The following is a 57,671-nucleotide window of genomic DNA, read 5'->3' on the forward strand; positions in this document are numbered from 1 at the left end:
GGCTTCCATCGCTAGCATCAAGGAGCATGACGGAGAAATCAAATCCGTCCTGCATGTAGATGAAGAGGGAGCCTTGGCTCATGCCCGTCAATTGGACGAGCGTCTAGTCAAGGGAAATGAGGAGCTGGGTCTTCTCTACGGCTTGCCAGCCGGACTGAAAGACAACCTGGTTACAAAAGACATTCGCACGACTTGCGCGAGTAAATTTTTGGCGAACTACGATCCTGTCCATGACGGGACGGTTTCCAAAAAGGTGAAGGATGCCGACTCGGTTATCGTTGCGAAGCTGAACATGGACGAGTTTGCGATGGGCGGCTCCAACGAAAATTCCGGCTTTTTCCCAGCGAAAAACCCGTGGAACACCGACTACGTTCCGGGAGGCTCTTCTGGTGGCTCAGCGGCGGCAATGGCTGCACGTCATTTTTACTTCACACTTGGCTCTGATACAGGTGGCTCCATCCGTCAGCCTGCTGCTTTTTGTGGCGTTGTCGGCTTGAAGCCTACATATGGACGCGTCTCCCGTTTCGGGCTGGTTGCGTTTGCGTCCTCGCTGGATCAAATCGGGCCTGTGACGAAAAACGTTGAGGATTCCGCCTATGTGCTGCAAGCGATTGCGGGACATGATGAATACGACTCTACCTCTGCCAATGTGGACGTACCGAATTACTTGTCCGCATTGACTGGAGACGTAAAAGGTCTGCGTATCGGGGTACCGAAAGAGTTGATCGGAGAAGGGATTGACCCTGAGGTTCGCGATGCTGTTTTGGCAGCATTGAAGCAGCTGGAGAGCATGGGTGCTACATGGAGCGAGGTTTCCATGCCGCACACGGAATATGCAGTGCCAGCTTACTACCTCTTGTCTTCTTCTGAAGCTTCGTCCAACCTGGCTCGTTTTGACGGCGTTCGATATGGTGTGCGTGCAGACAATGCGGCCAACCTGATCGAGCTGTACAAGGAATCCCGCAGCCAAGGCTTTGGTCAAGAAGTGAAGCGTCGCATCATGCTCGGAACCTACGCGCTCTCGTCTGGTTATTACGATGCTTACTACAAAAAGGCGCAGCAGGTGCGTACCCTGATCATTCAGGACTTCAACAGCATTTTTGCTGACTACGATGTCATCCTGCACCCAACGACGCCTTCTACGGCTTTCAAAGTAGGCGAAAACGTAGATGATCCGGTGAAAATGTATCTGGAGGATATTTGTACCGTTCCTGTAAACCTGGCTGGTTTGCCAGCAATCAGCGTGCCGTGCGGATTCTCCAAAAACGGTTTGCCAATCGGTTTGCAGATCGTAGGTCGTGCATTTGACGAATCCACCGTATTGCGCGTAGCCCATGCGTATGAGCAAACCGCAGGCTTCTACGGGCGCAAACCGGAATGGGTGAGGGGGTAAGAGCATGAGCAAGTACGAAACCGTCATCGGCTTGGAGGTTCACGCCGAGCTATCGACCAACAGTAAAATCTTTTGCGGCTGCCCGACTGAGTTTGGTGCACCGCCGAATACACATACATGCCCGATCTGCTTGGGACATCCAGGTGTACTGCCTGTAACGAACAAGCAAGCGGTAGAGTTCGCGATGAAAGCAGCTCTCGCCCTCAACTGCGAGATTTCCCGCGAGACCAAGTTCGACCGCAAGAACTACTTTTATCCGGATTCCCCAAAAGCGTACCAAATCTCGCAGTTTGACCAGCCGATCGGCTACAATGGCTGGATCGACATCGAAGTAAACGGTGAGACGAAGCGCATTGGGATCACTCGTCTGCATTTGGAAGAGGATGCGGGCAAGCTGACGCACAGCGATTTTGGTGGAGAGTCTCTCGTAGACTTCAACCGCGTCGGGGTACCGCTCGTCGAGATCGTTTCCGAGCCGGACATCCGCACACCGGAAGAAGCACGTGCGTATTTGGAAAAGCTGAAAGCGATCATCCAGTACACCGAAGTATCTGACGTTCGCATGGAACAAGGCTCCCTGCGCTGCGACGCCAACGTATCGATTCGTCCGTATGGTCAAGAAGAATTCGGAACCAAGGCTGAGCTGAAAAACATGAACTCCTTCCGCAACGTGCAAATGGGCTTGGAGTACGAGGTACTACGTCAAACGGAGGTAGTTTCTTCCGGTGGCAAGGTCGTTCAGGAAACGCGACGTTGGGATGAAGCGAACAAGAAGACGTTGACAATGCGTTCCAAAGAGGAAGCGCACGACTATCGTTACTTCCCAGACCCGGATCTGGTTCGCATGCAGATTTCCGAGGAGTGGATTGAAGCGGTTCGCGCAACCATTCCAGAGCTGCCAGATGCTCGTCAGGCACGCTATGTGAACGAGTTTGGTTTGTCTAAGGATGATGCAGGAGTCATTACGATCTCCAAGGAGACGGCTGATTTCTTTGATGAGACGGTGAAAACAGGAGCAGAGCCGAAGTCAGTAGCAAACTGGCTGATGGTTGACCTGTTGGCACACCTCAACGCCAACAACCTGGTGTTTGCTGATGTGAAAATGACACCAAAAGGCTTGGGTGAGATGATCAAACTGATCGAGGACGGAACCATTTCCTCCAAAATCGCCAAAACCGTCTTCAAAGAGATGGTGGAAACCGGCAAAGAGCCGAAGCAGATCGTCGAAGAAAAAGGACTCGTCCAAATCAGCGATGAAGGCGCTCTGCGTCAAGTCGTCGTCGATGCGGTCAATTCCAACCCACAAGCCGTGGCAGACTTCAAGTCCGGAAACGAAAAAGCAGCTGCTTTCTTCGTTGGACAGGTCATGAAGCAAACCAAAGGGAAGGCAAACCCGGGAATGGTTAACAAGTTGATTCAGGAAGTATTGAACAGCCTGTAGGGCAAAACATACGACAGCACTTTCTCTGTAAGGGGGAGGGTGCTGTTTTTTTGTGTTTTGATCTATGCTAAATAGTGGGAAAAAAGTAAGATAGAATGCATAGCTATCATCATAATTGATTAGGAGAAATGTTCATGACACAAAATTGGAAAAGTGCGACGGCTGCTTTTGCTGTGACAACCATGCTGCTGGGAACGGGTTCGCCGGCTTTTGCTGCAAGTCCGGAAATGATCTTGAAAAATGCTGAAAATCCATCCAAAGGACAAGTCAAGCTGCCTGCTCGTGCGGTAGAGATTGTCGCTGCACTGGAGAAGCTGGAGCCTGCTTTAAAAGCTCTGACGCTCCGAGAGGTCGTTATTTCTGATTACGATGAAAATCAAGTGGATTTGTATATAAGCCATCCTGACGATACCGAAATGAGTGCATATCTGCTTTTTGATCGTCAGAGCGGTGAATTACTAGGTTACGAGGCTTCAGAATTCATTTGGGACGAGAATGAAAAGGTAACGGACGGAGCCATCGTGCAAAAAGCTGAGAAAGCTGTGCAAGAGTTGCTCGGAGAAAAGAAGCGAAACATGACAGATGCGCCTCAATTGTCAAAAACGGTATACGGTGAAGAACAGTCGTTTATATACCCGAATGTGTACTTTCCGATTCTGCTAAATGGTCTGGAAATAGACCAAACGCGTTTTGGTATCGAGGTTGAAATGGATTCAGGCGGCCATTTGTTGGGCCTATCTTTTCAACCGCTCGATTTGACGGGTATACAGGTTGCTGATCCGAAAAAAGCTGTGGCAAAAGAAGAGATTCAGAAGCAAATATTTACGCCCGAACGCCTTCGTTATGGCTATGTATGGGAAGGAACAGATGGGAAACCCGGTATCGAATATACCATGAGAACGTCGCCTGTATTTGATGCATTGACGGGAAAGCAGATCGAAATAGAATGGAGAGCAGAAGAAGGGGATGGAGAACTCCATACACCTGATATCAAGGACATTTCTTTGAAACCCCAAGGAAAGCCATTCATTGCAAAAGACGCAACCGATCAGCAGATTTTAGAGAATTTGTTTGAGGTTGATGCCAAGAAGTTGTATACAACCTATCGAAAAGATGAACAGCAGGGCGAAATCACTTATGATTGGTCGAACCCTATCGACTTTAATCGGGCCTCTATTATGGTGAACAAAGTGACTGGCGATATCAGTGGATACGTAAATTTGGCACATATCGAAAATCTCTCAGTGCCCCTAACAAAAGAGCAATCCTTGCAAAAGGCGATTACCTTCCTGGAGCCTTATGCTAAAAAAGCTGAGTGGCAAGTCGAAATGTATGAGGAAATCAAGAAAGTTGACAAGAAATCCGTCAAGCAGTATGGCTTTTTATTTCTCGAAAAACAAAATGGGATACCACTTATGGAGTATTCCTACGGAGTAGTAATTGATCCAAATAACGGACAAGTTATTGAATTCATGGCATCAGTTCCAGCAGAGGATCGCAAATATCCTGTGCTCAAACCATCTGTAACAGCCCAACAGGCAGCAGAGATTGTTTCCAAACAGGTACCGGTCAGGTTGACCTATATATGGCCGAGATCAGGAGAGAAGAATGCACCCATTCTCGTTTACAAACTCGATACCAGCAAAGGCTGGCCAACTGTAGATGCCGTAAACGGATCGTTTAAATGGGGAGAGTACGAGGATTAAGAAAGAAGGAGGAGATTTAATGAAACGAAATGGAAAACGCACAGCAATCGCGTTGACAATAGCAATGATGTTGCCAGGAACAAGTGGAACAGCCATGGCTGCAAGTCCTGAAATCCATCCTAGCCACATTGCATCTGTTACAAAAAGCGAGGAAAAGCTCCCGGAGCGGGCCACTCAGATCGTAGCTGCTTTAGAAAAACTGGAGCCTGCATTGAAAACGTTGACGAAACGAACGATTGTGAAAAGTGAGATGGATGAAAATCTGTTAAACCTCAATCTGGAAAGTCCCGAATCCAATGACATGAATGCCATTGTTGTCTTTGACAGAAAAACAGGTGAGTTGATCATGTACAGCGCCAGTTTGCATATTTGGAAGCAAGGGGAAATTGCGACAGACGAGGTTATTTTGCAACGGGCAGAAAAAGCAGTGCTTGAGTTATTAGGGGCAGACAAAAGAAAACAAGCAGGCTCGCCTACATTATCCAAAGCTGTTAACAAGGAAGACCCTGAAGATTTGACTGATAACTCCAGAATATACCGCTCCGTTTATTATCCAGTTGAACTAAATGGGCTGGAGATATTGGGGAATGGGATGGGCATATACGTGTCGACGGATTATGCTGGTCATATCTTGGGTGTATCCAGTGAGCTACTTGATTTGAAAGAGACCAAGGTCCCAGATCCGAAAACGGCACTGACAGAAGAAGCTGTCAAAAAGCAGTTTTTCACTCCTGATCGTCTTGAATTGGGCTATGTGCTGGAAGGGAAAGATGCCAAGCCAGGCATGCAATACTTATGGATGAATAACGCTTACATCGATGCCGTGACAGGAAAGCAGATTGACTTCACTCATGGAACTGAATTAGCCGGGAATGGAAAAAGAAATCCTGACAACCTGAAGAATATTACGCTATCGCCAAAAGGAGAGCCGCTTATTGTCAAAAGCAGGGCAGATGGAGAAAAAGTCGTCGCGGGCTTGTTTGACGTGGATACGAAGGTGATGTTCACAGAATACTACACAGGAGAAGTTGATGGTGAGATCATACATTCCTGGAGCGATGAGTTTGGGTATGGAGACGTATCCATTTCGGTGGATGCTTCTACGGGAGCGGTCACTAGTGCGGATATTTTTATGGAAACAAAAAGCTTGCCTGTTCCCTTATCGAAAGAAGAAGCCTTGAAAAAAGCAATTTCCTTCATCGAGCCATATGCCGCTAAATCCTCTACTGAATGGCAGGTTGAGATATTTGATCCATATAAACAGCCGAAATTAGCTGATTGGATGATCGCGTTGAATGAAGGAGAGGGTGAAGAGGAGGAGGACACAGGAACAGGAACGTATACCTTCATTTTTTATGAATTGCACGATGGGTTGCCTGTGTTCGACCGTTACTATTGGATGAAGGTTGATATAGAGAGTGGACAAGTATTTAGTTTCATTGTGAATTTGCCGGAAAAAGAGGGTACTCTTCCCATCTTGAAGCCATCCGTAACGGAGCAACAAGCTGCTGAAATCGTAGCCAAAAATCTCCCTGTAAAGCTGTCCTACTTCTGGCCAACCTACAAAGGCAAACAAGCTCCTTTTCTCACCCTTGTCTATACGGTTGACAAGAGCAAGAGCTGGCCTTACGTAGATGCTGTAAAAGGCACACTTGAATGGGGCGAATACGAGGAATAATTCGAACGAAAAAGAACGCAGCTTTTCTGACTGCGTTCTTTTTTCTATCCCTTTTATGTGGATGCCTGATTTGCAGTAAGTCCCGTTTGTATTTGTTCCAGTACCGATACGGCAGCACGTTCATTTCGCTCAATCGCCTGCAACAACGCAATAGCCTGCTTGCCCTTCTCCGCATCGTTCGGCTCGCCCCCAGCCGGGAATGGGAAGAGCTTGCTTAACGTGTCAAAGCCATCGGCAATCGCCCCGTACAAGCCAGCTGCTTCTTTCATCAGCGGACGAACCTCATCAAACACAGAATCTGTCCACGTATCAACGATCTCGCTCCAGAAAAGAGAGGCGTAGCGACGTGCATCTCCGTTCACCACGGTCGTATACGCGTTGCCATTCGGCTCAACCGTTCCCTTTTCATAGGCCTCCTGCCAAGCAGCATAGGCGGCTAGACCATTGACACAGCTCGGGTCCTGCGGCTCTTCCCCACGATAATGAACGAGTGCAGATTGGAGAGCATTTGCGAGCATCGTACGTTGATCAATCGAAAACGCACGGTCGATGGCAAGGACAAATAACTCCTCGACGATACCCCGCCCCAAGTTTTCATAGGGAATGGTGCTGTCATTTCGGCAGTTATCTCCTGCGTAAAACACTCTTTTTTCATCATCATAACCGTAGATCAATCCGAACTCTGGCATGAACAGATCCCAAGCAAGCACAGCATGCCCTTTGTCGATGGAGCGGTGAACCAGCTCCAATGCTTCTGGCAGGAGGACAGACAGCTGACGCTTCTGGCGTGCTTCCTGGCTGAGTAGCGAAGGTTCTACTTGATTGGCATTCATGCTTGGTTCGCAGGAAAGATGATACGAGGTGACGGCACGAGATTCGAAGCCCATGTTTTTCAAACCCTGCTGCAAGACTCGTTGAAAATGAAACATTGTCGGGCCCGCAATATGGATATTTCCAGGGACGATCGTCAGGCGAAAGGCATGGCCGCTCAAGCCAAGGATCATTGGCAAAGACATTTTTCGTTCGGTCGATTCTACCATTCCGTATAGTGCCGCTGCGCAAGTAACCCAGGTAGGCATCGTGAATGCTTCTGGTTTATTCAATACTGCTTGTTTCATACTCCCCGCAACCTTTCTCGTCTTCATGTATTGATCAACAACGACACGAGTTTTTTCCTGAATCAGTTTTTTGCGAGAACGGGATAGCACTTGGTAGACATTCGCCTGGGACATCTGGAACATGTGGGCGATCTCATGAGGGGACAAATGGTCAAAAAAGTGAGATTCCACAATACGTCTCTCCCGAGGATTGAGGCAGTACAGCAAGCTCCTGATCGTCTCAAACAGCTCACGCCGCACCATGACCTCTTCGGGATTGGTGTCCTGCGCAGAGTGTGACCAAGATCGTCCCAGCCTGTGCAGGATACTATCGAGATACTCCCAGTCAGTCGGTTCCTGCTCATGTGTTTGTTTGCCTATACTCGAGAAGACGGTTTCCCTTTTTTGCGGCCCCTTCGAAAGCCGTGTGTACGCCTGATTGCGCACAATCCGATGCAGCCAAGGAAGGAAACGTCGGCTGTCCACCAGCGTTCCCAGGTGCAAAAAGGCGCGAATGAGAGCATCCTGAACGATGTCTTCGGCAAGAAAGGCTTCTTGTGTATACGACCGTGCATAGCCGTATACTTTGGAGCGATGACGCCTGACCAGCTCGCTAAACGCCTCCTGATCTCCGGCTTTTGCCTGCTCTACCAAAGCCTCGTCTTCTATCTGGGTGTGTTCCTCATGAGTCTTAGGCCTGATTATCAAGTGATCCATCGCAAAAACTCCTCGTGATTTGTTGATTTACTGTGTAGACTTCTGGTTCAGGGATTTTCTGACACGGGATGCGAAAAAAATTTTGGAGTTTTTTAACCGATACTTTTAGTTTAACAGAAAGGTGAAGTTCCTTATGATAGCAGAAGATTTATTTATGCTTTAGGCAACGGAGCTACGGATAAAGGTGATATGTATTTGCTAAAATGTTATGACATGTTCTGGTAATTAGAGAGCGCTGTGGCAAGTATTTTTGTCGCAGTGTTTTAGGAGGGTAGCATGAATAAATTTATTGGAGGGGTAGTATTTTCTCTTTTAACAGTGCTTATTTCTGGGTGCAATGAAACTCAACCAGTTAATACACCAATAGAGGCAACGCAAGAATCCCAAAAAGCACCTTCACAGATATGGATTCAAGCGTATTTGTATGGGTCAAATAAGCCACAACCCGAATTAATTGAAACCAGCCAAGATAAACAAATTTACAAATGGATAAATGAAGGGGAAAAAGACCAGCAAATTACAGTTAGTAAAATTGATCGAGTCTATCTCCTTCATTTTGAATTTGTGAAAGATGGCGAGATTGCAGAGAGTCAAAACTATTTGTATGCTATTACTACTGACAGTAAACTATATGCCAAACAAGTGGTAGTGAATGAAAAGTATAACTTTGATAAGTATGATAGTAGTAAACTTTCTATTTTAATAAATGAAGCAGGAATTGAAGGATGGCAAGAATTGAAGTCTGGTGTAATTAATAATGAAGTACTCCCCAACTAAGTTAATTGAACTCACTCTGTTTTTGCTCAGACAGGGTGAGTTCAAAAATAAAAGACAATCTATTAGGTTATTCATGGGTGTGTTTGTGATATATTGAAATAAATGTATGTATGTACTATAATTTCCTTCTGAATATTATTAGGGGGAGTAGAAATGATAAAGAAAATCTCTTCAGTTGCAATTATTCTTTCACTACTTATATTTGGTGTTTCTGATGTTGTTGACGCTAAACGTGGTGGAGGCGGGAAAAAGAGTCATAGTTCTTATAAAATCAGTAAAAGCAAGAAAAAATCAGTATCTAAACCTAAATCATCTCAAAGTAAACCAAAATCTAGTCAATCTGTGAAAAAGAAAACAGAAAATCAGAAAGATAGTAGTAATAACAAAACGAAACCGAAACAACAAGCACCTCTTCCTAAAGTCCTCTATATTGCTACAGATAAGGGATATGTTTTTGCAAACCCGAACGTAGAATCAAAAGCAATAACTTCGCTACCGAAGGGCACTCCTTTAACGCCGAAGAGCATGACAGGAGTATGGTATCAAGTTAGTTTTACCCAGAATAATCAGTTAGTATCTGGTTATGTTTCTAGCAATATAACCTCTACTTCTTTTATTCCTCTTGATACAAAATTACAAATTGATCAACCACAAAATGAGAATATAAGTAAGCCTCCAGTAAGCAGAGAGGTTCAGGATAGAATTCTTCAAGGTTATATTGAAATGTTTAAAGCAAAACCATCAGCAGTAGAACTTGTGGTTGGCAAAAACGGCGCAATAGCTTATGGACATCCGAATGATCGAAATAGTGCAGTTTTTGCTAATTTAAAAAATGGTACTGTCGTGAAAAGTGATTATCTATTTGCGGGATGGTATCAGGTGTATGTAACTATCGGCAATGAAGTAGCAATTGCATATGTTGATGGCAAGGATGTTTCAGTTAACACCCCGAAATAAAATACGCAATTTATTAGCAGACTTTGCTGAAAAGCGAAGTCTTTTTTTACTGGAATCTTTTTTTAGCTAGTACTGGACGATTGCTGCTGCTAATGGTAAAGACTGGGTACACGATGATTGGGGGCTATATCCATGAGGGAATACTTACGTAGTGCAAAGGGTGTCAAAAAACGAACCGACCGATTTGTAACAATTTCCACTCTCCCCTATAATGAACGTACAGGAAGAAAAAGGAGGATGGGAGTACATGAAGCTCATTTCTGTTGCAGGAGAAAGTGTGGCACCTGGAAAGGGTGGTTCACCGTCTGATACATTTGATCGTTCCATTTCTACGTGGCAAGAAAACGGCCAAGAAAAAACAATAACCGTTACCTATGTGCGTTATTTTGGCAAAGTGCTCGCTGAGCGGGGCATTTACGATGAAGAGGCAGAAGGTGTTCCTGTTAGCCATTTGGTAGCGACGCTGTTTTTAGAAAATCATCCTGAGGCAAAAGAAACCCGTCATTATATTAACGATACGGAAGCGTTCGTCGCGCTGTTTGAAGGCTTTTCCCTGACCAAGTGGAAAGAGCGTTATCCGCTGTAGGATACGAGAGTTACCGTTTTTAAAGTCAAAAGATTCTGATTCGCCAAAGACACATACAGGTAACTTTTGTAAGGGCATGCTAAGGGCAACCAATTATTGGAGGGAATTAGCATGTTTTCTATTTGGTTGCCACTGGTGATGACGTCTTCTGCACTTGTGTTTGGTGCAATACCTTCGCATGTCCCTGCGACTATGATTTCCTCGGCGGCGTGGATGGTTGCTGTACAGGAGTTTGACGCGTTTTTGCAGGACTGGAAAAAAGGGCAGACGCTTGCGAATCTGCGTCACCCGCTTTTTGACCTCACGGGAGTGTCAGCGGTGTCAGGAATGATGGAGATCATCCGTTTTTCGGGAGAGGCCCACGGACAAGCGGGAGAAATCACTCTTTCGTTTTACACACTGGAAGGCGACAAGGTCTTTTCGCCCCCAGGCTCAGTGTCTGTCGCGCGAGTCGATGGGAAGCGGCGGGAATTTCAGGTCACTGGCGCCATACCCCGGGTTTTGCGCGGGCGGACGGGTGTCGTACAGGTGACGTTTATGGGAGAAAAGCGGGCGTCGTACTTACTGAAGGTACGATTCTAGTGAAAATACGGGAGAGGAGGGGCTGCTGTTGATTGAGGTCAAGGATGTTAGCAAGCGATTTAAGGAAATCGCAGCGGTCCAGCATGTATCGTTTCGGGTCGAGGCAGGCGAGGTTTACGGACTTCTCGGCGAAAACGGTGCGGGTAAGACAACGACGATGCGCATGATGGCGACGGTTTTGAGCCCGACCGAGGGAGATATCGAGATTAGCGGGTTTTCCGTTCGGCAGCAACCGCTTGAAGTGCGCCGCAGAATCGGCATTTTGTTCGGGGGAGATGTGGGTCTATACAGCCGTTTGACAGCGCGGGAAAATATCGCGTATTTCGGTCGTCTATACGGTTTGGAGCAAGCGAGGCTTGAGGAGCGGATTCACAGTCTTAGCCGGATGCTTGAGATGGACGCTTTTTTAGACAGGCGAGTGGGTGCCTTTTCCCGGGGAATGAAGCAAAAGGTAGCGATAGCCCGGACGCTCGTTCACGATCCCGATGTCATTTTGTTGGATGAACCGACGACAGGACTGGATGTAACGGCTGCCACAATCTTTCGAAGAATGGTCGGAAAGCTGCAAGAAGAGGGGAAGACGATTCTGTTTTCCAGTCACAACATGGGCGAGATTAACAAGCTGTGCAAAAGAGTTGCGCTCATGCACAAGGGTAAGCTGCGGTTCGCCGGGGGCTTGGATGCTTTACGTGAGGAGTTTGGGACAGAGGATCTGGACGACATTTTCATGGCTGTCGTGGAAGGGAGCGAGGGCTGATGGGCTTACATGTCGTTTGGACCGTATTGAAAAAAGAGCTGATGGACTTGTTTCGCGATCGCAAGGCGTGGATGGGGACACTACTGGTGCCTCTGCTTGTCATTCCGTTCGTCTTCTTTTTACTGGGGACGTCGTATAGCAATGTGGAAAAAGAAGCGAGGGAGTACATCCCGTTAGCCGTTCAAGGATCATCTTCATTGATTGCTGTTTTGCAAAAAAATCCCGCTATACAAATCTTGGAACCGTCCAATCCGGAACAAGCACTGCAAGCAGGTCAGCTACGCGCTATTTTGACAATTCCTGCTGGCTTCGATGAAGAGATCGCGGCGGGTAAAACAGCGCAGTTATCGGTTGCTTATGACTCAACCAATCAAAAATCTGTCTATGCCCGTACGTTGATCGAGCAGACAGTAGAGGCTTACAGCAAGGAAGTCGTAGCGAAAAGGTTGAACCAAGCGGGCTTGTCTGAGCAGACGATTCAACCGATTGTCTCCACCTTTCAAAATACAGCCTCTGAGGAAAGGAAGTCGGGAGGGATGCTGGCTGGCATTATTCCGTTGATGTTGGTAGTCTCACTCGCATCCGCAGGAATGGCCGCAGCGAATGATCTCGTCGCTGGTGAGAAAGAGCGGGGAACGCTCGAATCGCTGTTGACGGCGCCGATTGCAGCCCAGCACATCCTCACGGCAAAGCTGTTGGCTGTCATGACGATGAGTACCATGGGGGCAGTAGCATCGCTAATTTCTGTCACCTTGGCCATGCGTCTGGGACCGATGGCGACGGAAGGAGATCATTTTACACTCGCGTTCTTCTCGCCTGTCACTTTGGTGGTGCTGATCGTGACTATTTTGTTGTTGGCGGCTCTTTTTGCAGGGTTGGAGCTAGTTTTGAGTACGATTGCCAAATCTTTTAAAGAGGGACAGACGTACATGAGTGCTGTCCTATTTTTGGCTATGGTCCCCTCGTACATGCTGATGCCAGTCAGTCCGGTCGACATCCCTGCATATTATTACGTGATGCCTGTGTTCAACGGCGTCGCACTGTCCAAGGAAGTGTTTTATGGCAAGGTCGACCCGATGCATGCGCTTCTGGGGATTGGCTCCCTGCTTGTCTATGTCGTTTTCACTATTTTTCTCGCGTCGCGCATATTCCGCAGAGAAGGAGCGGGGTTAAAGCACTGACCACGGAAATGAACCTGCCCTGTTGCTTCTTTTGTCGCTGTCATTTCGAGAAAGCTGGTGAAATGTTGTGAATCCGCGGTATGTCGGTGTGCTATATATTTTCGGATCGGCTGCTGGCTTTGGCGTCATGTCTATTTTTGCTGTGTACGCCTATGAAGCGGGTGTGTCAGTTTCGACGCTCTTGTTTTTGCGGTTTTTATTGGCGACTGCCCTGTTTTTTGGTTTGTTGCTCTGGCGCAAGGAGTCACTTCGCTTGGACAAAAGACAGGTGCTCGCGATGTTTTGTCTCGGCGGGATTTTGTACACGCTGCAATCCCTTAGCTTTTTCTCGGCGGTGCAGTACATCCCGACCTCAATGGCGGCCTTGCTGCTGTATACATTTCCGGTGTTTGTTGCCATACTGAGCTATTTCGTCGAGAAAGAGCGGCTGACGAAAAAGACTGTCATCGCCATGCTGATTACACTCGTCGGTCTTGGACTGGTGCTCGGCTTGTCATTTGGCGGGATTCAGCCAGTTGGCGTATTGTTGGCTCTTGCTGCGGCGCTGTTTTATTCCGTTTATATTGTGGTGGGGAATCGGGTGGTAAAAGGCGTTTCGTCCTATGTAACATCTGCGTACATCGCCCTGTTTGCTACTATTTCTACCTTTTTCATTGCGCTAAAAGACGGAGGGGTCGAACTGTCTTTTGCGGTGCAAGGGTGGTGGGCGCTTTTGGGGATCGTCATTTTTTCTACGGTGGTCGCCATCAGTTTTTTCTTCCGCGGCTTGCAACTGATCGGGTCAACCAAAGCGTCGGTGCTAAGCACGCTGGAGCCTGTTGTCACGTTTGGGTTTTCGGCGTTGTTGTTTGGCGAAGCGTTTAGCTTGCTTCAATTGTTGGGGGGATGTGCAGTGCTTGTCGGTGCTGCGCTGATTGTTTCGGGGAAAGGCGGGGAGCCAGAGCTGGCACCCATGCAGGCTTCTTCATAAAGCTATACCCAAAAGACGCTCTTGCTGTGAGGCTTCATGTGCAGGAGCGTCCATTCTATTTATGTGGCCTGATCAGGATTCGTGCATCTGTGACCGGATTAACCAGCCCGCACCGTACACACCCGCATCATTACCGAGTGCTGCCGGAACGATCTCTGTGGACTCGATAACGTAGGTGAAGGGAACGAAGCGTTTGAATGATTCGCGGATTCGGGAAAAGAGGAAATCACCTGCTGCGGCCACGCCTCCACCGATCATAAACTTCGCGGGATTGAGCACATTCGCCAAATGAGAGAGAGCGAGACCGAGATAGAGAGCCACTTGATCGATAATCGCGAGAGCCGCTGTGTCTCCTGCTACGGCTGCCTCGAGGACATCCTTCGCTGCAATGTTTCCTTTGGTGGCTAGTACAGCAGCAAGCGCCGGGCTTGATCCATTTGTAGCGGCAAATCGCCCTTCACGAATGATGGCAGTCGCCGACGTATATGTTTCGAGACAACCTGTTTTGCCGCAATTGCAAGGGGCACCGGTATCCGGGGTCATGGTGATGTGACCGATTTCGCCGCCCACACCGTTAATGCCATGGATGACCTCTCCATTCAAAATGACGCCTCCACCTACACCTGTACCGAGTGTAATGAGAACGAGGTCTTGTGCACCTTGGCCTGCACCTTGCCACATTTCCCCGAGGGCTGCGACATTGGCATCGTTGTCGACCGCTACCGGCAGACCTGTAAGGGCTTCCAATTTTTCCTTTAATAAAACGGGTTGGCGCCAGTGAAGATTCACCGCTTGGAAGACGATTCCCTTCCCGCCATCGACGGGTCCGGGTACGCCTACACCGATTCCGCATACTTGTGAAAGAGAATAGTCATGCTGGGCAAGAAGATCATGAGACATGTCTACGATTTTTTGCAAAATGCCATCCTCGCCGTCCGCAACTGGCGTCGGTTCTTGCATTTTTGTAACAAGCTCGCCGTCTGGCGTAATCAAAGCCATCTTGATTGCAGTGCCACCCACATCTACTCCCACGATGATCTTCTTCACAAGCGTCTCCCCTATCTCCCTGTTTTCCATCTTTTTCTATCTTATCACGCTATATGGAGCATAGCGATTCCCAAAAATGGCTATACAGGATATGATGGAAGAGAGTACCCCCGTGAGCGAGGGAAGGAAGAAGGGATCTGCCTTGAAACGAGCCAGATTAATCTACAATCCAAGCTCCGGCCGGGAGATCGTGCGTCGGCGATTGCCGGAAATCCTCGATTTAATGGAGTCGGCCGGATATGAAACTTCATGCCATGCGACCAGAGGGGAAGATGATGCGACAGAAGAAGCTGCTCGTGCAGTAGCTCGCGGTTTTGACGTCATCCTGGCCGCTGGTGGAGATGGAACCATATATGAAGTAGTCAATGGGATGGCAGAGCACAAAGCACGTCCATCTCTTGGAATAATCCCCTGCGGAACGAGCAATGATTTTGCCCGAGCGGTCGGTATACCGAAATCGATCACACGAGCAACGGAGATTATCACCAAGGGCAAGAAAAAACGTATTGACCTGGGACGCATCAATAACCGCTATTTTATGAATATCGCGGGTGGCGGCTCGCTGACGAATTTGACCTACGAGGTCCCAAGCAAGCTGAAAACGCTAATCGGACAAATGGCATATTACGTCAAGGGATTGGAGAAGCTGCCGTCGCTGCACCCGATCCGTGTTCGTTTGGAGAGCCGCAAAGAGGTGCTGTTGGATGAGGAAATCATGGTGTTCCTCATCGCCAATAGCCGATCCGTAGGCGGCTTCGACAGGCTCGCCCCAGATGCTGACTTGTCAGACGGCAAGCTGGATGTCATCGTCGTGAAAAAGATGAATATTGCGGAGTTTATTCGCTTGGCGACACAGGCAGTTCGCGGCGAGCACTTAAAAGACCCGAACATCCTGTATTTCCAGGCAGATTATATCAAAGCCACTTCGCCGGGCGGAGAGAAGGTTCAGCTCAATCTGGACGGTGAGCTTGGCGGACAGCTGCCTTGCGTGGTGGAAGCATTGCCGGGGCATATCGAGTTGTTCGTCCCGTAAGAAGATAGTAAAATGAATAGCAATAGCCGTGGGGATGCCGCTTTTCGCTGTGCATCCCTGCATGTTTCCTGGAGCGAAAACGAAAACCTATAGAGCAAGATAAAAGGAGCAATAGATAGTGGCGAAGACAACAAAGAAGCGGCGCGGTCCGCACCCGACAGCCAAAGTGGAGCTGGACGTCCCTGTACGTGTCGGACAAACCGTGGAAGTGGAGATAACCGGACTGAACCACGAAGGAGCAGGAGTCGGCCGGATTGAAGGATATACGCTGTTCGTGGATGGCGCACTTGCAGGAGAGCGAGTTCATGCGCGTGTCGATCATGTAAAGAAAAACTTCGGCTTTGCCAAGCTGACAGAAGTAGTAGAAGCGAGTACCCATCGCTTCCAGCCGCCCTGTCCGCTGTACGACCGTTGCGGAGGCTGTTCGTTGCAGCATCTCGCATACGAGGAGCAACTGCGACACAAGCAGCAAATCGTGCGGGACAACCTGCGGCGCATTGGCGGTTTCCAAGTCGAAGGGGAAGGCGCGATTACCGTTCACCCGACACTCGGCATGAGCGATCCATGGCGCTACCGCAACAAGGCACAAGTACCGATCGGCGAGGAAAACGGGGCATTGGTCGGCGGTTTTTACGCGGAGAAATCCCACTCGATCATCGACATGAACGAATGCCTCATTCAACATCAGGTGAATGATGAAGCGGTGGCAGTCGTGAAGCAGGCGGCGACCAAGCTGAATATCACGGCATATGACGAGGTTCGCCATTCAGGTTTGCTCCGTCATGTGGTTGTAAAGGTGGGCGTCAAGACGGGGGAAGTCATGGTCGTGCTCGTGACGACAGAGGAGCAGATTCCGCAACGCGATCAGCTGGTGGAAGCGATTCGTACACAGGTCGCTGGTGTGACGAGTATCGTTCAGAACATCAACCCGGACAAGACAAACGTTATTTTTGGCAAAAAGACCGTGACGCTCTGGGGCAGTGACGTAATTTACGATTATATTGGGTCGATCAAGTTTGCCATTTCGGCGCGGTCGTTTTATCAGGTCAATCCTGCTCAGACCGAGGTGCTGTACAACAAGACGTTGGAGTACGCGGGTGCGACTGGTACGGAGACGGTTATTGATGCTTACTGCGGTATCGGGACGATTTCGCTGTTTTTGGCGCAGAAGTCCAAGCATGTGTACGGCGTGGAGATTGTGCCGGAAGCGATTGCGGATGCGAATCGGAATGCGCAGCTGAATGGCGTGGAGAATGCGACGTTTGAGGCGGGGCCTGCGGAGGTTGTCATTCCTGCCTGGAAAGAGAAGGGCATACGGGCGGATGTGATTGTGGTTGACCCGCCGCGCAAAGGCTGTGATGAGGCGTTGTTGACGACGATTTTGGAGATGAAGCCGGAGAGAGTGGTTTATGTTTCTTGTAATCCTTCTACGTTGGCGAGGGATTTGAAGGTGCTGGCGGAGAGGTATGAGGTGAAGGATGTGCAGCCGGTGGATATGTTTCCGCATACGGGGCATGTGGAGGCAGTCAGTTTGCTGGTGAAAAAATAGAAAACAGAAAGGTGGCTAAACCTCTTGATACTTCTAGGGTTTAACCACCTTTTTTACTTATTTCATGAAGATTCTACTTACTTGAAATAAGGCATTGACCACATACAGATGCTTAATGGACTTTTTTTGTTAAGGCTCTGTTATCTTTAATTGTTGTTTTTCATTATTAAACTAACGGGCAGTTTACTGCAACATTCCATAATTTGTAACGTCCTGATTTATGGGGTTACCAGTTACGAAGCACAAAGCGAGTGAGAAGATATGCGAGGTCTTGAGTTTGCAGCAGAACATATCCAGAAGGTTACATCATAATAAGCGTGACAGCGAGGTGCTAAAGTTAACATTGGAAGGCGTGACTTTAGAGCAAGCCTTTCCTATGATTTTGGTTGGCTCTGTTTTGATGGATGGAGATAGTAGGCTGCAAGCGCTGGCAATTTTATCCGAAAAATATAAACAGCTTAGGAGGCGGTAATGCATGAACTCGCTAACGAAAGAAACGGTAGATGAATTATTGGCAGCAATGGACGCTTATAAAGTAATTGCGCAAGAACTAATCGACAAATTAATATTGGAAACGAATCAGCCTGAAAAATCAGAGATAATAAAAGGAAGTTACTACTTAATTTCAAATGCGGAATTACTAAACGATGGAGAACATTTAACCGGTAATTGGTACTTTGATGTTCATGGAGAACATTGCATGTTTGAGAATTTAGACACTGGACAAAAATTGGAGGTTTCTCTCGGGAATACAGACGATATTGGAAATGTTGATCCCTACTTTTTTTATGACTTCTTGAAATCAACTGAGAATTTTAAACACTTAATTCAACATTTTGAAAATCCATTTGGTGATATGTTGAATTTTTTTGAGGTATTAGAAAAGAGAAAAATACTTATGCATATTCACGGTGTTGAATACAGAAAGATTCTTCAGAATGAAAAATAATTTTGGTTCGTGAATAAGAGGACGTTAGACGAAGGGTGTTGATTAATTACGAAAAATCCAATAAGCAATGAAGCTGAAAGTGCAAAAAGCCACAATTATACTTCTGCTGAACGACGATAAGTTGTCTAGAGCTTTGAACACTGTTGATAAATTGTTGACGAATTGCTTCAGCAATACACAGACTCTAACAAAATAGAAAACCCAAATAAATAAGGATATTGCTATATAATTACAGTTTACATCAAAACCACTCCTGTTCCCGCATACTGGGCATGTGGAGCGTGTGGCACTGTTAGAGAATAAGAACAAATAGTGGATACGGATTGGCGTAGCAGAGGGACTTCCTCTGCTTTTTTGTCTGTTAAACGTCTCTAACTTACAAAAAAGCCGAGAGCTTAGTCCCAGCTTTTTGGCAGTCATGCATTAGTCATCCGATTCATCCTGAAGGCGCACTATAAAAGGCGTCCTTTTTTCTTACTCTTCCTCCTCAATGGGTTGATCCCAAAACTCAATTCCGTCATGTTCAATAAGTTGTTCCAGCAACTCTGTGAACGTCAGGTCTATGTCGATAGTATCGTCTGGTAGTATCGATCCAACCCATGTAAGGTAACCTTTGCCACTATGTATTCTGTCTTGATCCACACATATACAGCTATTTGAGATATCGCTCCAAACGATAGGATAGTAAGAATGGTCGATGCTGTAGGCTTTCCAGTACCCAATGACGAGTTCGGTACTTAGCACATCATAACCCCCAGAGTTATGCTTGGCGCTCTTGAATAGTGTTGCACTTTCGTAGTGGTTTAAAAAACTGACGTAGTCCTCTGGTAACTCAAACGATTTTAATTTCTCTTTTGTGTCTGTGATAGACTCGTTCGAGAAGTAGAATGTAAATTGATATTTCTCGTTTTTGATATGCACGTTCTCGTCCACACTTGTCTTCCTTCCCCTGATCTTACTAATGAGGGCTTCAAAAGGATTACTCACAGGATCCCATCCTTCAATGAGAATAGGGACTGTCAATTGAATGACAGACCAATTTTACATTAATTTCTTCGATAACTCCTCCACCAGTCAGTGACATCATCATGATACAGGATGTAAGAGTTGCTGTTCGGATATCTGAGAAGAGGAATCAAATTACTCATTTCATTCGGGCGGCTCTTTTATTGTCCTCTACAGAGCATGTATAGGCTTCTAATTAGACCCCACCCAGTGCCGAATGATTTACATTTTAATGTTGCGGCAGAGTGTACCCTCGTTTGCTCCGTACCAAATTATTTAAGAATTTGTTGTACGCACAAGGTCCTTTCTTAAAGTTACGCGCAGGATAGTTCAAAAGTTTTCGAGAATACCCTATATATGGGATTGTTTACGAAGTTCGTGAATAAGACGTTATGCGCCATTACCGGTAAATAGTAAAGATAATATTTAAGGAGATAATTTATGAAAGGTAAGATACTCTTATTACTTTTTATTACGATAATGTTGTCATCTTGTCAAAATATAAGTCAATCGACTATTTTGAACAGCGAAACTAAATCAATAATGAATTCTGAACTGCCTCCTGATGTAGTGAGTACAGGTAATGGAACAGAATCGAAAGAAATAACTGAAGGTCGATCAGATCCTTCTAACAATGAAGTGTTATCCATGAACATTGGGAACTATGATTTGACTGGAGAATTTTATGATGAAATGCTTCGAAATCCTATCGATCATGATTATGAAGTGGAATTTAATGAACTTCAAAATTCCAAAGAGATAATTACAACATTGGGATGGGGGGCTTTGGAAAGCAAATATACAGAGATTTGGGATAAAGAGTTGAATCAAATATATAAAAAGCTTCTTTCTAAGTTGGATAGAGAACCAAGAGAAGCACTAATTGAATCGCAGAAAGAATGGTTACAGTATCACTTAAGGGAAACAAAATTTGTAGAGAAGACATTTATTGATAATCGTTACCTTGGATCACAAGGATCGGTAAGCCTAGGCAGGGTTATACGGGAGAGAATTAGGGAAAGAACAATCCAATTATTTGAATATCGATATTTGCTAGATGGTGAAGTTGAGTTTTTATACCAAAGTAAAAAATAGAGTTGGAATCTTGATCAAAGGTTTTTAGGTGATGCTTCGAAGACAGTAACGGCGCATAACACTGGGGCTACCACCCCTACTGTCTACTCGTCACATGTGGAGTGCTGTACACTGTTAGTACGGAAAAATGAAAGCAAGAAGCATTGGTGTCTAGACCCTTCCTAAATGTGGAAGGGTTATTTCGTTGGAAAAGCATTCCCCCTACGCTCGCCTCGTAACAAAGGTTAAACATCCCTAGTTAGCATAATTTTTAATCCTAATTTACCTACCTTCGTTTTCTTATATTTTCCTGAAAATATTTTATTTTCAAAAAAATCAAAAGATTGTTGACAGTCAGAAAAATACAAGCTATCATTACCAGTATATACCATACATTCGCGAATATGGTATAAATACAAATTTATCGGAGGCATTATTATGAAAAAAATTACTGTGCAAAAAACCGAGCCTGTAAAATTGACTTCAGTTGCTAACACAATGTACGACTGCACATGTATGGAAGCATAAAGATTTGTCAGTAACATGGAAAAGTGGGGCATTTTTGCCCCTCTTTTTCAATTATGAAGATAGCATGACAACATCCGGGAGGAAAGTCATGAACGAAAATCGGATGATCCAATTACACCCGTTAACATTTCTGGAGGATAAGCAAGGAGTCCTGATTGGGCGGTTTGGGACGGATACGTTTGCTGTTTTTCCTGAGGATGGAGCAGCACTTGTACGAAAACTGCAAGAGGGCATGGGGGTTGCCGAAGCGCATTCCTGGTATCAAGATACCTATCACGATGAAGTGGACATGGATGATTTTTTGCAGACATTGCGTGACCTGACATTTATTTGTGATGTTGAGGAAAAGGAAACGAAAGCGCAGAAAGTATCGGGGCAATGGTTGGGTAAGCTAGCTTTTTCCCCACTTGGTTGGCTGATTTATGCTGCCATCATAACCTGTGCCTTGTGGTTGTTATACCAATATCCACAGATTCGTCCGGGTCGACAAAGCATCTTATTTTCCGAATACGCCATGGTGATTTTTCTTGGCATGACGATCGGTCAGATTCCAGGGATCTTGTTTCATGAAATGATGCACATGCTTGCCGGACGAAGACTGGGTATCCCGTCAGAACTAAGTATAGGCAGAAGAATGTACTTTTTGGTCTTCACTTCTTCCATGCCAGGTATTTGGGGATTCCCAAAACGAAAGCGTATTCTTCCATTTTTAATTGGAATGTTCGGTGATATTTTGTGGTATTCCTTATTGGTGATCGTTGCTGGTGCAATTTGGATAAATACAGGTGAGAAGACAATCATAGCTGCCTATTGTATGGGACTAGCATTTACAACACTGTTGCGTTTCTTCTGGCAATTTTATTTTCATCTTCAAACAGATATCTATTATTTAATGATTACGATGTTGGGGTGTGTAAATCTTCAGGAGGCTACACGTTCCTATTTGAAAAATATATGGTATGGACTAATTGGAAAGAAGAACAAGATGGTCGATATGTCCAAGTATACGGAACGGGATCAGCAGGTAGCGAGATGGTACAGCTTTTTTTACGCAACTGGCTGGATGATGATGACAGGAATGATACTCTATATGATTCCGGTCGCTATTCAACTTTTAACGAATATTTTTCTCTCCATATTTACAGGAGAAGATATGAAATTCTGGGATTCCGTTGTTTTCTTGTCTATAACGGGAGTTCAGTATGGAATTGTATTTTATCTATACCTAAAAGAGCGTAGAAACAAAAGGGAAATTCGGAATTTATCAATGGAACAGAGGGGATGAGTCGAAATGAAACAATCGATTACACACCAATGGCTGATTGGATCTCGACGCAGCGACCGAGAAAAGAAGTACTTGGAAGAGCAATACTCCACATGTTATGTCAGCAATTGTCATCGCAATCTCCGAGGACCCTATACAGGTACTGGTGACCTTCTGCGCCAGATTATTCCGGAAGCTTATTCGAAATGGCCAGACTTGATTTTATCACACTGCATCGAGATCTTATCCATAGCACCAGAACTGAAAGCAGTCATTCCTGCTAGTGTAGAAACACTTACCTCTCTTGCTATTCCGAAAGAGAGAACACGTTATTATTCGAAATTGCGTACACTTCGCATGTCGAATGGTTTGATCGATCTTTTATTGGCATTAGCGAATCGGGAACGAATGGGAAAATTGACCCTGGTTTTTGAAAATGTGCAGGCCTGTGATCAACTTGATGCAGAATTTATAAGTACACTTCTGCGTCGTGCGAAGTCTGACCTGATTCAGGTGATCGTAAGTTCAAGTGAAATAGCCGAAAAGGAAGCCCTGAAAAAGGCGTTACAAACGTATACGGAGCCTACTATTATTCTTTCTGATATCGAACAAGATAGGGGGATAGTAAATCTATCTGACGAACAGCGACTTGAGCTAACGAAACGATACATATTTTCTGACTGCACATCAGATTGTGAGCAGGAATTGCTTGCCTATGAAGCAACTCCTATTGAAATTCGTCAGAGCCTTCACGAAGAGCGGGCAGAATCTCTTAGAAAAGAAGAGCAGTGGTCACTGCACTTAGGCGCCATTCCGTTTCATCTGGAGCGCGGTACTTCTGAGAAATCAGCAAGCGAAGCGTTGTTTAAAGCAGTTAGTTATAGCATTAACATGGGTTTTTACGATGCGACTATCGATATGAGCCTACGTGGCCGGAAACTGACGAATTGGAGCAGCGAATTTGATAATAGCCGGTATTTTACAATGAAAATGGCTACGTCTCTGGCTGCATTGGGTGAAACTGATAATATACCGGCGCTTTTAGGAGAAGTGTACGCAAACACGGATGATTTTAGAGTTCATATGCAAATTTCATATGGATTTTCGATGTACTATACGAGGCATCACCGACAACGAGAACACGAGAAGGCGAGAGAATGGATACAAAAAGCCATTGATTTAGCAGAATTGATTGAAGATGAAAAAGAACGTGCATTTCAACAAGTATTTAACCAAAATGGATTGGCTTTAGTAGAGTTACATATGGATAATCCTGAAGAAGCGCTTCGATTGGTTACGGAAGGATGGCAAAGATTAAATCAGACTCTTGCTCCTGATGAACATATGTTGCATCGCTCGGTGTTGCTTCATAATAAAGGGCTGATTTACGTAGCTTTAAAAAGGTTTGAAGAAGCAGCTGAAACATTTAGCCAAGTGATACAGATTGACTCCAATTATCCAGAATATTACTTTGATCGTGGAAACCTTTATAGCCGAATGGGGCGAATGGATGAAGCCATTGAAGATTATAACCAAGCGATAAAGCTTAGTCCTCCGTTTCCAGAGGTTTATTTCAATCGAGCTACTGCCTTCAATCGTCTTGGAGATGTGGAGAAAGCAATGGCGGACTATGACTACTTGCTTGATATAGAACCCGAAAATCTTGATGGATTACTTAACAGAGCTACATTATTGTATCAAATGGAGAAATTCGAAATGGCCCGAAAAGATGCCCAATTCGGTTTAGAAATAGAGCCTGATCATGCGCGGCTCCTGTGTACACTAGGTTTAATTGAAATGTCGGATGGTAATAATGATCAAGCACTAAAAACGTTTACCGCTGCCCTAAACAAGGATAGGGAAATGATGGCCGCTTGGACAAATAGGGCTGTCCTGTACTATGAGATGGGGGAGTATGACAGGGCCATAGCTGATCTAACTGAAGCTATTGCACTAGAGAAAAATGCAACCGTCCTTTACAACCGTGCATGGGTCTATGAAGCACAGGAGGAGTGGCAATTATCCATTTCCGATTATACAGAGGCCTTAGCGTTTTCTGATGCAGACGAACAAGATATTTACTATCGGAGAGGTTTGTGTTTTATCAAAATGGGTGATAGGGAACTTGGCACGGAAGATTGGAACAAGCATCTCATGTTTGGAGAATCACCGCATGTGGATGAAATGATGCAACTGTTACCCTCCCTGTTCGTTTCGAAATAATGAAATATTTTGTGGACAAAGGACTCCCCATTTTGGGTTGCACCTTTTCCCCTGCATAGGAATAAGAAAAAGAAAAACGGCTGAAGTCCTCGATAAAAAGGATTTCAGCCGTTTCTTCTCACAACTACTTAAATGTAATACCACCCGTTGGGTTTAATGTCGTTCCGCCAATTTCAACTTTAATTTCACTAGATAATGGGATGTTGTACTCATCAATAACGGTTCTCCACCACTCCCAAGCAAGGCCGGTACATTCTTTCGCAAAAATCCTTATGTTTTTTGCATTAGGTGGCAGAGGAATCACTGTCGTGAAAGGAGCTGTTCTATCTTGGTTGCTTCCTTCCCACGTTTTATGTGTGAGTACTTCTTCCCCATTTTTATCATAGGAAACCTCATCCCACGATACATCAAATTGAGCGACATACCAGCCATAATGGCCAAGCGATATTTTACCTTTCGAATATTCGGTAGCGGTAGTCTCAATATAATCTGTATTGTTATGAACGGCAGCAATGGCATTATCTTTTAAGAAAACACTGGTATAGGAGATTGGATATGCTGGGTTCTTCAGGCTAAATTCCGCATTATCTTTGATGATATTCCGGATTTCACTAAAGTCTTTCGTAACGACCTTGTTATGCTCTTGTGAATCTCCGCCTAATACTACAGCTGTAAAGGAACTGTCTTCAAAGATATCCTTGTACTCGGCATTCGTTTCTACATTGCCAGTATTCTGAAGCAAGGATTTAAATGCTGCTTTTACGTCTTTGCTCTTAGAGGTTGTTTCTAATTTCACATAAATGGTTCTACCATATGCGACATTTGATACCATAACCGGTGGGGATTGATCACTGACCCCTTTGCGTTTCAAATCTTTAAAAGTAACACTATCATTAAAAAGATCGGATGGATCGTTAGGCAGTTCCGCATTTACCGTATAAAATATTTGTTTATAGGCCGCCACCATCACTTTTTTCTCTCCATTAGCAATCGCGTTAAAGTCAATTCCTAATGTAGAATCAAGATATTTCGCGTTAACATTCAGAGCACTTCCGATTTGAGATTTGCTATAAACCATTGATTCTGCATACTGCAATCGAGCAGGTAGAGTATGTGTTGCTGAATACTCATCGCTCCATTTAGACACAAGCTCATCTACTGCTCCAGACACATTCCCGTATGTTGGGTTATCCACAGTAATGGAATTTTCTTTTTTCAAACCTGGTAAATCAATACTAATCGTCAAAGGTTTTCTTGGTACTAGTAATACACTCGGTTTATTTTCTGCAAAAGCTTGATTGGCAAGTTGTAATGCACCTGGGTACGTGCGATTAGCCATAGAATCAATAATGGAAATATCTACTGGAGAAGTGGAAAGTGACTTTTTCTTGCGTTCTACGACGATAAACTTACCATGTGGATTGAGAGCTTCTTTTGGAACAAAACTATCTATCTCATCTCCACTTACTGCTAAAACTTCGTCATTATCATAGTCCAAGTCTGCTATACCGGTATTAATGTCATCGGCGTTACTTGTTTCACTGACTTCACTAGAATCAACCGCTTCGGCAAAGGAGATAACTGGATAATTTACAGTAGCGAAAATAACAGATAAACTAGCGAGTACTTTTAAAATTCTAGTATGATTTCGAATCCTCATAAGATATTCCCCTTTGAGATGTGAGCATAACGCCAATAATTATACTCCCATTAAATATATTTTTTGGAATACTAACTATATCGGTAGTTTCCGAAAGAATCGTTAGACTGAACCAGAATTCCTCTAACCCCAAATAAGATCCGCGAATGATTTGATAATCCAAATGCTTAGAACAATAGCTATGTATTCAAGAATAATGAATTTCCAAGTAGTATGATGCCTACTTAACCCGTACCTAAACAAACTGAAAAAGAATATGCCTCCAGCAATTTCAAGCAGCTCTATGTAACGAAAGACGGATTCGCTCATATACCTTTACCACCCCTTTATCGCCAAATTATACCAAATGGAAATTCACGACTCCTTACGTTTTCTTATCCCGTTCAAATTATGTGCGTTTTAAAAGAGGGACTCAGTTGAAGTGTAAACTACCGTTCGATTAGAACGGCAATTTGGGTGAGTAGTTACGGTCATCTCTACATGTGCGATTAGTAGCTTGATTTTAAATTAGTTATGGAGATAAAGGGTTGATCAATCGTATGAAACGAGAGGGAATGGCTGGGAGATTACAAAAGTTTCAATTATTGTACGCAGCATAAATAGGCTGCACATTAACGACAAAGATCGTGCAGCCCATGAAATCGCGCGACAGGTTAAATATACCCGGGGCTTGTGTTCCTAAATTCAAAGGATGCGTATCTTATGCATCGAATCGTTGTAAAAGAGCCTTAGCATGTAAATGCAATAATTAACCGTAGATCAAATCCAGTTCGTCTCCAAGTCCTCCCCGTCCATCTAAAGCCTGCAATTGATCTAGGGCCTACAAAAACGGGGAAAAACCAGAACTGCTCACCATTTACAAGCCAAAGATACGTAAAACGGAACATGCAACCTTCTATTGCCCTCGGATCAATTCTAAAGGGAGCGGGTTGTGGGGGGATGAACGATGGAGGAGGAGTTAGCGGCTGTGGTACTTGCTGTGCTCCTGGCGGCTGACCCGGAGGTGGCCCTAGAGGCGGTCTAAATGCCATTAAAAATCACTCCTTTTACAATGAATTCTCAACATTGTATGTTCAACCGAAAAACAATGATTGGGCAGACCACATAGCCAATATTTATAGTGGTCCACACGAGCATATAAAAAAACTGCCCCTTTCTTCGCTTGGGGCAGTGTAATGTCTGGGCTGTTTTCGTCCATAACATTAAAAAGTATTATATACATTTATACATTCTTTCGCGGTCGGCTCATAAAAACAATGAAGCCTGTATCTTCCTACGTGTGGCTGATTATACCAGGTCGGCGGACAAGGCAGGGGATTTTGCGCTGTTCCCGGACGAAAATACCAGAGGGAGAATTTGCCAGGCCAATGGCGCTCCCCATTCACAGCCCGTCGTGCCAGACGGCGTTCTTTATCTCTAGACCTTTGGTAGAACATACCGTGTTGCAGAGCTTCAAACGCATGCGGCTGGTTGATCATTTGAGGAATTGTCCGTAGTCCTTTAAAATCGGAGCAATTCGCTCTTATTCGATTGATTCCAACATTCCCCACAAGGAGCATACCCATTTCGCCTTCACCTACAGCTTCGGCTCGAAGCAACCTTGCCAACATGTCAATATCACTATTCCTGGCTTTTACGACTGCCATCGGCTCACCCCTTTAGAGTGTTCTAGGCATATCATATTGTAGATGAAGCGAATATGTTACGCTTCAAATCGCTCTATAGAGTAAATACTAATCGGTGGACATACATCCCGTTTTTTTTCATACGTGGTTAGAAAGTTATTACTCATCCAATTGTGATGGAAACTGGGAGCATAGTGATGGAATAACGATCTATACGATTGATAATCCAGGATGGTCGATAAAGATTAACCTAAAAGAAACGCCCTTGGAGAACAAGAGACCCTTTGAGAATTATGTTGTAGATAGAACCGAGAATGATTGGGTACATTGCAGATTGAAAGACGGATGTTTTGAGGCATTTGGTGGTCCGAAAAACCTGAATGAAATACTTGCGTTTTTTAAGCAATGGGTAGAGAGCTAGCGAATACAGCACGCAAGTAAGAGGACTGTCTTAAGTAGAAATTGATCTTCTACCTAAGACAGTCCTCCTTGTTTGCTTCAAAGTCATCCGCCCTTATGTCCAAAGGAGCTGTACGGCGTCAAGCGCAGGAGGTCTTCCTGTCTTTTTGCCAATTTCGATAGCGGGATCCGGTATGCCATTTCGATAATTTTGCTTGCGACCTCAGCGCCGTTGGTAGGGATAAGGCTAAATCTTTTTTGAATGACCTCTTTATTTGCTAACACATACTCAATCTTTGGTACAATCTCTTCCGGTTCGTGGATTGATACCTTATCACTGTTGACTATTTCTCTTAGCATATCTATTTTTTGCTCGCGTTCTGCATCATCCGGCGGAAGGAAAAGCAATGGGGTTCCTGTAGAGATGCAATCTCCTAAAATGCCCATGCCCGGTTTGCTAATGACCAGACTGGCCGCCTGTACAAGATTTTTGCCATTCGGAATGAGCGGGGCTTTGATGATTCTTTCATCGAACTGGTAATCTTCATCTGCCAATTGCCCAGCGACAACAAATCGATAGCGGCCAGCAAGTGAGTTTATTTGATCATACCACTTCACGATCTGTTCATAACGGTTAGCGAGTCCGCCGCCCATGTGAACCAGAATAAACGACTCGTTCTGCTGAAGGCCTAGCATGCGTCGCACTTCTTGTGGGGATTGGCTGATTTCTCTGGTGATTAAAGGAATAGGGATATAGATGCAGTTCATTTGCGGATGGGTCTGCTTAGGCGGTATAAGGTTCATGTGCAAAAAGATATCGGATTGATTGGCGATTTCTACAATGCGATTTTTGTATTCCCGCATCGGAGCAGAATCATTAGTACCGATAATAAAGTCACTGTGGTAGAGGGTCACGAGCTTTGTGTTTCCACCGACTTTCCCCTCACTGCGAAATCGAGGCACATCGGAGCGCCAATCATTTATTAATAGTGTGGTTTGTTTACCATCCTCGAATTTTTTAGATTTAAAGGCTTTCAATTGGATGTCATTGTGCAGGTTTTTCGATAAATAGCCATGTGTTTCACGAAAAGCAAACACGTGAATAGGAAGATGGTGTTGCTGCAATTTTTCCGATATGCTAATGCATCTACCGAGATGGCCCATCCCTCTGCCAACCACAAAGGAGATCATATTTCATCACCCTTTTAAATAGGTACTTTCTTTGTGCCTAGTCTGAAGCTTGGACAAATTACCCTCATACCGCCACTTATGGGATAAGGTCATTGCCGAATTCGAGTCGCTCTTACAGCTTATATATTTTATGGGGATGGATGGAACATGCTCTAGTCGTATAACGGTTTTCTGATCGAACACAGAAAAAAGCGGCATCAGCGGAGGGGTGCAGCTGTGAATTGTGCTCCCATCTAGAAATAATTAGGTATTTTCATCACACAAACCAACGCTGTCCATGAATAGTGTGTATATATAGCTCAATTAGGATATGGGGTGGGAGAATAGTGGGCACGATTCATATTGTAACAGCCGTTAATGATGGTTTTGCTGTACATCTCGCAGTCATGTTATATTCCCTTTTTGAAAATAAGGTTTCGAAAAACCCAGTCATCGTTCACGTTATTGACAGTCAAGTCTCTGGGAAAAATAAATCCATCTTAACGAAAACTGTGAAACGATTCCATGCTCAAATTAAATATGTCACTATTGATCCGACCCTATATGATGGATTCCTCGTCCGTGATCATCTTACGCAGGAAACCTATCATCGAATTTCTATTCCAGACCTGCTGGACAAAGAAGTTGAAAAAGTGATTTATTTGGACAGTGATATCGTTATTAAAAAAGACATCACTCCATTATGGAACACAAAAGTTGATCAATATTACCTTGCAGCGGTGATGGATTCTTGGCAAGGATTAAACAAGCTGAGACATGCCGATCTGGCTATTCCGGATGACTGTGATTACTTTAATGCAGGAGTATTAGTCATGAATTTGAAAAAATGGAGAGAGCATAACATCACAAAAAAGATTATGGATTACATGAAAAAGAACCAAGGTATTATTCGTTATCCCAGTCAAGATCCGATGAATGCGATTCTTCATGATAATTGGCTTCAACTTGACACAAAGTGGAATTATCAGTCCAAACATCTTTATAAAAGCAACCTGCGAATAGATCCGGCCATTATTCACTACACAGGGGAAGATAGCAAACCGTGGTTGAGTAAAAAGCACCCGCTTCGAGAGGAGTATTTTAAATATCTTAAAAAAGTAAAGAAGTTAAACTCCTTGTAGGACCGGGCTTTCGGGCTTTGTTAATTAAATAATATGGATGGAAATCCCTTCACATGGAGAAATGATGGCTGGAGGGATTTTTGCGTTTAAAAAACTCGTGGGTGTACAAGCCGGTTCCTGAAATCATTTGGAATATAAGGATTTATGCACAATACTAAACATCTTCATATAAAATATTGAACAAATTATGAAATATTTGGATTTTACCCATTTTCTCCAGTCGTCTAACCTATAATGAAATGGAAACATTTTCTAATTGGATATTCTTTTGGAGGTGGAGTGAGTGGCACGCGTATTGTATGTTACGATTCCAGCAGATGGTCACGTGAATCCTACATTGGGATTAGTGAAGCAGCTAGTCGACAACGGAGAAGAAGTCGTCTATATGTGTTCAGAAGAATATCGGGATAGGCTCGCCAAGACTGGGGCGCAATTCCGTGCTTATCAAAAGGATGAACAAGTATCTCGTGATTTAGGTTTTAACCCAACAGAATTCAGACATCCTCTTCATTTCAACGATTTTATGCTGCGAGGTATTATTGAACCCCACATTCCGGAGATTCTCAGGCAGATAGAAAACGAATCATTTGATTACCTGATTTTTGACTCCTTGTTTGGGTGGGGAGGCGCGATTTTAGGGGAGAAGTTAGGAATCCCGACGATCTGCTCCGTGACCAATTTCGCCTTTGCTGAACCGCTCAGCCAAATTGTCGAAGTGCTTGAGGCAAGTGATGATGTCGATGTGGATGCACTTTATGAACGAGTGACGCAGACTGCACAGAGCATCGCACGTGTATGCAACGTAGAGGTCCCTGCCATTGAGGATATTACCCGTCAGTATGGGGACATGAAGATTGTCTTTACCAGCCGTGAATTCCAGCCAGATGCTGACAAACTGGACGATAGCTACATTTTCACAGGACCGTCAATTATTTCGCGCCCTGATTCTCCTTCGTTTCCGTTTGAAAAGCTACGTGCTTCATACGATAAGGTCGTATACATTTCCATGGGCAGTATTTTGACCAAAGATGTGGAATTGTACAAATTGTGCTTTGTAGCCTTTCAAGATATTCCGGCTCAATTCGTACTATCTTGCGGAAGAGAAACGGAGCTGGAGTCTCTTGGAGAACATATTCCACCTAACTTCATCATTGAACCGTACGTTCCGCAACTGGAAGTGCTCCAGCAGGCTGATGCTTTTATTACACATGCTGGCATGAACAGTACGAGTGAGGCTCTCTATTTTCATGTGCCCCTCGTCATGATTCCATTAAGCTCCGATCAGCCGATTGTGGCAAAGCGGGTGGAGGAGCTGGGAGCGGGTATGATGTTAAATAGGGGGAAGCTCACACCGACATTATTGAAGGATGCTTTGCTGCAAGTTTTGAACAAATCGACCTATAAAGAGCGCGCGATACAGGTAGGGGACTCTTTGCGTAATGCTGGCGGATACCAAGAAGCTGCGAGATGTATCATGTCTTTGTATTCCGTGCCGAATTAAAAATGAAAAGCTTCTTGCCTCATCATCATGAGCGGCAAGAAGCTTTTTTACTATAATTTTTTCGCTCTCCACACTTTTTTCGAGGAATTTATATGTGAGAAGGGGGTGTTATTCATATGATGTAGTGCCATAATAGAAGGATGATAGTCAGAAGGAGATAGATTTGATGAATAATATTGTTATCAAAAATGAGTTTCCTCCGAATTTTGAGGAATTAAAAAAGGCTGCCAATCGAACGTCTAATTGGAGAGAGCGTTTAGAGGCTGTTGAAGAATTGGGTCAGTGGAAGCATGAAGAAACAATGAGATTACTGACGAGAATCATGGAAAACGATACGGTGTACAAAGTGCAAGAAACTGCTTTTCAAAAACTGAAAGCATTTGGGGAAGGTGCTCGACTACCTGCTCAGAAAAAAGGCGACTTGATCAAAGGCGCAACGAAAGCCTTGGTAAGAATTAAGAAGAGCTTGCCAAAAGGTCATACATTCGAGGAATTCAAAGAGAAACTGCAAAAAATGAGAAGCGATATCTATGATACGTACGAGGGAGAAAAAGGTGCTGATTTTGATCAGTGGCTTGAAAACACCTGGGCGTCGTTATAGACAGAGCAGTAGAGATGGAATGAGTGGCAAAGGAAGGGGGATCATACCCCTTCTTTTTTTTGTTTCAACGAAATGTAATAATTTCCGATATTAGTAAAGTGGATCGAAATTATTAACAGGGAGCAATGGCATGGGAATTCCAAATCATGTAACATTTGAATGCTGCACGGAAAAGATAGACATTCAAGATATCAAAGAAGTAGAAGCTGCGCTGGGCGTACGATTGCCCAAAGATTTTATAGAGTGTATGCTTGAGAATAATGAGGGATGTCCTACTCCTTGTGTCTTTGATTCCGAGGAAGTAGAAGGTAAAGTATTTAATGCATTCTACAGCCTTAGTAGGAAAGTTGGGGGTTACCATATCTTAGCGGCACACGAGAATGTTAAGGGTTGTGTACCTGACGGAGTGATCCCAATCGGATATGATGCTGCCGGTAATTACATTTGCTTTGACTATAGTAACGGACGGCATGCTGAACCTATCGTTGTTTTCGTAGACCACGAATTCTTGATCTCCGAGGAAGACCTGGATGAGGGTGAACTAGAAGAAAAATCATTGGAGGAATGGCAAAGAGAAGCAATCAGCCGAGTGGCTGACACATTTACAGAATTCTTATCGAAGCTGTATGAAGGGGAAGATGAGTAACATAAGAAAAGCCTCGTAGATCTGAATAAGCTACGAGGCTTTCTTTATTTTAACGTAGCACTTCTCCCGCATAAACAGCAGGTGCCAAACTTCTTATTTCAATTCCTTACCCACTTTAATCACATACATCTGCGTTGGATTGCTGTTGATTTTAATCTTGCCCTTCTCATCATAGCCTTCAACGCCAAAATCATTGTCATTCACAATGGCAATCGTATTTTTATCCACAATCGCTAATCCTTCCAGCTTTTCATGCGGATAGTTCAGCTTGGCTACATCCACCAGCAATTCCTTGGAAACAGGCACAATTCCTTTTTCTTTCACTTGGGCGACGGTGAGTTTTTCGAAGTCATGCTCACTTGTTGGCGTACCGAGTAAATTGGTTGCTTTCGAAAAATCTGCTTTGTAAATTCGCTTAATTTGTGCGTTTGCACCGGCATTTTTGTCTCGCTCGTCAATCAGTAACACATCCTGACTAAGTGCTGCCAAGTCGCTGATGACGACGTCTTTCTGTTTCACTTTCACGAAGTCTTTCGCGTTCTCTGCGATGTACATGTACTCGCCTACGATTTTTTTGGTAGCGAGATCCATCTTTAAAATACGCAGATTACGGGAAGCTTCTCCTGTCTTTTTATCAGGGAGTGCCATCGGGCTTTGGATCGAAGTATACAAGAACTTGCCGTCTGGCGAGATGGTGACACCTTCGAAGCCACGGTTTGCAATGCGCTTGGAATAGACGGCTGGCAGCGTATCAAAAATCTCCATCTTTGCACCTGCGGCAACCAAGGCTTCTTTGGAGCCTTTTGGTACATAGCGGCCCAGGATCGTGCCGTCACGCTTTACTTGAATGATGGATGGGCGGTATTCGTCGGATAACCAAAACGTATCGTCCACCGGGTTGTAAGCGATGCCTTCCAAATCCAAACCGTCTGGATCGTAACTAATCTTTTTTGTTCCTGTCGCATCGTAGGGAACTTCATCAGGGCCAGCGAGGTTCGGCAATCCACTGATAGAGGAAGTTTTCGTAAAAGCGTTGATCTTGCCCTGTGGCAAATGCAGCTTGATGGTTTCCAAAACGTGAATGTTTCCGTTCTCTACTTTGATTTTGTACAAGCGTGGTGTGTAGTTTTGGTCAGGGAACGTACGCAGCTCGTCCTTGCCGTATTGCCCATTTGGTCCACGGTCAGCCAATGTATAAAAGATAGAAGGAGGATCATTAGGGAGATGCACGAGACCGGAGAAACCGCCTTCTTTAATACCTTCAGCGAGCACAGGGGGATTTTTCCACTCATGAATTTCGGCTACAACGGGTGCTTCCGTTACATTTTGAGTTGCACCTGCCCCTTGTGTTCCGATCAAGGATAGAGCCGTGATTGTTGCGATCAGCAAGCTTTTCTTTTGAAAATGAATCTTCATCATATCCCTCCGAATGAAAAAACGACGTAATGAACCACTTGTGTTAGACTACCCGAACTATATTGGGAAAATATGAAGCTAAAATGATGGTTTTGTAAAAATTAACAACAAAATAATGTATTCTGAATAATCATAAAACTAAATTGACACACGCTCTTTTGATCTTATAAAATGCAAGGAAGGATTGAGGACTAGTTATAGCTGAGGAGAGATGAGCATGTCATTGGCAGAACAGACAAAAAAGGGATATTTCGGTGAGTTTGGAGGAAGCTTTGTCCCTCCACAATTACAGGAAGTATTGGACTATTTAGCTGAGCAATTTGAAAGGTATAAAGATGATGAGGAATTCATCGAAGAGTACAAGTATTATCTGAAAGAATATATAGGTCGTGAGAATCCGTTGACGTTTGCTCGTCATTTAACGGCAAAACTCGGCGGTGCCAAAATTTATTTAAAGCGAGAAGATTTAAACCATACCGGTGCCCACAAGATCAATAATGTTATCGGTCAAATCCTACTGGCAAAGCGAATGGGAGCGCAGCGTATTATTGCAGAGACTGGGGCAGGACAGCATGGGGTTGCTACCGCGACGGTTTGCGCGATGTTTGGCATGGATTGCGTGATCTATATGGGCGCGGAGGATACGAAAAGACAGGCACTGAATGTATTTCGAATGGAGCTTTTAGGGGCAAAAGTGGTAGCGGTGTCGAAAGGACAAGGAAGATTGAAGGATGCGGTTGATGAGGCGCTGAATGATTTGGTACAAAACTATCAGAACACGTTCTATCTATTGGGATCTGCGGTTGGTCCGCATCCGTTCCCGACGATGGTAAAGTATTTCCAATCGATTATCAGTGAAGAATCCAAGAGACAAATTCTAGAAAAAGAAGGTCGTTTGCCGGATGCGGTTATTGCTGCTGTTGGCGGTGGCAGTAACGCGATTGGAGCTTTTGCCCATTATATCGAGGAACCATCTGTTCGAATGATTGGTGTTGAGCCAGATCAGGCACCTACCTTGACCAAAGGGGTTCCAGCCGTCATTCATGGTTTTAAATGCCTAGTGTTACTAGATGAAAATGGGGAACCTCAAAAAACGTATTCGATTGCTGCTGGTCTAGACTATCCTGGTATTGGACCAGAACACAGTCAGCTAAAAGTAAGTGGAAGAGCGGAATACTACACAGTGACGAATGAAGAAGTGCTAGCGGCTTTTCAAGAACTATCGAGAACAGAAGGGATCATTCCCGCCTTGGAAAGCGCTCATGCCATTGCCTATGCCTTGCAGTTGGCTCCCACTCTTTCACCGGAGCAGATTCTGATTGTTAACCTTTCAGGACGAGGTGACAAAGACGTAGAGCAAGTTTTCCATCTGTTAAACAAATAAAAGATGCAGAGGCTGTCCGGAATGGATAGCCTCTTTTTTTGTCTATCAACTGCTGTTTTTCAATGTAGTTATATATTTTTTAGTGAAACTTTAGTATTATTTTTTGAAGGGTCTTGCTTGGGATGTATTAACCACAACATTTGTTGGAATAGTGACTTGTAAAGGTGCAAATAGTTAACACAGAAGGTGCTAGCCAAGGCCGAACGGTACATGACAGAAGTAGCGAAATCGACACAGCTGGCGATACAGAAAGGATATAGTTCATGCAATACATATGGGGAGTTCTCGGCATCCTGGGAATTTTTATAATAGCTATTGCGTTTTCGAAAAATCGCAGAGCGATTCATCCGAGGACGGTCATTGGTGCGTTTGCGATTCAGTTTATATTTGCATTAGTCGTACTGAAATGGGATTTTGGGAAAAAGCTTCTGGAGTACTTGGCGACGATCGTTCAAAGCATCATTAATTCGACGAATGCCGGAATTCAGTTCTTGTTTGGCGGGATATTGGGTGCACAGAATGCAGGCTTTACATTTGCCCTGCAAGTATTACCGATTATTATCTTTTTCTCATCCTTGATTTCGGTCCTGTATTATCTCGGTATTATGCAGTGGGCTACGAAAATAATTGGTGGATTTTTGTCTCGGGTGCTCAAAACGAGCGAAACCGAATCCATGTCAGCCTCTGCAAATATTTTCTTGGGTCCGATTGAGGCGCCACTTGTCGTAAAGCCTTATATTGAGAAAATGACCAAGTCCGAGCTGTTTGCTGTAATGACAGGTGGACTTGCGTGCGTTTCGGGTTCGGTTATCGGTGGGTATGCGATGCTTGGCGTTCCGATTGAGTATTTGCTGGCGGCAGCGTTCATGGGAGCACCGGGTGGTTTGTTGCTTGCGAAAATTATCATGCCGGAGACAGAGCAGCCACACAGAGTGGAACATGTGGAAGTCATGAAAGATACAGAGTCCAGGAATGTCATCGATGCGGCTGCTCGTGGAGCCTCGGACGGGCTAAAAGTAGCTGCTGGTGTCGGTGCGTTATTGCTCGCGTTTATTTCGTTGATTTTCTTGCTGAACTCGATTATTGGCTGGCTTGGCGGGTTAGTGGGAATAGAAGCGTTGACGCTTGAGCATCTATTAGGCTACCTGTTCGCGCCGATTGCCTTTATGATCGGGGTTCCATGGGAGGAAGCGCTAAAGGCCGGTTCTTTCATCGGGCAAAAGATTGTCCTCAACGAGTTTGTGGCGTACACGGCTTTTGCCCCTGAGATTGCGAATTTGTCGCAAAAAAGTGTGGTGATCATCAGCTTCGCCCTTTGCGGCTTTGCCAATCTGGCCGCGCTGGCTATGGTCATTGGCGGCTTGGGTGGATTTGCTCCGTCAAGAAGATCAGACCTTGCAGAGATGGGCTTGCGTGCAGTAGTTGCAGCAACCTTGGCGAATCTGTTGAGCGCGGCGATTGCAGGAATGCTCATTTAGGTGAGTGGGTAAAAATAGGACGAGGGCTGGAGTGATCCATGCCCTCGTTTTTTTGGTACTACGGGAAGTTGGTACTACTCGCTTTTGGTGTTCCTCGCTACAATCTTGTTAGTAAAAACAAGCCATGATTTGGTGGGGATACGATGAAGCATGTTCTGTTATTTCTAGGGCCAACGATCATGATCTTTTTGGGTTTACAGGTCATGAGTAGCGTCCCAGTCACGTTTTTGCTGTTTTACGGGTGGCTGTTTGCGGTTCCGTTTGTAGACATGATCGTTTTGAAAAGAACTACATGGCGGGATACATTCAGGCAAATGGGATTGGGAATCAACCGCCTCAATATGTATCACGGCATTTGGACTGGACTTCTTTTCTTTCTCACCATGATTGTTGCAGGATATTTCTTTCACAGCTTTTTGTTTGATAAGGATGATCTGCAAAATTTATTGGTACAATGGGATTTCTCAGGCAATCTTGTCGTTTGGCTCATCCTTGTTTTGCTCGTGATCAATCCGTTTCTTGAGGAAATCTACTGGAGAGGATATTTATTTAAAAAGCTGGAAGGAAGACGAACAAAGCGAACCATGATTTTGCTGACGTCATTGTTTTACAGCCTGTATCATTTCCTCTCCATCATTCCTTTGTTTAGCTGGCCGTATAATATCGCGATGATTTTGCCAGTCTTTTTGGCGGGACTGATTTGGGGATATATGCGAGACAAGAGCAACTCACTGATGGGTTCAATCGTCAGTCATATCCTTGCAGATTCAGGGATTATGGCTGTTTATCTAGTATTCTTGAAATGAATGATGCGGGTATGGAGGCGAGCTTCCATACCTTTTTTCTATTAGGTGGATAAGAAGGAAAGTGAGCCCTGTTGGAAAAATTAAGAAGATAGAGAATATCAAAAGATGGAGCTGAAATCATGAACGTTGACGTACTGTTTAACCAGTTTCCCATTCTAAAATCAGATCGGTTCACCTTGAAGAAAATCGAAGAGCAGCATTTGGACGAAGTATTTGAAATCTACAGCAATGACCATGTATTTACATACTGCGGGATTATCCCCAAGCATAATAAAGCGACAGTGAAAAGCATGATCGGGCATTTTGAGAGAGACTATTTGAAAAAATCCAAGATCAAATGGGGGATATTTGCCAATGATAACCCCGATCACTTGCTTGGCATTATGGAAGCTTTCGACTTTCATCAAAAGGTAAACATGGTGACGATTGGCTACTTTTTGTCCGAAGCGCATTGGGGAAAAGGGGTTGCGACAGAAGCAGTAAGCCTATTGCTCCACTTTTTGTTCATAGATGTCAACATCAACAGAATACAGGCGGAAGTGATGCCTCAGAATGAGACCTCTAAAAAAGTATTGTTGAAGAATGGCTTCATAAAGGAAGGAATGCTTAGACAAGCAACGCTGTGGTCGGGCAAAGGGATTGTGGATCTGGAGATTTACGGAATGCTGAAAGAGGACTATGAAAAAGGAACGTGAGATTTCGTCCAAACCACCAGAATACACCGTTACCTGTAAAAGCCCTCCTATGTTACTATGATGGGTATGATCAATCATAGGCATCTGGAATGGGGAAAACATCTTGAAAAACTTTAAAAAAGTCTATATAGAAATCACGAGCGTTTGCAATCTCGCCTGTACCTTTTGTCCGCCAACGGAACGCGGTAAAAATTTTATTAAAGTAGAAGACTTTGCGAAAAGGCTGGATGAGATCAAACCGCATACTGATTACATTTACCTGCACGTCAAAGGGGAACCGCTTCTGCATCCCAAAATTGATGAGTTGCTCGATATCAGTCATGAGAAAGGCTTCAAGGTCAATATCACCACGAATGGTACGCTCATTGCGAAAAATCGGCATAAATTACTGGGCAAGCCTGCGCTCCGACAAATGAATTTCTCGCTTCACAGCTTTGACGGACATATCGGCTCAACCGACCGTGAAGGTTATTTGCGCGAAATTCTTTCATTTGTTCGGGAAGCGCAGGAGCATCAGGTGATTTTTTCCTTCCGTTTGTGGAATTTGACACAGGATAACGCTACGAACATTCAAAAGAGTAGAAACCGCCAGACGCTCGAAGTGATTGAGAAAGAGTTTGGGCTGGACTATCGAATTGAAGAGAAAGTAGTGGCAGGCAGTGGGGTAAAAATCGATGACCGCGTTTATTTGAACCAAGATTACGAATTCCAATGGCCGAGTCTAACAGCGCCTGAAGATGACGGAAAAGGCTTTTGCCATGGACTGCGCACACAAGCGGCGATTCTCGAAAATGGAACCGTTGTGCCGTGTTGTCTCGATGGGGAAGGGGTCATCAATCTGGGGAATATCAATCAGACTTCGTTCACTGACATTGTGGATGGCGAGCGGGCCAATAATCTGATAGAAGGATTCTCTCGCAGGGAAGCTGTCGAGGAATTATGTAGAAGATGCGGGTACCGCCAGAGGTTTGGAGCGTAGAAAAAGCAAAACGTCCGGGTCAAATGATTCGGACGTTTCGTTCATTTTTAAAACTTCACTACTAACAACGGCGGCGACGCCTGCGACGGAAGAAGAAACAAAAACGACAGCGGCGATGCCTGCGACGGAAGAAGGAACAAAACCGGCAGCGACGACGACGGCGGCGACAACCACAACGGTCACGGTCTAAATCTTCGTCCACGTCTCTATCGAAATCCCTGTCTAAGTCTGGATCACAATTGTTTTCAATCCCGTGTTTTTTTTCTCGATCCTTACAACCACAAGACATACATCCACCTCCTTCGTGTTCATACCATATTTTATGAATGCCGCTTGGACATGACTGGACGAACTGTAGGGGATAAAAGCTTGTTTTCAGGCGTTGAAAATGGCGGATGCCGCTATCCCCCACAAACTCATGGGCAGAAGTAATGGTAAACATAACATAAAAAAAGATAGCGGATCTCATAGCCAAGAGGAGCTAATGAGAACCACTATCTTTTTTCTATGCCCAATGAAGACTTCTTGTTGTATTACTTTGTAGATGTATCGTTAGAGTCTGTATCCTGCTCGGATTCTTTAGGGGCTTGAAGGTCGTCAATGATGACGATTTTGCCTTCTTCTTGCCATTTTACTTCCGCGTTCAGCTGTTCACTGATGAAGCGCAGAGGCAGGAAGACACGTCCATTTTTCAGGACAGGTGCAGTGTCCAGAGAGATGGTTTTCCCGTCTACAGTTGCTTCTTTTTTATCGAGGTACAGCGTGATAGATTTTTCGCCACGCGTAATTTCTACGCTACGAGTCTCTGGCTTCCAGTTCACTTCCGCTTTCAATGCGGAGCTGATCGCACGCACAGGCACCAAAGCTCTTCCACCCTTTACAAACGGTGCCACATCCGCTTTTACCTGTTTTCCATCTACGAATGCTTTCACTTCTGTCGAGCCTGTATCCTCAAGGAGTTCTCCAAGCTTTTTGAAGGGTGTATAGTCTCCTTTTTGGTACGTCCGCTGAAGAAGCTCAAGCTGTACGTCCAAAGCTCCATGCTTGTCAGTGGTTTTTTCCAGATCAGCTACCAGTTGCTCGTATTTCGCTTTTTGATCTTCCGTGATTTCAGCCGTATGCTTGAGCTCTTGGCGAAGCTCGATTAGCTGTTTTTTCAACTTTACGTCTTTGATGTGAGTTTCTGTGCTAGCTTCGGTTGAGTTCTCATCGTCGCTATCTGTATCGGTATCAGATTCTTTGACAGAAGTTTCTTTTGATTTATTTTTTGCTTCTGCCTTTACTTCGGGCTTGCCTTTCCCATTTCCTTTGCTCTCCAGGTCAGCTGCCAGAGCAGCAGGTACACTGGTTGCGAGTAGAATAGCAACCAACGAAGTAGATATTGCTTTTTTCATTTGAATCTTCCTCCTTCTAGGTGTAAGTCTCATGAACTCGACATTCAAGACGGAGGAAAATATGAATAAGTTGCATAGGTTTTGAGAAAATATTTTTATTTGTACGAATCTTTACCTTTCAGTGTTATTCCTTCCAAATCCCGTATTTTCCTCACACGCCCGATTACGATTCCCAGTAGCGCCACAAGTACGCCAGAGAGGACAAACAGAAAGCCAATTCCTCGGCCCGCCCCCGTTCCGATGACCTGACCGACCGTTTGACCCAGCAATTGATCTGGATCAAACAACGGATTGAATACATGGTCCGCCAAAAATCCTGCCAACCCAAATGCCAGCACGAACCCGATTTGTGAAATAGCCGTGATCATCGACCACACTCTGCCTTGCCGTTCATTCTCTACATTCGTTCGGATGAGAACCTCGAGGCTGGTGTTCACAAAGGGAAGCGTGATGAAAAAGAGGAAGCCAAAAACCATAATCAGCCAAACGGAAGGAAACACACCCATCAAGGCGTAAAACAAGCCAGCAAGTACGAGAGAGAGGGACAGCATGAATACCTTTCTCTTTCCCATACCGAAGAGTCCGATCAACAGGCTGCTGACGAGCATACCCGATGCAGATACAGAGAGAGCGATACCGAGCGTCTTGGAATCAGTTAATGTCAGCATCATAGGCCCAAAAAGTGATTGCAGCAGTCCGATGTAAAAACACACGACAGACATTAACAGAACGAACAAGAAAACGCCTTTCTTTGAAAGGAGATAGCGGAAGGCTTCAGACATTTCGCGAAAAAAGCTTTGTCTTTCATGTTTCTGAGGAGTGGTATCGACTTTCATAATCATCAGCACGGCGCCGACAGCTAAAAGGAAGGTCATCATATCGATAAGTAAGACGAGCTGGATATCAAAAGCACTGAGAAGAAGCCCTGCAACCAGTGGGGAAATAAGATATGGAGCGGAGCTTGCCAGTTGGATGAGCCCGCTTGCCTGTGAGTACATCTCTTCCGAAACCAGATCGGAGACGGCTGCTTTATAGGCTGGGTTTAGGATAGCGGCAGAGAGCGAGCTGATGCCGACCCCCAAATAGATGTGCCATAATTCCATACGCCCGGAGAGCATGACAAGCAAGATGAACAAGATACCAGCTATGGAGCCAATATCACCGATGATCATCATTTTCTTGCGGTCAAATCTATCTGCCAGCACCCCGCTAAAGGGGAGTAAGAGGAAGGAGGGGAGAAAAGAGAAGAGAATGATGAACGAATAGCTCATGGTAGATTGGGTCTGTTGAAAAACAAAGACACCCAAGGCAAAAGCGGTAAGTCCACTACCGATTGCAGAAAGCAACTGCCCTGACCAAATGATCAGAAATCTGCGAAAGGCCTTATCATGAGCATTCATTGTCTTTCCTCCTTTTCAGCCATTATAGAAACGAGAAGGACCCCGGGGCAGCTCCTAGTGACCGTTCAATAATCACCTGCATAGCCTGTAGACGTTTTGTCTGCTCCTCTTGCTCCCAATGAAAAATGCCTGATTCCAACAAAAATTGTGAGCCAGCAAGGAGAAACTGAACGGTCTCCAAGGCATTCTCGACATGAAAGACAGCTTCTTTATTTCCTTGTTCAATGACTTGCGCAAGAACAGGAGCTATTTTTAAGATAATGGCGATGTTGAGGCGCTCGTGAAGCTCTCTGTTTTCAGGGCGATGCAAGCTTTCCATCCATTCGGCTTGCTTGTCGAGGTGGTGGCTTTGGCTGCGCAGCATCTGGCGCACCTTTTCCATGACGGGTAAGGTAGAGTCAGCTGCGATTTTTTTATATTCTTCGCAAAGCGTATCAACCATGGAGTGGACAAATGCTTCAAGGATTTCTTCCTTCGACTTGAAGTAGTAATAAAAGGTTCCTTTCGCTACGCCGACCTTTTGAATGATCGCATCCACGGTTGTATGGACATAACCCTGATTTCGAAATAGCTCTCCGGCGGCTTCCAATATTTCTGCTCGCCGTGTTGTGGGGTCTTTCACGATTCTTTTCATCGGCGCCTCCTTCGGTTGTCAGTAAGTGGTTGGATAAAGATTACCATATGACTGACCGTCAGTCTATAAGTGTACAAAAGAAAAAGAGAAGGGAAAGCCTCCTCTGTTCGGTAGTAGGAATGTAATAAGATGATGGCAAACGTTCGTTATAATTTCTCGGCGATAATCGTAAAGGTTTTCGGGATTCCCTTGTCAAAAACCTCCGAGGAGAGATTCGGGAGCTCTTCCAGCATTTTCAGGCACAGCCCTTTGCTCGCAATGGCCGTAACAATTTCTCCTAATGTCCAATTGCGCAACATTACTTTGGATTCAGCGACATTTGTGCCGTTCGAGAGGAATTTGGAGAAAGCAATGTCCTTTTCCTCAAGCGAGGTATCGAAATAATCGCCTGTTACTTTATGTTTGCGGATATTCGCAGTCGTTCCGCGTGAGGAGATGAGTTTTGTAGATACCGGATGGAAATCTTGGAGGACGAGCACACCGCCTTTTCGCAGGAGCGAGTTGACCACCTGGAATAATTCGGTTAAGTCCAAAAAGTAATGAAGAATACCGAATTCCATAAAAACGAGATCATACTCACCAGCCAATATATCTGAAGGGAGCTGCAATACATCCGAAACGATGTAAGTCAGGTCAACGTCGGCAGATGCAGCCAGTTCTTTGGCGTACTGCTCATTCTCAGAAGAGAAATCGGCGATGGTCACGTCGGCACCTAGCAAGGCGAGCGCAACAGCTTTGTTTCCATTTGAACCGAGTAAATTGATAATCTTTTTGCCGCGAATGTCGCCCATGTGCTCATATACTTTGCCGATTCGCTTTTGGGGGTCTTCTTGAATTTTGACCGCTGCCTCAGCAGGGGTTCCAAAGCGTTTCAGCCACGCTTGGTAAGCCCCAGTGTTCCAAGCCGTTTTATTTAGTTGTGCTGTTTCCACAAATTCCCCTCCATAGCGTATTCCATTCAAAAAATTGGCCCCAATTAGGTTGGTAAGAGGGCTTAGGTAATATATCATACTGACACATATGATTGATGTCTATATATTTTCGAAGTGTTAATTTTTCCATGTGTGACCGGAAAGTAAGAACCATTGGGGTGAGATTCTACAATTGTGAAGCAAAGCAGGACAGTGGTAATATTGGGAAAAAATATACGTCCGCTCTTTATGCGGTCGAGGGTCTGTTCGACGGGAGGCAAGCTGCTTTGAAAATCAAAGTGTTGATCGCAGACGACAATTCGTTTATACGGGAAGGTATGAAAATCATCCTGACGAGCTTTGCGGAGTTTGAAGTAGTAGGGAGTGTGGAGGATGGGGTCGAGGCGGTGACGTTTTGCAAACAGAACGAGGTAGACGTCGCGCTTTTGGACGTTCGGATGCCGAACATGAATGGAGTGGAAGCGACTCGTGTATTGACTACGGAAACTACAGTCAGACCACTCATTTTGACCACGTTTGACGATGACGAATTTGTCCTTGAAGCCATTCAAGCGGGGGCACGCGGTTATTTATTGAAAAACAATGATCCCAACCGCATCCGAGATGCCATCAAGAGTGTCTATAACAACCATCATGTGCTGCAGGATGTCGTCCTAGATAAGATCAAAATGAACCTGAATACAGGGAGGAACGCGGCGGATACCGTGTCCACTTCTCCATCTCCCAAAGCGACAGCAGGCATCCCTACCGAAAGCAAAATCGACAAAAGCTTATTTACGGAACGGGAGCTCGATGTCATGAAGCAGATCGCCAAAGGGCTATCGAACAAAGAAATCGCCAAGAAGCTGTTTATTTCCGAGGGAACCGTTGCGAATTACATTACTTCCATCTTGAATAAAACGGCGCTTGAACACCGTACGCAGATCGCCATCTATTATTTGACGGGCGAAACGAACATGTCTGACTGAAAGGAGGTTACTACCGATGGAGTTATGGACAATGGCGAATAAGGCAGCGGTGCTCGGGTTTATCATCGTGACTTCTTTTCTGGTTCACCCCACTTCTGAAATGGATCCGTGGCAAATTCTTGTGTACCTGTTGTATTTGGCTGGTAATCTCACTATTCTCATTGTGAAAAAGAGGAATCATAAGCAATTATTTATGGGACTATCCATCGTGTTCGTGGTAGCAAGTACACTTGTGTTGGACCCGCTATTTGTGCTGCTCTTGCCAGTCCACATTTTGGAGATCGTATTCTTGGTGAGTAAGCAGAGGGTGGTCGTTTTTGGAGGTATGCTGTTGCCTTTGTTCATCGTTTTGCCTGAATGGATGCCCTTGTATTTACTAATGGCCTTTCTTAGCTTTTTGCTGTATAGGTGTGGCAGCATGCTGACTGATAAGCTTCGTAGATTAGAGGCAGAACGGGAGAGGCTGAGGGAGGATTTACAAAGCTTGACCCGCTCCTTGAACGAGAGTAGCGAATACTTCCGCCAGTCAACCTATACGATTCAATTGGAGGAGCGCAATCGCCTTTCTCAACAAATTCACGACGATGTGGGGCATGCGGTGGCAGGTGCGCTCATTCAGATGGAAGCGTCAAGACTGCTGATGGCGACTGATCAGGACAAGGCATCCGAGCTACTTCGCAATGCGATCGCAATATCGAAGGAAGGGCTGGAGCGAATCAGAGTGACACTCAAGGATGTGAAGCCACGGCCGGAGGAGCTGGGAATCAATCGACTCCGGTTGTTTGTCGATGAGTTGTCTGCGAGAGAGACAGTGACAGCTACGCTTACTTTTAACGGGGACATCGATGTCATTACACCGATTCAGTGGAAAATCATCCAGCAAAATGCGACGGAAGCGGTCACGAATGCACTCAAATATGCGAAGGCGACAGTGATTTCCCTAGAGGTACGGGTGCTGAATACATTCATTAAAGCAGTGGTTACAGACAATGGGGACGGCGCAGAAAAGGTTGTAAAAGGGCTTGGCATTCTCGGGATGGAGGAGAGAGCCGCTTCTGCTGGTGGAACAGTGATTGTAGACGGTACGCGAGGCTTTAGCGTGACCACTCTGCTACCGTATCGCAACGAATGAAAAAAATCATGGGAAACAACATGAGAAATCTCATGTGCCGAAGGATGAACTTATGCACTGACATAGGGGCATCCTTTTTTATTACAATGCAGACATAACCACGAAGGGAGTGAGTTACGTGAGTCATGTATTGGAAATTCGTCAGTTAACGAAAAAATTCGGTGATTTCGTCGCCGTCGACAATATGTCTCTGAACGTACGTGAAGGAGAAATCTTTGGTTTTTTGGGGGCCAATGGAGCGGGGAAGAGCACGACCATCAACATGATCGCCTCCCTGTTGCGCGTAACAAAGGGCGAGATTACCCTGCTGGGAAAAAACATTGAGAAGCACAGCAAATTCGCCAAAATGAACATCGGCATCGTGCCACAAGATATTGCCATCTACGAGGATATGACTGCCTATGAAAATGTGAGGTTTTTTGCTGGTTTGTACGGACTGCGTGGATCACTGCTTCGCGAACGGACAGAAGAGGCGCTTGAATTCGTAGGCCTCGGCGACAAAGCTACTAGCTTTCCCAAAAATTTTTCTGGCGGGATGAAGCGTCGGTTAAACATCGCTTGTGCCATTGCCCATCGGCCGAAGCTGATCATCATGGACGAACCTACTGTCGGGATTGACCCTCATTCGCGCAATTATATCTTGAATTCGGTACGCAAGCTAAACGACATGGGCTGCACGATCATTTATACGAGCCATTACATGGAGGAAGTCGAAGAAATCTGCACCCGTATTGCCATTGTCGATCATGGAAAAGTCATCGCAGAAGGATCGAAAGAGGAGCTAAAAGCGATTATTACTGACGCAAAGGAAATTTGGATTGGGGTCAGAGCAGATGAACCATTAAACCTCGAAGGGATTAAGGCGATTCCTGGTGTGAATGCGGTGCTTCAAGAAGAGAATACGATCAAAATCGTATCGAAAACGGAGATCAACAACCTGAACCGGATCATTCAACAATTCATCAAGGATCAGGTAGAAATCCGCTCCGTGGAAGAGCAAGCGCCGAATCTGGAGACTGTGTTCTTGACCTTAACCGGTCGAAACTTGCGAGACTAGAGGAGGGGCTTTGCCATGAACATATGGAATATCGCTGTAAAAGAAATCAAGTCCAGCCTTCGCGAAAAAAGAACGTTTATGTTTATGCTAGCGCTTCCCGTCATCCTGATGCTGATATTAGGCTCCGCCCTTTCCAACGCATTCGACGATACGAGGACCGTAGGAGACATGCGCTTGCTGTATAAAAGCAACGGGACGAATGCGCAAATGTCTACGGCGTGGAACTCGTTTATCAAAGCATTGGATGATAAAGGAGTGAAGGTCGCGCAAGCAAGTTCAGGCATGGATGGGCAGGAGGAAGTTCGCGCGGATCGCTATACGGGGTACGCAGTCGTCAGCGATGCGGGGATTGAGTTTTATGGAAGTAGCAAGAATGCGATAGGAAGCAATATCCTCGCGGGGATGCTAACCGTTTTTGCAGATCGGTACTCGCTCGCATCCGCAGCTTATCAGGTAGATCCCGAATCTGGTTCGGCAATAGTCAAGGGTATCGAACACCGTGATGATTTTATTCATGAAACGGCCTTGAATCCCAATAAAAAACCGGGGGCAATCGACTATTACGCGATTGCGATGACGACCATGGTTGCGCTCTACTCGATGTTCTCTGCGAGTTATTTGTTCACCGGAGAGCGAACGAACAAAACATCCACACGATTAATGGCAGCACCTGTCAGCAAAGGTGTCATTTTTACTGGCAAAATTATCGGCAGTACGTTCGTCAATCTGTTCTTCGTCCTTGTCGTGTTCGTAGTCAGCAAGTTCGTGTTCCAAGCTGATTGGGGCAACCACTACGGAATGGTGATCCTCGTGCTTTTGACAGAGGTGCTGCTTGCGGTCAGCCTGGGTCTGGGGATCAGCTTTCTTTTCAAAGGCGAAGGGGTAAGGTCAATCAACAATATTTTTACGCAGGTCGCCTCCTTTGTAGGCGGTGCCTATTTTCCCGTTGATCAATCAACTGGTTTCTTCGGCCTCCTGTCCAAGTTCTCTCCCCTTCACTGGGCGAATACAGGTCTGATGCAAATCATTTACACAGACAATACGAGAGGCGCATGGTTTGCGATTGCGATGAATGTGAGCATCGCTACGGCGTTCATCATCATTTCTGTTATCACAATGCGCAGACGGGAGGGTGCTTTCGTATGAATGAAATGCTATGGCTAATTCGGAAAACGCTGATGGAGACGTTTCGGAGTAAAAAAAGCTGGTTCACTTACTTGGGTTTACCGATCGCTGGGGTTCTATTGTCTCTTACCCTGTACAGCAATGCAGGTAGCGGCACGATCCATGTAGGAATTATCAATCAGGACGGGGACCAGGTGATCACGCAGGACACGATCCGGTTTATCGAGAGATTGGAATCAATCAAAGTCACAGTCATCGACGAACAAACGATGCGTGAACAAATCGTTTCTGGTGAGCTGGATAGCGGAATTGTTTTCGAGTCAGGGTATGCTGCTAGTGTTCGAAAAGGGGCGCCGGCACACTTGAATATGGTATCCGTAAAGGGTGAACAGGTAACTGCCTACGTGAAGGCCATGCTGCACAGTTATATCGGCAATCTTGCCGCGATTGGAAAAGTGGCACAGGCAGATGAGGCAAAGTTCACGAAGCTGTATACGGCCTACCATGAGCAAAGCTACAAGCTCCATACGGTAACGCTTCAAGACACATCAAACGTGACGCGCATGACGAATCAATCGATTGGATTCCTCATTATGTTCATGATGTTTTCAGCGGTGAACATGTCAGAGATCATTTTAAAAGAAAAAGAGAATCGCACCTTTTTGCGTCTCCTTTCTTCGCCGATGTCGGCCAGATCCTATGTATTCTCGAATATTATCGTCAACATGTTTATTTTACTGCTGCAAATCATCGTGACCTTGCTCGTCATGAAAAACGTCTTCGGCATAGATGCAGGCGTCTCGTATGGTCAAATGATTCTGCCGTTGTTCGTGTTTGCGCTGGGGGCAATCGCCCTTTCTCTGATGACCGTTGCCTTTGCGAAGAGTAGAGCAGGTGCTGGAGCGATTTCCAACCTGATCATTGTACCGTCATGCCTCCTGGCCGGCTGTTTCTTTCCAATGGAAATCATGCCAGACACCGTGCGCAAAATTTCAACATTCTTGCCTCAGCATTGGTTGCTCGATGCGGTGAATAAGCTTCAACAAGGGTATAGTCTGGGGAGCTTGTATTTGAACATCGCTATTTTGCTCGCATTCGCTACGGTTTTTTCCTTGATCGCCATCTATCGGTTTGGGCGGAATAACGATAGCAGACAGTTTGTGTGAGATAAATTGGACGGGGTGAACTGTAATTTGACAAGGGATAATTCGAATCGTGTCGAAAGATGATCTTACTATGATAAAGCAAAGCAACTATAATCGGAGTCATTTAAAAGCACTCATAAGTAAGCATCTTGTGATTCTTCTCTTGTTTTTAGCATTTCTCCTAGGTCTTCGAACGATTTGGTTTTCGTTTCATGTGTCACCAGATCATCCGCAGGCGATTCAAGGGGTTCTTGATATGCGCGGGTGGGACTTTGAAAATTCCCCGTCCATTTCACTGGATGGGGAATGGGAGTTTTACCCTGATTCTTTCAGCACGCATGAAGATTTCAAGCAATCATCGAATGACGAACGACAGTACCTTCAAGTGCCTGGCAATTGGAGCAGCGCTTTTTCCAGGGCCTCTCCTTCACCGTATGGCTATGGTACATACCGTTTGCGGATTTTGGTCGATCAACCACTAAATCAGCCATACACCTTATGGGTTCCGCAAGTGGAAGCATCTTCTATCGTAGAGGTTAACGGAGAGATATTAGCCAGAATCGGAGTGCCTGCGACAACAGCGGAGGAGTACACGCCGCAGAAGGCATCCTTCACGGCTACGTACATTGCGGGTGATGCAAAGGTCATTGAAGTGCTTGTCCGAACGGCCAACTTTCATAATCCAATCGAAGGAGGCATCGTCAGATCGATTTACTTCGGGGCGCAGGCCGCTGTTGACACCGAACGCTGGTATTCTATCGGTTTCCAGATGGCAACCTTCCTCATCTTGTTGCTTCATGGCTTGTATGCCGGCATCCTGTACGTATTGAATGCCCGCCACAAAGAGTTTCTGGTGTTTCTTCTGTTACTTTCCTGCGTAGGGATAAGGACTGTTTCTGATTATGACAATTTGCTGTTACTTTGGCTCCCGATCGATTATACATGGTCGATCAAGGTAGAAGTGCTCGCCTACATATGGCAGCCTCTGCTGATGATATTATTGGTCAGGAGTTTATCAGATCAGGGAGAGAAAGAATACTCCAAGCCGTTTCGGGCATATCTTTCCGTACTCAGTCTTTATTCGGCAGTCATCGTACTGGGAACAGCACAATGGGTGTATATATTAGCTGGAACGCCATTTTTAGTCATTATTTATTTTGGCCCGTTGTTGCTGTTTATTTTCAAAATCAGCCGCATGCTCATGCATAACAAGAATGACGCTGTGTTTTTGCTCATTGCTGCAACGAGTATTTTGTCCAATGTCATATGGTCCGCCATCGTCGAATATAAAATGATCGATATCAAGTACGTGTATTATCCGCTGGACCTGATTGCTGCACTTGTCAGTTTTTCTGCTTACTGGTTCAAGCGATTCTTTCGCAATTCAGAGGAAAAAGCAAAGCTAACGGAGCAATTGAAAGAAGCGGACAAGCTCAAGGACCAGTTTCTCGCCCATACCTCCCACGAACTGAGGACGCCGTTGCACGGCATCTTGAATATCGCCCAGACTGTCGTCAACAATGAAAGGCATGTCATGGGTGGTCGGAGCACGCAGGATATGGAGCTCTTAATCACGATCAGCCGCAGAATGTCGCATTTATTGGATGATTTGCTAGATGTCGTACGATTGCAGGACAAGCATATCGTGTTGCAGAAGAAGCCGTTGCATATTCAATCGGTTGTTTCCGGCATCATTAGCATGCTCGCTTACATGGTAGAAGGCAAGCCTGTTCAACTGAAAATGGACATACCAGAGTCCATCCCGCCAATCTTGGCAGATGAGAAGCGGCTAGTCCAGATTCTATTCAATCTTGTTCACAATGCATTGAAATTCACGGAAGAAGGATCTGTCGTCGTTTCGGCTAAGAGCATGGACGGACAGGTGGCGATCTATGTAACCGATACAGGAATCGGGATGGATGAGTCTACCAAGGCACGTATATTTTTGCCGTATGAGCAGGGAGCTCAAGCAACGAATGACAGCGGAGGAATTGGCCTCGGCCTTGCTATTTGTGCACAGCTGGTCGAGCTGCATGATAGGGAGCTAAGAGTCGACTCTGAACCGGGCAAAGGTTCGGTATTTCGCTTCGAGCTGCCCGCGGTTAGTACAGATGAGATGAAAGCAGCAGAGAGCCAATATGTGGAGCAGATGGATATGAGCAATCAAGTGACGGCTATTAATCAGATGGGGCAGAGTGAAGCTCCAGATATCTTGGCTGTTCAGCAAACGGCTGCGCATGCGTTTGTAGAAAGAAAGGCGAACATATTGGCGATCGATGACGACCCGGTTAACTTAAGGGTGCTGGATCGAATGCTTTCCTCCTCGCATTATCAAATCACTACGTGCGCATCGCCAAGAGACGCGCTCGATCTGCTTTTTACAGAGCAGTGGGATTTGCTTATTATTGATGTCATGATGCCCCATATGTCGGGCTATGAGCTGACGCAAAGGGTTAGGGAGCATTTCTCTGTTTCTGAGCTTCCGATCTTGCTCTTAACGGCGCGCAGCCAGTCCGAGGATGTATACACCGGGTATTTGTCTGGTGCGAATGACTATGTTTGCAAACCAGTCGATGGCATGGAGCTGAAATACCGCGTCTGGTCGTTGACGACACTCAAGCAAACCGTCGATGAACGACTGCGTATGGAGGCTGCCTACTTGCAGGCGCAGATTCACCCGCACTTCTTGTTCAACACACTTAGCTCGATTATGGCGTTAAGTGACATTGATACGGAGAAGATGCGTAAACTCGGGGATGCGTTTACCGCCTTCTTGCATATCAGCTTTGACTTTTTGAATACAGGAAAACAAGTGGCACTCTCCCATGAGCTGGAGCTCGTCCAAGCGTATCTTTACATTGAAAAGGAACGATTTGGCGGGCGGTTACAGATCGTGTGGGAGGTTGAGCTTGGTATCGATCTCCTCATCCCGCCACTGACCATTCAGCCGTTAGTGGAGAATGCAATCAACCATGGTCTTCTTACCCAAATAGAGGGGGGAACTCTCCATATCCGCATCGTCCGGCAAAAGAACGCCACTCTTTTTGAGGTGAAGGATGATGGTATCGGGATGGAGGAAGCGACTGTGCGGCAGATTCTCGACTTGTCGAAGAAGGAAAGAGGCGGAATTGGCGTGTCCAACACGAATCGGAGACTGACGCAAATGTATGGGAAGGGCTTGGCCATCACGAGTAAGCCGGGGGAGGGAACGACGGTTTCGTTTGTGATACCGGATCAGGCGTTAACTGAAAAACATCGAGGTGAACAGGCATGATTACCATCCAATGCACCAAAAAGCTTGCAGAGGAACTACCTGTAACATTATCTGATAAAGAGAAAATGGTCTCACAGCCATTATACAGATGGCACGCCCACCTGATTATACTGAATCGCAGGAAGTGTGTAGCCGTGATGAATAATGTGACCAGATACAATTTCATCCTCTATGGGTTAAAGAAAGCAGACTTTAAACGATTTGATCAGATATTTTTAGAAAAAATCTCTGAGAATCTTATCGCGGATGGTATAGAGCAATCGTTAATTCAAAAGTATTTCTATCATGCTGGTGAGGCCACTTTCACACAGACAAGTGATAGAAGCATTATTAGTCAATTGAACGACATGATTTTGCTGGCAAGATACGATATGGATAATAACGTAAGGGAAATGGGTGTAGAGGAATTGAATCAAATCAATCGATTGTCGAATCAATATCCCATGTCTAAATTGCCGCAAATATTTCCACGCGATGCGATGCAATACGCGTTAGAAAATTTATCGATGGTTAACACATAGCGAAAGAACGGCGAGCATCCACATACTCTCATGAGTAGGTAGGATGCTTTTTCTTTTTTATTTATTGAAAAACGACAATAATGTCGTTTATAATTTTGTTAGAAAGAAAAACGACACTTATGTATATTTTGCTCAAAGGAGGCAGACCCCAACCCCCATGGCCCCAAAAGTAAGCGACGAATACAAAACCAAAAAGAAAATCGAACTGCTGCAAGCAGCAAAACGTGTGTTCATCACAAAAGGCTATACACGGGCCACCATGCAAGACGTCATGGACGAGGCTGGCGTATCACGAGGAGCCTTGTATGCCTACTTTGATAACCTGGAGCACTTATATTTGGAGCTGCTGCAATTCAAGGATCAACAGGATGCACAATTTTTCGCGCCTGTTGCTGGTGAAAGGTCTTGGCAGCAAATCACCAAATGGGTGAACAAGCAACAGGGCGAGATCGAGAAAATCGATCAAACACTGTCCAAAGCCAACTCAGAGTTTTTCCTGTCACTGAAGGATCAGCAAAAGCAACAGAGCTATCCATACATCACGACTCGCTATGAAAAAATGGTCGACGTGTTGACAGCTTTCTTCGCGCATGGGACAGCGACAGGTGAGTTCAAGCCACAGCTACCACCTGAGGCGATCGCTCGCTATCTCATCTCGGTTATCGATGGACTGATGCTGGATACTGCGCATTTGGGCGCAGAGAAAACGAAGGTGCCCGAGCAGATAGAAGCATTGTTGTTTTCATTGAGAGCGATGCTGGGACCGACTCAATAAGGAGGGGTACGAATGTTGTTTCAATCAGAGAGAATTTATTTGAGAAAAATGACGGGGGAGGACGTGGACGTCTACCACAAGTGGAGAAATGACGAAGAAGTCATGCGGACAACGAATCCGTCCATGGACGTCTATACGTGGGAAGATACGAACGGGTTTGTGAATCAGGTCATGTTGCATGCAAGCGCCTCGAAGAGCTATATGATCGTAGACAGCCAAACCAATCGACCGATCGGGATTACCTCTCTCATCCAAATCGACCTGAAAAACCGCAATGCGGAGTGCATCATCGATATTGGGGAGAAGGAGTATTGGGGAGATGGGTATGGACGAGAAGCGCTGAAGCTGCTGCTGGATTATGCATTCTTGGAAATGAATCTGCATCGGGTATCGCTGCGTGTTTTTTCTTTTAACGAAAGGGCGATCAAGCTATATGAGAGGCTCGGATTCAAGCAGGAGGGGATCTCGCGGCAGTTTTTGTTTCGAGAGGGAAAATGGCATGATATTGTCCACATGGGAATTTTGCAGCAGGAATATATCTCATGAAAAGAGGCTGGGGGTACGATGGGTACCACCAGCCTCTTGCGTATGAAGATGTCTCTTATTTTCCGTCGTAAATCGGTACTTCCCACTCTACATTTTTGTGTTCAACCATGCGTTTCTCGGAAGTAATGATCAGTTGTTTAGGCAGGGATGTGAGGTTTTCCAAGAAGATGGAACCGCCAAAAATCGCCCGGCCATTTTCATACTCAGTCTTGTCGATCAAGTAGTTTCCGTCTTCGTACTTTTTCCCAGTCTCGTCTGTAATGGTCCAGTATTGATATGGACCCATAGCGGCAGTATCTGGAGAGAGAGTTGCTTCGAATGTCAGGTGGTAGCCCTCCACTTTGGTGGTAGACCCATCGTCATTTACGCGGTGATACCCGTCATAGCCTTCAAAATCAACGACCGCGTTTGGATCCTTTTGATGTTTTTTGAAAGTAAACTGATCTCCCTGGTCTTCCACTGTGATGACTTCTTTCTTTTCGAGGCGATTGGTGTCCAACTTGGCGTTAAGCTTAGCGGATTCCTCTGTATAAACAGACCCGAGCTTGAAGGTAAGGCTTTGGCTTTCATCGATTGGATAGAAGTAATGAAAGTCTCTTGCTCCACTCTCGGTGGATTGAGTATGCTCCCATTTCACATCCCTTGTCACATTACTTCTTTTGTTGGCTTCATGAATAACCGCAGTCGAATCCCAAGCAGCGACCACTGTGCCCTTGTCGTTCACCAGCTCATAGCTGTATGCGTTATTCTCGTTAGCAGCAAGGGCTCGATCAATGACCATCTCCACTCCGCTTGGCGCAAACGTAATTTGTTTGACGTTCAGCTTGAGTCCTTGTGGGGTCGTGTAGGCTTTGTTAATTTCATGTGTCTTCATTGCTGCTTTTGCTTTTTTCATATCGACAGGTACGGACAGCTTCCAGTTCCCCTTGATGTCATCTAGTTGCTTGATGTTAAACTCTACGATCAGCTCGTCTGGCACCTTGTTTACATCATCAAAATAGCTTCGCAGCTCGCGATCCAAGATCATAACACCATTATCGACAAACATGGAATGATCCCATTGTTTATTGGGGTATTGAGCATTTTCTTCCTTAGAGGGTATAAGGATGTTTCCTTGTTTGTCTTTGATGATGATAAGTGGCTCTTTGTTAGATCTACCCACCATTTCCGATATAAAGCTGTCTAATGCCTTGCCGTTCTTGTCTTTTAAAGAAGCTGCTATGCTAATACGCAGCGGGTCAACCACCACTTCATGCACGGTAAAAGTGAGGCCTTGATCGGTCGCACTTACATCAACGGACTGCGCGAATCCATTCTTGGCTGCTTGAGCAATTCCTTTGTCCGCTAATTTTTCTAGTAAGCTATTGCTCACAGGTGCTACAGGATCAGCCTTGCCAATCGGGCTGTTCGTAAAAGCAGCATGGACATAACTGGAAAAGGTCGGGGAGACGAGCATTCCTCCCGAGACGACGATGGTTAATGCAGCGGCGGCAAGCGTCATTCTTTTCATGATCGTGATACTCCTTTGTTTCCACGTGGGTGGTTGGTGTGTAGGTGTAGCAGGGTTCAATACTCTCACGGGATGAGGGGAGAGCATCTGAATAATCTTTTGATCCATATTTGGTGAGAGGGAGTTTTCCCACATCGTTTCTTCTGTTTGGTGCAGCTCATCGATCCATTGCTCCAGTTGGTGCTGGCAGTGTGTGCAATGATCGAGGTGACTTTCGACATTTCGTTTGTTCATTGGCGATAAACGATCTTCCATGTAGGCGATCAGCTGTCTTTGCGTAAGGCAATTCAAAGCGGGGTGCCCCCTTTTTTCTCCGGCTTGCTTAGCTGGTCTCGCAGCTTTTTCCTGGCATAGGAAAGGCGCATTCTCACGGTATCTACGGACAAAGATAGTTTGTTGCCGATCTCTCGGTAGCTTAAATGCTGAAGATAATGCAAATCGAGAATCGTCCTGTGGTTCTTGTCCAGTGCCATCATCTGCTGTCGCAAAGCATGACGCTGTTCTTTTTCCAGATAATCTTCCTCAGGGATCGGACATTCGTCTTTGACCTCGACATCCATCTCCGTTACGGAAGGCAGCCGCTTTCGTTTCCGCAGCTCGTCAATCCCGCGATTGATCGCGATTCGATACAGCCAGGCAGAAAAGGAGCAATTGGGTTTATAATCTGGCAGACTGTAGTACGCCTTGATAAAAACCTCCTGCACCATGTCTTCGGCATCATGAGAATGATGGAGCGTGCGCTGGAGAATCGAAGCGATTTTTCCCTTGTATTTATTGACGATCAGAGCATAAGCCTCTTTATTTCCTTGAAGAACCTCCGCAATGACCTCTCGATCGTCCTGCATGTTTGTTACCTCCTTGCAAAAAGGTGCTGCGCAGCTTTCCGTTTTGCTGTTCACTACTATAGACGACACGAAGGGGAAACCCCTCTCAAACTTTTTTATAAAAATAGAAAATGGCATAGGAAGAGGATGCCGTTCTTCACTCGCTAGAAGGGCATCCTCTTTCCATTTTACCGTGTAATCCGATAAACCTCGCCACTCAACCGTCCTCGAATTTTATAAACATCGCCGACGGAAACAGCTATATCCTTTGCACCTTTAATCAAAATCTCTTGCTCCAGTCCTTCCACATACAGCGGGAAGTGATTTCCGCCAATATCGTGCGTAAATAATCTGTTTACACGCCCGATGACCTCGTGCAAGGAGCGATCTCCAATATGGCTAAGGGATGGTTCCATAC

Annotated in this window: 52 protein-coding genes (2 of these 52 running past the window's edge); 37 read left to right on the forward strand and 15 right to left on the reverse strand. The window is 45.3% G+C overall.

From position 1 onward, the window contains the following. The 4 genes from gatA to ODZ53_RS20570 form a co-directional block, all read left to right on the forward strand. Nucleotides 1-1,393 carry the 3' portion of an Asp-tRNA(Asn)/Glu-tRNA(Gln) amidotransferase subunit GatA gene (gene gatA, locus ODZ53_RS20555; RefSeq protein ID WP_173605895.1) on the forward strand. The gene continues 80 nt to the left of window position 1, outside the view, so 1,393 of the gene's 1,473 nt are visible here — the last part of the coding sequence; its start codon lies beyond the left edge, outside the window; its stop codon occupies nucleotides 1,391-1,393. Between the two features lie 4 nt (nucleotides 1,394-1,397). Continuing rightward, on the forward strand, nucleotides 1,398-2,834 hold the full coding sequence (gene gatB / locus ODZ53_RS20560) for an Asp-tRNA(Asn)/Glu-tRNA(Gln) amidotransferase subunit GatB (protein WP_012684435.1): 1,437 nt from the start codon (nucleotides 1,398-1,400) through the stop codon (nucleotides 2,832-2,834). 134 nt (nucleotides 2,835-2,968) lie between these two features. Then, on the forward strand, nucleotides 2,969-4,540 hold the full coding sequence (locus ODZ53_RS20565; RefSeq protein ID WP_372679609.1) for a YcdB/YcdC domain-containing protein: 1,572 nt from the start codon (nucleotides 2,969-2,971) through the stop codon (nucleotides 4,538-4,540). Nucleotides 4,541-4,559: 19 nt separating this feature from the next. Further along, entirely contained in the window at nucleotides 4,560-6,218 is a 1,659-nt protein-coding gene (locus ODZ53_RS20570; protein WP_372679611.1) for a YcdB/YcdC domain-containing protein, read from the forward strand. 53 nt (nucleotides 6,219-6,271) lie between these two features. Here ODZ53_RS20570 and ODZ53_RS20575 read toward each other — a convergent pair whose 3' ends face one another. Further along, a complete protein-coding gene (locus tag ODZ53_RS20575; RefSeq protein ID WP_372679613.1) occupies nucleotides 6,272-8,032 on the reverse strand; it encodes an RNA polymerase sigma factor in 1,761 nt (586 codons plus the stop codon). Between the two features lie 276 nt (nucleotides 8,033-8,308). On the opposite strand from ODZ53_RS20575, the gene ODZ53_RS20580 reads away from it, so the two are divergent. From ODZ53_RS20580 to ODZ53_RS20610, 7 genes are all read left to right on the forward strand, one after another. Further along, nucleotides 8,309-8,809 (forward strand): hypothetical protein, encoded by a 501-nt coding sequence (locus tag ODZ53_RS20580; protein ID WP_372679615.1) that lies wholly within the window; start codon nucleotides 8,309-8,311, stop codon nucleotides 8,807-8,809. Nucleotides 8,810-8,962: 153 nt separating this feature from the next. Beyond that, nucleotides 8,963-9,766, forward strand: a complete 804-nt coding sequence (locus ODZ53_RS20585) for an SH3 domain-containing protein (RefSeq protein WP_372679617.1) — start codon at nucleotides 8,963-8,965, stop codon at nucleotides 9,764-9,766. A gap of 247 nt (nucleotides 9,767-10,013) precedes the next feature. Continuing rightward, nucleotides 10,014-10,352: a hypothetical protein gene (locus tag ODZ53_RS20590; protein ID WP_372679619.1), complete on the forward strand. Its 339-nt coding sequence runs from the start codon at nucleotides 10,014-10,016 to the stop codon at nucleotides 10,350-10,352. A gap of 111 nt (nucleotides 10,353-10,463) precedes the next feature. Continuing rightward, nucleotides 10,464-10,934, forward strand: coding sequence for a hypothetical protein (locus ODZ53_RS20595; RefSeq protein ID WP_372679621.1), 471 nt, complete (start codon nucleotides 10,464-10,466; stop codon nucleotides 10,932-10,934). A gap of 28 nt (nucleotides 10,935-10,962) precedes the next feature. Next, nucleotides 10,963-11,691 (forward strand): ABC transporter ATP-binding protein, encoded by a 729-nt coding sequence (locus ODZ53_RS20600; RefSeq protein ID WP_234126460.1) that lies wholly within the window; start codon nucleotides 10,963-10,965, stop codon nucleotides 11,689-11,691. Then, a complete protein-coding gene (locus ODZ53_RS20605; RefSeq protein ID WP_372679623.1) occupies nucleotides 11,691-12,872 on the forward strand; it encodes an ABC transporter permease in 1,182 nt (393 codons plus the stop codon). The genes ODZ53_RS20600 and ODZ53_RS20605 overlap by 1 nt, the downstream gene beginning before the upstream one ends. Before the next feature lie 67 nt (nucleotides 12,873-12,939). After that, complete coding sequence (locus ODZ53_RS20610) at nucleotides 12,940-13,842, forward strand: DMT family transporter (RefSeq protein ID WP_372679625.1); 903 nt, start codon at nucleotides 12,940-12,942, stop codon at nucleotides 13,840-13,842. A 72-nt stretch (nucleotides 13,843-13,914) separates the two neighbouring features. On the opposite strand, the gene ODZ53_RS20615 is transcribed toward ODZ53_RS20610, so the two are convergent. Continuing rightward, complete coding sequence (locus tag ODZ53_RS20615; RefSeq protein WP_483862220.1) at nucleotides 13,915-14,919, reverse strand: ROK family glucokinase; 1,005 nt, start codon at nucleotides 14,917-14,919, stop codon at nucleotides 13,915-13,917. Between the two features lie 112 nt (nucleotides 14,920-15,031). Between ODZ53_RS20615 and ODZ53_RS20620 the strand changes: the two genes are divergently transcribed. The 3 genes from ODZ53_RS20620 (at nucleotide 15,032) to ODZ53_RS20630 (ending at nucleotide 18,420) form a co-directional block, all read left to right on the forward strand. Then, nucleotides 15,032-15,922 (forward strand): diacylglycerol kinase, encoded by an 891-nt coding sequence (locus ODZ53_RS20620; protein WP_173605884.1) that lies wholly within the window; start codon nucleotides 15,032-15,034, stop codon nucleotides 15,920-15,922. 118 nt (nucleotides 15,923-16,040) lie between these two features. Beyond that, nucleotides 16,041-17,471 (forward strand): 23S rRNA (uracil(1939)-C(5))-methyltransferase RlmD, encoded by a 1,431-nt coding sequence (gene rlmD, locus ODZ53_RS20625; RefSeq protein ID WP_372679630.1) that lies wholly within the window; start codon nucleotides 16,041-16,043, stop codon nucleotides 17,469-17,471. 475 nt (nucleotides 17,472-17,946) lie between these two features. Continuing rightward, nucleotides 17,947-18,420, forward strand: a complete 474-nt coding sequence (locus ODZ53_RS20630; protein WP_372679632.1) for a DUF6896 domain-containing protein — start codon at nucleotides 17,947-17,949, stop codon at nucleotides 18,418-18,420. Nucleotides 18,421-18,894: 474 nt separating this feature from the next. Here ODZ53_RS20630 and ODZ53_RS20635 read toward each other — a convergent pair whose 3' ends face one another. Further along, nucleotides 18,895-19,407 carry an SMI1/KNR4 family protein gene (locus ODZ53_RS20635; RefSeq protein WP_372679634.1) on the reverse strand — a complete coding sequence of 171 codons (513 nt, stop codon included), beginning with the start codon at nucleotides 19,405-19,407 and terminating at the stop codon, nucleotides 18,895-18,897. A gap of 459 nt (nucleotides 19,408-19,866) precedes the next feature. Between ODZ53_RS20635 and ODZ53_RS20640 the strand changes: the two genes are divergently transcribed. From ODZ53_RS20640 to ODZ53_RS20650, 3 genes are all read left to right on the forward strand, one after another. Continuing rightward, on the forward strand, nucleotides 19,867-20,520 hold the full coding sequence (locus ODZ53_RS20640) for a lysozyme inhibitor LprI family protein (RefSeq protein ID WP_372679636.1): 654 nt from the start codon (nucleotides 19,867-19,869) through the stop codon (nucleotides 20,518-20,520). A 595-nt stretch (nucleotides 20,521-21,115) separates the two neighbouring features. Next, on the forward strand, nucleotides 21,116-22,312 hold the full coding sequence (locus ODZ53_RS20645; protein ID WP_372679638.1) for a hypothetical protein: 1,197 nt from the start codon (nucleotides 21,116-21,118) through the stop codon (nucleotides 22,310-22,312). Between the two features lie 6 nt (nucleotides 22,313-22,318). Next, on the forward strand, nucleotides 22,319-24,514 hold the full coding sequence (locus ODZ53_RS20650) for a tetratricopeptide repeat protein (protein WP_372679640.1): 2,196 nt from the start codon (nucleotides 22,319-22,321) through the stop codon (nucleotides 24,512-24,514). Nucleotides 24,515-24,638: 124 nt separating this feature from the next. Here ODZ53_RS20650 and ODZ53_RS20655 read toward each other — a convergent pair whose 3' ends face one another. The 3 genes from ODZ53_RS20655 to ODZ53_RS20665 form a co-directional block, all read right to left on the reverse strand. Continuing rightward, a complete protein-coding gene (locus ODZ53_RS20655; RefSeq protein ID WP_372679642.1) occupies nucleotides 24,639-26,174 on the reverse strand; it encodes a thiol-activated cytolysin family protein in 1,536 nt (511 codons plus the stop codon). A gap of 728 nt (nucleotides 26,175-26,902) precedes the next feature. Continuing rightward, nucleotides 26,903-27,205 carry a transporter gene (locus ODZ53_RS20660; protein WP_372679644.1) on the reverse strand — a complete coding sequence of 101 codons (303 nt, stop codon included), beginning with the start codon at nucleotides 27,203-27,205 and terminating at the stop codon, nucleotides 26,903-26,905. A 171-nt stretch (nucleotides 27,206-27,376) separates the two neighbouring features. Continuing rightward, nucleotides 27,377-27,820, reverse strand: coding sequence for a cell wall hydrolase (locus tag ODZ53_RS20665; RefSeq protein WP_372679646.1), 444 nt, complete (start codon nucleotides 27,818-27,820; stop codon nucleotides 27,377-27,379). Between the two features lie 94 nt (nucleotides 27,821-27,914). On the opposite strand from ODZ53_RS20665, the gene ODZ53_RS20670 reads away from it, so the two are divergent. Next, nucleotides 27,915-28,220: an immunity 53 family protein gene (locus tag ODZ53_RS20670; RefSeq protein ID WP_372679648.1), complete on the forward strand. Its 306-nt coding sequence runs from the start codon at nucleotides 27,915-27,917 to the stop codon at nucleotides 28,218-28,220. 83 nt (nucleotides 28,221-28,303) lie between these two features. On the opposite strand, the gene ODZ53_RS20675 is transcribed toward ODZ53_RS20670, so the two are convergent. Beyond that, nucleotides 28,304-29,389: a hypothetical protein gene (locus ODZ53_RS20675; protein ID WP_372679650.1), complete on the reverse strand. Its 1,086-nt coding sequence runs from the start codon at nucleotides 29,387-29,389 to the stop codon at nucleotides 28,304-28,306. A gap of 326 nt (nucleotides 29,390-29,715) precedes the next feature. On the opposite strand from ODZ53_RS20675, the gene ODZ53_RS20680 reads away from it, so the two are divergent. From ODZ53_RS20680 to ODZ53_RS20695, 4 genes are all read left to right on the forward strand, one after another. Next, nucleotides 29,716-30,510: a glycosyltransferase family 8 protein gene (locus tag ODZ53_RS20680; protein WP_064202968.1), complete on the forward strand. Its 795-nt coding sequence runs from the start codon at nucleotides 29,716-29,718 to the stop codon at nucleotides 30,508-30,510. Nucleotides 30,511-30,793: 283 nt separating this feature from the next. After that, the gene (locus ODZ53_RS20685; RefSeq protein WP_372679652.1) at nucleotides 30,794-32,011 is read left to right on the forward strand and encodes a macrolide family glycosyltransferase; all 1,218 of its coding nucleotides are present in this window, start codon (nucleotides 30,794-30,796) and stop codon (nucleotides 32,009-32,011) included. Between the two features lie 166 nt (nucleotides 32,012-32,177). Next, nucleotides 32,178-32,612, forward strand: coding sequence for a HEAT repeat domain-containing protein (locus ODZ53_RS20690; protein WP_372679654.1), 435 nt, complete (start codon nucleotides 32,178-32,180; stop codon nucleotides 32,610-32,612). Between the two features lie 130 nt (nucleotides 32,613-32,742). Next, entirely contained in the window at nucleotides 32,743-33,258 is a 516-nt protein-coding gene (locus tag ODZ53_RS20695; protein WP_372679656.1) for an SMI1/KNR4 family protein, read from the forward strand. Nucleotides 33,259-33,351: 93 nt separating this feature from the next. On the opposite strand, the gene ODZ53_RS20700 is transcribed toward ODZ53_RS20695, so the two are convergent. Beyond that, the gene (locus ODZ53_RS20700) at nucleotides 33,352-34,677 is read right to left on the reverse strand and encodes an esterase-like activity of phytase family protein (protein WP_372679658.1); all 1,326 of its coding nucleotides are present in this window, start codon (nucleotides 34,675-34,677) and stop codon (nucleotides 33,352-33,354) included. 214 nt (nucleotides 34,678-34,891) lie between these two features. On the opposite strand from ODZ53_RS20700, the gene trpB reads away from it, so the two are divergent. The 6 genes from trpB to ODZ53_RS20730 all read left to right on the forward strand — a co-directional run bounded on the left by trpB (nucleotide 34,892) and on the right by ODZ53_RS20730 (nucleotide 40,206). Then, nucleotides 34,892-36,058, forward strand: coding sequence for a tryptophan synthase subunit beta (trpB, locus tag ODZ53_RS20705; protein WP_372679660.1), 1,167 nt, complete (start codon nucleotides 34,892-34,894; stop codon nucleotides 36,056-36,058). A 263-nt stretch (nucleotides 36,059-36,321) separates the two neighbouring features. Further along, the gene (locus ODZ53_RS20710; protein WP_372679662.1) at nucleotides 36,322-37,536 is read left to right on the forward strand and encodes a NupC/NupG family nucleoside CNT transporter; all 1,215 of its coding nucleotides are present in this window, start codon (nucleotides 36,322-36,324) and stop codon (nucleotides 37,534-37,536) included. Nucleotides 37,537-37,679: 143 nt separating this feature from the next. After that, the gene (locus ODZ53_RS20715; protein ID WP_372679664.1) at nucleotides 37,680-38,342 is read left to right on the forward strand and encodes a CPBP family intramembrane glutamic endopeptidase; all 663 of its coding nucleotides are present in this window, start codon (nucleotides 37,680-37,682) and stop codon (nucleotides 38,340-38,342) included. 119 nt (nucleotides 38,343-38,461) lie between these two features. Continuing rightward, nucleotides 38,462-39,037 (forward strand): GNAT family N-acetyltransferase, encoded by a 576-nt coding sequence (locus ODZ53_RS20720; protein ID WP_372679666.1) that lies wholly within the window; start codon nucleotides 38,462-38,464, stop codon nucleotides 39,035-39,037. A gap of 103 nt (nucleotides 39,038-39,140) precedes the next feature. Next, entirely contained in the window at nucleotides 39,141-40,016 is an 876-nt protein-coding gene (locus tag ODZ53_RS20725; protein WP_372679668.1) for a radical SAM/SPASM domain-containing protein, read from the forward strand. Further along, nucleotides 40,006-40,206: a hypothetical protein gene (locus ODZ53_RS20730; protein WP_242466770.1), complete on the forward strand. Its 201-nt coding sequence runs from the start codon at nucleotides 40,006-40,008 to the stop codon at nucleotides 40,204-40,206. Before ODZ53_RS20725 ends, ODZ53_RS20730 begins: the two co-directional genes overlap by 11 nt. A gap of 343 nt (nucleotides 40,207-40,549) precedes the next feature. On the opposite strand, the gene ODZ53_RS20735 is transcribed toward ODZ53_RS20730, so the two are convergent. The 4 genes from ODZ53_RS20735 to ODZ53_RS20750 all read right to left on the reverse strand — a co-directional run bounded on the left by ODZ53_RS20735 (nucleotide 40,550) and on the right by ODZ53_RS20750 (nucleotide 44,376). Then, nucleotides 40,550-41,410: a copper amine oxidase N-terminal domain-containing protein gene (locus tag ODZ53_RS20735; protein ID WP_372679670.1), complete on the reverse strand. Its 861-nt coding sequence runs from the start codon at nucleotides 41,408-41,410 to the stop codon at nucleotides 40,550-40,552. 95 nt (nucleotides 41,411-41,505) lie between these two features. Continuing rightward, the gene (locus tag ODZ53_RS20740; RefSeq protein WP_372679672.1) at nucleotides 41,506-42,810 is read right to left on the reverse strand and encodes an MFS transporter; all 1,305 of its coding nucleotides are present in this window, start codon (nucleotides 42,808-42,810) and stop codon (nucleotides 41,506-41,508) included. A 22-nt stretch (nucleotides 42,811-42,832) separates the two neighbouring features. After that, the gene (locus ODZ53_RS20745; protein ID WP_372679674.1) at nucleotides 42,833-43,444 is read right to left on the reverse strand and encodes a TetR/AcrR family transcriptional regulator; all 612 of its coding nucleotides are present in this window, start codon (nucleotides 43,442-43,444) and stop codon (nucleotides 42,833-42,835) included. Between the two features lie 146 nt (nucleotides 43,445-43,590). Beyond that, the gene (locus ODZ53_RS20750; RefSeq protein WP_372679676.1) at nucleotides 43,591-44,376 is read right to left on the reverse strand and encodes a class I SAM-dependent methyltransferase; all 786 of its coding nucleotides are present in this window, start codon (nucleotides 44,374-44,376) and stop codon (nucleotides 43,591-43,593) included. Between the two features lie 266 nt (nucleotides 44,377-44,642). Between ODZ53_RS20750 and ODZ53_RS20755 the strand changes: the two genes are divergently transcribed. The 9 genes from ODZ53_RS20755 to ODZ53_RS20795 all read left to right on the forward strand — a co-directional run bounded on the left by ODZ53_RS20755 (nucleotide 44,643) and on the right by ODZ53_RS20795 (nucleotide 54,919). Next, nucleotides 44,643-45,344: a response regulator gene (locus tag ODZ53_RS20755; protein WP_372679678.1), complete on the forward strand. Its 702-nt coding sequence runs from the start codon at nucleotides 44,643-44,645 to the stop codon at nucleotides 45,342-45,344. A 16-nt stretch (nucleotides 45,345-45,360) separates the two neighbouring features. Further along, a complete protein-coding gene (locus tag ODZ53_RS20760) occupies nucleotides 45,361-46,476 on the forward strand; it encodes a sensor histidine kinase (RefSeq protein ID WP_372679680.1) in 1,116 nt (371 codons plus the stop codon). A 118-nt stretch (nucleotides 46,477-46,594) separates the two neighbouring features. After that, a complete protein-coding gene (locus tag ODZ53_RS20765; protein WP_048031181.1) occupies nucleotides 46,595-47,533 on the forward strand; it encodes an ABC transporter ATP-binding protein in 939 nt (312 codons plus the stop codon). 15 nt (nucleotides 47,534-47,548) lie between these two features. Continuing rightward, complete coding sequence (locus ODZ53_RS20770; protein ID WP_372679683.1) at nucleotides 47,549-48,679, forward strand: ABC transporter permease; 1,131 nt, start codon at nucleotides 47,549-47,551, stop codon at nucleotides 48,677-48,679. Then, a complete protein-coding gene (locus tag ODZ53_RS20775) occupies nucleotides 48,676-49,824 on the forward strand; it encodes an ABC transporter permease (protein WP_372679685.1) in 1,149 nt (382 codons plus the stop codon). The genes ODZ53_RS20770 and ODZ53_RS20775 overlap by 4 nt, the downstream gene beginning before the upstream one ends. A 70-nt stretch (nucleotides 49,825-49,894) precedes the next feature. Beyond that, nucleotides 49,895-53,077 (forward strand): hybrid sensor histidine kinase/response regulator, encoded by a 3,183-nt coding sequence (locus ODZ53_RS20780; protein WP_372679687.1) that lies wholly within the window; start codon nucleotides 49,895-49,897, stop codon nucleotides 53,075-53,077. Continuing rightward, entirely contained in the window at nucleotides 53,074-53,598 is a 525-nt protein-coding gene (locus ODZ53_RS20785; RefSeq protein WP_372679689.1) for a DUF6933 domain-containing protein, read from the forward strand. Before ODZ53_RS20780 ends, ODZ53_RS20785 begins: the two co-directional genes overlap by 4 nt. A 157-nt stretch (nucleotides 53,599-53,755) precedes the next feature. Next, complete coding sequence (locus tag ODZ53_RS20790) at nucleotides 53,756-54,373, forward strand: TetR/AcrR family transcriptional regulator (protein ID WP_372679691.1); 618 nt, start codon at nucleotides 53,756-53,758, stop codon at nucleotides 54,371-54,373. 12 nt (nucleotides 54,374-54,385) lie between these two features. Further along, nucleotides 54,386-54,919 (forward strand): GNAT family N-acetyltransferase, encoded by a 534-nt coding sequence (locus tag ODZ53_RS20795; RefSeq protein ID WP_372679693.1) that lies wholly within the window; start codon nucleotides 54,386-54,388, stop codon nucleotides 54,917-54,919. A 55-nt stretch (nucleotides 54,920-54,974) separates the two neighbouring features. Here the strand turns inward: ODZ53_RS20795 and ODZ53_RS20800 are convergent, their stop codons facing one another. The 3 genes from ODZ53_RS20800 to ODZ53_RS20810 form a co-directional block, all read right to left on the reverse strand. Beyond that, complete coding sequence (locus ODZ53_RS20800; RefSeq protein WP_372679695.1) at nucleotides 54,975-56,720, reverse strand: DUF4179 domain-containing protein; 1,746 nt, start codon at nucleotides 56,718-56,720, stop codon at nucleotides 54,975-54,977. Continuing rightward, nucleotides 56,717-57,274: an RNA polymerase sigma factor gene (locus tag ODZ53_RS20805; protein ID WP_372679697.1), complete on the reverse strand. Its 558-nt coding sequence runs from the start codon at nucleotides 57,272-57,274 to the stop codon at nucleotides 56,717-56,719. The genes ODZ53_RS20800 and ODZ53_RS20805 overlap by 4 nt, the downstream gene beginning before the upstream one ends. A 167-nt stretch (nucleotides 57,275-57,441) precedes the next feature. Beyond that, nucleotides 57,442-57,671 carry the end of an SMI1/KNR4 family protein gene (locus tag ODZ53_RS20810; RefSeq protein ID WP_372679699.1) on the reverse strand. The gene runs 841 nt beyond the window's last position, so the window shows 230 of its 1,071 coding nt (coding positions 842-1,071); its start codon lies off the right edge, out of view — the gene reads right to left on this strand; it ends in the stop codon at nucleotides 57,442-57,444.

The organism is Brevibacillus sp. BD137, from assembly GCF_041644655.1.
Lineage (GTDB): Bacteria > Bacillota > Bacilli > Brevibacillales > Brevibacillaceae > Brevibacillus > Brevibacillus brevis_D.

Bases quoted from the DNA above. Each gene is read 5' to 3' on its own strand.
- gatB (WP_012684435.1), top strand. From the start codon at position 1,398: ATGAGCAAGTACGAAACCGTCATCGGCTTGGAGGTTCACGCCGAGCTA.
- ODZ53_RS20565 (WP_372679609.1), top strand. From the start codon at position 2,969: ATGACACAAAATTGGAAAAGTGCGACGGCTGCTTTTGCTGTGACAACC.
- ODZ53_RS20570 (WP_372679611.1), top strand. From the start codon at position 4,560: ATGAAACGAAATGGAAAACGCACAGCAATCGCGTTGACAATAGCAATG.
- ODZ53_RS20575 (WP_372679613.1), bottom strand. From the start codon at position 8,032: ATGGATCACTTGATAATCAGGCCTAAGACTCATGAGGAACACACCCAG.
- ODZ53_RS20580 (WP_372679615.1), top strand. From the start codon at position 8,309: ATGAATAAATTTATTGGAGGGGTAGTATTTTCTCTTTTAACAGTGCTT.
- ODZ53_RS20585 (WP_372679617.1), top strand. From the start codon at position 8,963: ATGATAAAGAAAATCTCTTCAGTTGCAATTATTCTTTCACTACTTATA.
- ODZ53_RS20590 (WP_372679619.1), top strand. From the start codon at position 10,014: ATGAAGCTCATTTCTGTTGCAGGAGAAAGTGTGGCACCTGGAAAGGGT.
- ODZ53_RS20595 (WP_372679621.1), top strand. From the start codon at position 10,464: ATGTTTTCTATTTGGTTGCCACTGGTGATGACGTCTTCTGCACTTGTG.
- ODZ53_RS20605 (WP_372679623.1), top strand. From the start codon at position 11,691: ATGGGCTTACATGTCGTTTGGACCGTATTGAAAAAAGAGCTGATGGAC.
- ODZ53_RS20615 (WP_483862220.1), bottom strand. From the start codon at position 14,919: ATGGAAAACAGGGAGATAGGGGAGACGCTTGTGAAGAAGATCATCGTG.
- ODZ53_RS20630 (WP_372679632.1), top strand. From the start codon at position 17,947: ATGAACTCGCTAACGAAAGAAACGGTAGATGAATTATTGGCAGCAATG.
- ODZ53_RS20640 (WP_372679636.1), top strand. From the start codon at position 19,867: ATGAAAGGTAAGATACTCTTATTACTTTTTATTACGATAATGTTGTCA.
- ODZ53_RS20645 (WP_372679638.1), top strand. From the start codon at position 21,116: ATGAACGAAAATCGGATGATCCAATTACACCCGTTAACATTTCTGGAG.
- ODZ53_RS20650 (WP_372679640.1), top strand. From the start codon at position 22,319: ATGAAACAATCGATTACACACCAATGGCTGATTGGATCTCGACGCAGC.
- ODZ53_RS20655 (WP_372679642.1), bottom strand. From the start codon at position 26,174: ATGAGGATTCGAAATCATACTAGAATTTTAAAAGTACTCGCTAGTTTA.
- ODZ53_RS20660 (WP_372679644.1), bottom strand. From the start codon at position 27,205: ATGGCATTTAGACCGCCTCTAGGGCCACCTCCGGGTCAGCCGCCAGGA.
- ODZ53_RS20665 (WP_372679646.1), bottom strand. From the start codon at position 27,820: ATGGCAGTCGTAAAAGCCAGGAATAGTGATATTGACATGTTGGCAAGG.
- ODZ53_RS20675 (WP_372679650.1), bottom strand. From the start codon at position 29,389: ATGATCTCCTTTGTGGTTGGCAGAGGGATGGGCCATCTCGGTAGATGC.
- ODZ53_RS20690 (WP_372679654.1), top strand. From the start codon at position 32,178: ATGAATAATATTGTTATCAAAAATGAGTTTCCTCCGAATTTTGAGGAA.
- ODZ53_RS20695 (WP_372679656.1), top strand. From the start codon at position 32,743: ATGGGAATTCCAAATCATGTAACATTTGAATGCTGCACGGAAAAGATA.
- ODZ53_RS20700 (WP_372679658.1), bottom strand. From the start codon at position 34,677: ATGATGAAGATTCATTTTCAAAAGAAAAGCTTGCTGATCGCAACAATC.
- trpB (WP_372679660.1), top strand. From the start codon at position 34,892: ATGTCATTGGCAGAACAGACAAAAAAGGGATATTTCGGTGAGTTTGGA.
- ODZ53_RS20710 (WP_372679662.1), top strand. From the start codon at position 36,322: ATGCAATACATATGGGGAGTTCTCGGCATCCTGGGAATTTTTATAATA.
- ODZ53_RS20715 (WP_372679664.1), top strand. From the start codon at position 37,680: ATGAAGCATGTTCTGTTATTTCTAGGGCCAACGATCATGATCTTTTTG.
- ODZ53_RS20720 (WP_372679666.1), top strand. From the start codon at position 38,462: ATGAACGTTGACGTACTGTTTAACCAGTTTCCCATTCTAAAATCAGAT.
- ODZ53_RS20735 (WP_372679670.1), bottom strand. From the start codon at position 41,410: ATGAAAAAAGCAATATCTACTTCGTTGGTTGCTATTCTACTCGCAACC.
- ODZ53_RS20740 (WP_372679672.1), bottom strand. From the start codon at position 42,810: ATGAATGCTCATGATAAGGCCTTTCGCAGATTTCTGATCATTTGGTCA.
- ODZ53_RS20745 (WP_372679674.1), bottom strand. From the start codon at position 43,444: ATGAAAAGAATCGTGAAAGACCCCACAACACGGCGAGCAGAAATATTG.
- ODZ53_RS20760 (WP_372679680.1), top strand. From the start codon at position 45,361: ATGGAGTTATGGACAATGGCGAATAAGGCAGCGGTGCTCGGGTTTATC.
- ODZ53_RS20770 (WP_372679683.1), top strand. From the start codon at position 47,549: ATGAACATATGGAATATCGCTGTAAAAGAAATCAAGTCCAGCCTTCGC.
- ODZ53_RS20775 (WP_372679685.1), top strand. From the start codon at position 48,676: ATGAATGAAATGCTATGGCTAATTCGGAAAACGCTGATGGAGACGTTT.
- ODZ53_RS20780 (WP_372679687.1), top strand. From the start codon at position 49,895: ATGATAAAGCAAAGCAACTATAATCGGAGTCATTTAAAAGCACTCATA.
- ODZ53_RS20785 (WP_372679689.1), top strand. From the start codon at position 53,074: ATGATTACCATCCAATGCACCAAAAAGCTTGCAGAGGAACTACCTGTA.
- ODZ53_RS20790 (WP_372679691.1), top strand. From the start codon at position 53,756: ATGGCCCCAAAAGTAAGCGACGAATACAAAACCAAAAAGAAAATCGAA.
- ODZ53_RS20795 (WP_372679693.1), top strand. From the start codon at position 54,386: ATGTTGTTTCAATCAGAGAGAATTTATTTGAGAAAAATGACGGGGGAG.
- ODZ53_RS20805 (WP_372679697.1), bottom strand. From the start codon at position 57,274: ATGCAGGACGATCGAGAGGTCATTGCGGAGGTTCTTCAAGGAAATAAA.